General features: G+C 73.9%; 37 protein-coding genes and 2 pseudogenes. 22 read left to right on the top strand and 17 right to left on the bottom strand.

The window, feature by feature from the left end:
- The first annotated feature begins 8 nt into the window (after positions 1 to 8).
- The 3 genes from ACFT41_RS23065 to ACFT41_RS23055 all read left to right on the top strand — a co-directional run bounded on the left by ACFT41_RS23065 (position 9) and on the right by ACFT41_RS23055 (position 4,158).
- On the top strand, positions 9 to 929 hold the full coding sequence (locus ACFT41_RS23065; protein ID WP_377613974.1) for an ABC transporter permease: 921 nt from the start codon (positions 9 to 11) through the stop codon (positions 927 to 929).
- Positions 926 to 1,903 carry a carbohydrate ABC transporter permease gene (locus tag ACFT41_RS23060; protein WP_377589240.1) on the top strand — a complete coding sequence of 326 codons (978 nt, stop codon included), beginning with the start codon at positions 926 to 928 and terminating at the stop codon, positions 1,901 to 1,903. Before ACFT41_RS23065 ends, ACFT41_RS23060 begins: the two co-directional genes overlap by 4 nt.
- Positions 1,904 to 1,974: 71 nt before the next feature.
- The gene (locus ACFT41_RS23055; RefSeq protein ID WP_377589241.1) at positions 1,975 to 4,158 is read left to right on the top strand and encodes a beta-galactosidase; all 2,184 of its coding nucleotides are present in this window, start codon (positions 1,975 to 1,977) and stop codon (positions 4,156 to 4,158) included.
- On the opposite strand, the gene ACFT41_RS23050 is transcribed toward ACFT41_RS23055, so the two are convergent.
- Positions 4,067 to 5,452 (bottom strand): CoA transferase, encoded by a 1,386-nt coding sequence (locus tag ACFT41_RS23050; RefSeq protein WP_377589243.1) that lies wholly within the window; start codon positions 5,450 to 5,452, stop codon positions 4,067 to 4,069. The two genes, ACFT41_RS23055 and ACFT41_RS23050, sit on opposite strands and share 92 nt — an antisense overlap.
- A gap of 223 nt (positions 5,453 to 5,675) precedes the next feature.
- Here ACFT41_RS23050 and ACFT41_RS23045 point away from each other — a divergent pair, with 223 nt between their 5' ends.
- The 5 genes from ACFT41_RS23045 to ACFT41_RS23025 all read left to right on the top strand — a co-directional run bounded on the left by ACFT41_RS23045 (position 5,676) and on the right by ACFT41_RS23025 (position 12,245).
- Positions 5,676 to 7,124 carry a cellulose binding domain-containing protein gene (locus tag ACFT41_RS23045; RefSeq protein WP_377589244.1) on the top strand — a complete coding sequence of 483 codons (1,449 nt, stop codon included), beginning with the start codon at positions 5,676 to 5,678 and terminating at the stop codon, positions 7,122 to 7,124.
- Between the two features lie 114 nt (positions 7,125 to 7,238).
- Positions 7,239 to 7,991: a DUF2993 domain-containing protein gene (locus ACFT41_RS23040; protein ID WP_377589245.1), complete on the top strand. Its 753-nt coding sequence runs from the start codon at positions 7,239 to 7,241 to the stop codon at positions 7,989 to 7,991.
- Positions 7,991 to 10,171 (top strand): MMPL family transporter, encoded by a 2,181-nt coding sequence (locus ACFT41_RS23035; protein WP_377589246.1) that lies wholly within the window; start codon positions 7,991 to 7,993, stop codon positions 10,169 to 10,171. Before ACFT41_RS23040 ends, ACFT41_RS23035 begins: the two co-directional genes overlap by 1 nt.
- Positions 10,172 to 10,182: 11 nt before the next feature.
- Positions 10,183 to 10,878, top strand: a complete 696-nt coding sequence (locus ACFT41_RS23030) for a response regulator transcription factor (RefSeq protein ID WP_377589247.1) — start codon at positions 10,183 to 10,185, stop codon at positions 10,876 to 10,878.
- Positions 10,875 to 12,245 carry a sensor histidine kinase gene (locus ACFT41_RS23025; RefSeq protein WP_377589248.1) on the top strand — a complete coding sequence of 457 codons (1,371 nt, stop codon included), beginning with the start codon at positions 10,875 to 10,877 and terminating at the stop codon, positions 12,243 to 12,245. The genes ACFT41_RS23030 and ACFT41_RS23025 overlap by 4 nt, the downstream gene beginning before the upstream one ends.
- A gap of 42 nt (positions 12,246 to 12,287) precedes the next feature.
- Here ACFT41_RS23025 and ACFT41_RS23020 read toward each other — a convergent pair whose 3' ends face one another.
- The 7 genes from ACFT41_RS23020 to ACFT41_RS22990 are packed head-to-tail and all read right to left on the bottom strand — an operon-like array spanning position 12,288 to position 19,035.
- Positions 12,288 to 12,992 carry an SDR family NAD(P)-dependent oxidoreductase gene (locus tag ACFT41_RS23020; RefSeq protein ID WP_377589249.1) on the bottom strand — a complete coding sequence of 235 codons (705 nt, stop codon included), beginning with the start codon at positions 12,990 to 12,992 and terminating at the stop codon, positions 12,288 to 12,290.
- On the bottom strand, positions 12,989 to 13,921 hold the full coding sequence (locus ACFT41_RS23015) for an STM4011 family radical SAM protein (RefSeq protein ID WP_377589250.1): 933 nt from the start codon (positions 13,919 to 13,921) through the stop codon (positions 12,989 to 12,991). Before ACFT41_RS23015 ends, ACFT41_RS23020 begins: the two co-directional genes overlap by 4 nt.
- Positions 13,918 to 15,243: an STM4012 family radical SAM protein gene (locus ACFT41_RS23010; RefSeq protein ID WP_377589251.1), complete on the bottom strand. Its 1,326-nt coding sequence runs from the start codon at positions 15,241 to 15,243 to the stop codon at positions 13,918 to 13,920. The genes ACFT41_RS23015 and ACFT41_RS23010 overlap by 4 nt, the downstream gene beginning before the upstream one ends.
- The gene (locus ACFT41_RS23005; protein ID WP_377589252.1) at positions 15,240 to 16,043 is read right to left on the bottom strand and encodes an STM4013/SEN3800 family hydrolase; all 804 of its coding nucleotides are present in this window, start codon (positions 16,041 to 16,043) and stop codon (positions 15,240 to 15,242) included. The genes ACFT41_RS23010 and ACFT41_RS23005 overlap by 4 nt, the downstream gene beginning before the upstream one ends.
- On the bottom strand, positions 16,031 to 17,146 hold the full coding sequence (locus tag ACFT41_RS23000) for an STM4014 family protein (RefSeq protein WP_377613973.1): 1,116 nt from the start codon (positions 17,144 to 17,146) through the stop codon (positions 16,031 to 16,033). Before ACFT41_RS23000 ends, ACFT41_RS23005 begins: the two co-directional genes overlap by 13 nt.
- A 1-nt stretch (position 17,147) precedes the next feature.
- Complete coding sequence (locus ACFT41_RS22995) at positions 17,148 to 18,095, bottom strand: STM4015 family protein (RefSeq protein ID WP_377589885.1); 948 nt, start codon at positions 18,093 to 18,095, stop codon at positions 17,148 to 17,150.
- A 7-nt stretch (positions 18,096 to 18,102) separates the two neighbouring features.
- Positions 18,103 to 19,035, bottom strand: coding sequence for an STM4015 family protein (locus ACFT41_RS22990; RefSeq protein ID WP_377589884.1), 933 nt, complete (start codon positions 19,033 to 19,035; stop codon positions 18,103 to 18,105).
- Between the two features lie 182 nt (positions 19,036 to 19,217).
- On the opposite strand from ACFT41_RS22990, the gene ACFT41_RS22985 reads away from it, so the two are divergent.
- Entirely contained in the window at positions 19,218 to 19,721 is a 504-nt protein-coding gene (locus ACFT41_RS22985) for a hypothetical protein (protein WP_377589883.1), read from the top strand.
- Between the two features lie 94 nt (positions 19,722 to 19,815).
- On the opposite strand, the gene ACFT41_RS22980 is transcribed toward ACFT41_RS22985, so the two are convergent.
- Both ACFT41_RS22980 and ACFT41_RS22975 read right to left on the bottom strand, forming a co-directional pair.
- Positions 19,816 to 21,219 (bottom strand): hypothetical protein, encoded by a 1,404-nt coding sequence (locus ACFT41_RS22980; protein WP_377589882.1) that lies wholly within the window; start codon positions 21,217 to 21,219, stop codon positions 19,816 to 19,818.
- Positions 21,220 to 21,982: 763 nt separating this feature from the next.
- Positions 21,983 to 22,479: pseudogene (locus ACFT41_RS22975) on the bottom strand (DUF5753 domain-containing protein).
- Positions 22,480 to 22,912: 433 nt separating this feature from the next.
- On the opposite strand from ACFT41_RS22975, the gene ACFT41_RS22970 reads away from it, so the two are divergent.
- The 3 genes from ACFT41_RS22970 to ACFT41_RS22960 all read left to right on the top strand — a co-directional run bounded on the left by ACFT41_RS22970 (position 22,913) and on the right by ACFT41_RS22960 (position 25,601).
- Positions 22,913 to 23,887 (top strand): sodium:calcium antiporter, encoded by a 975-nt coding sequence (locus ACFT41_RS22970; protein WP_377589881.1) that lies wholly within the window; start codon positions 22,913 to 22,915, stop codon positions 23,885 to 23,887.
- 83 nt (positions 23,888 to 23,970) lie between these two features.
- On the top strand, positions 23,971 to 24,771 hold the full coding sequence (locus tag ACFT41_RS22965; protein ID WP_377589880.1) for a phytanoyl-CoA dioxygenase family protein: 801 nt from the start codon (positions 23,971 to 23,973) through the stop codon (positions 24,769 to 24,771).
- On the top strand, positions 24,768 to 25,601 hold the full coding sequence (locus ACFT41_RS22960) for a TrmH family RNA methyltransferase (RefSeq protein WP_377589879.1): 834 nt from the start codon (positions 24,768 to 24,770) through the stop codon (positions 25,599 to 25,601). The genes ACFT41_RS22965 and ACFT41_RS22960 overlap by 4 nt, the downstream gene beginning before the upstream one ends.
- Before the next feature lie 13 nt (positions 25,602 to 25,614).
- Here ACFT41_RS22960 and ACFT41_RS22955 read toward each other — a convergent pair whose 3' ends face one another.
- Entirely contained in the window at positions 25,615 to 26,013 is a 399-nt protein-coding gene (locus ACFT41_RS22955) for a YkvA family protein (RefSeq protein WP_377589886.1), read from the bottom strand.
- A 348-nt stretch (positions 26,014 to 26,361) separates the two neighbouring features.
- Here ACFT41_RS22955 and ACFT41_RS22950 point away from each other — a divergent pair, with 348 nt between their 5' ends.
- Complete coding sequence (locus ACFT41_RS22950; protein ID WP_377613972.1) at positions 26,362 to 27,204, top strand: hypothetical protein; 843 nt, start codon at positions 26,362 to 26,364, stop codon at positions 27,202 to 27,204.
- Complete coding sequence (locus ACFT41_RS22945) at positions 27,201 to 31,001, top strand: hypothetical protein (protein WP_377589050.1); 3,801 nt, start codon at positions 27,201 to 27,203, stop codon at positions 30,999 to 31,001. Before ACFT41_RS22950 ends, ACFT41_RS22945 begins: the two co-directional genes overlap by 4 nt.
- Before the next feature lie 6 nt (positions 31,002 to 31,007).
- Here the strand turns inward: ACFT41_RS22945 and ACFT41_RS22940 are convergent, their stop codons facing one another.
- Together ACFT41_RS22940 and ACFT41_RS22935 are read right to left on the bottom strand one after the other, a co-directional pair.
- Positions 31,008 to 31,847 carry a hypothetical protein gene (locus tag ACFT41_RS22940; RefSeq protein ID WP_377589052.1) on the bottom strand — a complete coding sequence of 280 codons (840 nt, stop codon included), beginning with the start codon at positions 31,845 to 31,847 and terminating at the stop codon, positions 31,008 to 31,010.
- The gene (locus ACFT41_RS22935; RefSeq protein WP_377589053.1) at positions 31,844 to 33,154 is read right to left on the bottom strand and encodes a DivIVA domain-containing protein; all 1,311 of its coding nucleotides are present in this window, start codon (positions 33,152 to 33,154) and stop codon (positions 31,844 to 31,846) included. The genes ACFT41_RS22940 and ACFT41_RS22935 overlap by 4 nt, the downstream gene beginning before the upstream one ends.
- 324 nt (positions 33,155 to 33,478) lie before the next feature.
- Between ACFT41_RS22935 and ACFT41_RS22930 the strand changes: the two genes are divergently transcribed.
- The 3 genes and pseudogenes from ACFT41_RS22930 to ACFT41_RS22920 all read left to right on the top strand — a co-directional run bounded on the left by ACFT41_RS22930 (position 33,479) and on the right by ACFT41_RS22920 (position 35,422).
- Positions 33,479 to 34,384, top strand: a complete 906-nt coding sequence (locus tag ACFT41_RS22930) for a bile acid:sodium symporter family protein (RefSeq protein WP_377589054.1) — start codon at positions 33,479 to 33,481, stop codon at positions 34,382 to 34,384.
- A gap of 238 nt (positions 34,385 to 34,622) precedes the next feature.
- A pseudogene (locus ACFT41_RS22925) lies at positions 34,623 to 34,817 on the top strand (cellulose binding domain-containing protein); the annotation flags it as partial.
- 5 nt (positions 34,818 to 34,822) lie between these two features.
- A complete protein-coding gene (locus tag ACFT41_RS22920) occupies positions 34,823 to 35,422 on the top strand; it encodes a hypothetical protein (RefSeq protein ID WP_377589055.1) in 600 nt (199 codons plus the stop codon).
- 44 nt (positions 35,423 to 35,466) lie between these two features.
- On the opposite strand, the gene ACFT41_RS22915 is transcribed toward ACFT41_RS22920, so the two are convergent.
- A complete protein-coding gene (locus ACFT41_RS22915) occupies positions 35,467 to 37,182 on the bottom strand; it encodes an aminotransferase class V-fold PLP-dependent enzyme (protein WP_377589056.1) in 1,716 nt (571 codons plus the stop codon).
- A gap of 191 nt (positions 37,183 to 37,373) precedes the next feature.
- Here ACFT41_RS22915 and ACFT41_RS22910 point away from each other — a divergent pair, with 191 nt between their 5' ends.
- Positions 37,374 to 38,156: an inositol monophosphatase family protein gene (locus ACFT41_RS22910; protein WP_377589058.1), complete on the top strand. Its 783-nt coding sequence runs from the start codon at positions 37,374 to 37,376 to the stop codon at positions 38,154 to 38,156.
- A 141-nt stretch (positions 38,157 to 38,297) separates the two neighbouring features.
- Here ACFT41_RS22910 and ACFT41_RS22905 read toward each other — a convergent pair whose 3' ends face one another.
- Entirely contained in the window at positions 38,298 to 39,482 is a 1,185-nt protein-coding gene (locus ACFT41_RS22905; protein ID WP_377589059.1) for an acyl-CoA dehydrogenase family protein, read from the bottom strand.
- Positions 39,483 to 39,757: 275 nt separating this feature from the next.
- Between ACFT41_RS22905 and ACFT41_RS22900 the strand changes: the two genes are divergently transcribed.
- Positions 39,758 to 40,507, top strand: coding sequence for a DUF899 domain-containing protein (locus ACFT41_RS22900; RefSeq protein ID WP_377589060.1), 750 nt, complete (start codon positions 39,758 to 39,760; stop codon positions 40,505 to 40,507).
- 159 nt (positions 40,508 to 40,666) lie between these two features.
- On the opposite strand, the gene ACFT41_RS22895 is transcribed toward ACFT41_RS22900, so the two are convergent.
- Positions 40,667 to 41,536: a helix-turn-helix transcriptional regulator gene (locus ACFT41_RS22895; RefSeq protein WP_377589062.1), complete on the bottom strand. Its 870-nt coding sequence runs from the start codon at positions 41,534 to 41,536 to the stop codon at positions 40,667 to 40,669.
- Between the two features lie 129 nt (positions 41,537 to 41,665).
- On the bottom strand, positions 41,666 to 42,550 hold the full coding sequence (locus ACFT41_RS22890; RefSeq protein WP_377589064.1) for an alpha/beta fold hydrolase: 885 nt from the start codon (positions 42,548 to 42,550) through the stop codon (positions 41,666 to 41,668).
- Between the two features lie 108 nt (positions 42,551 to 42,658).
- On the opposite strand from ACFT41_RS22890, the gene ACFT41_RS22885 reads away from it, so the two are divergent.
- From ACFT41_RS22885 to ACFT41_RS22875, 3 genes are all read left to right on the top strand, one after another.
- Positions 42,659 to 42,997 carry a YciI family protein gene (locus ACFT41_RS22885; protein WP_377589065.1) on the top strand — a complete coding sequence of 113 codons (339 nt, stop codon included), beginning with the start codon at positions 42,659 to 42,661 and terminating at the stop codon, positions 42,995 to 42,997.
- Complete coding sequence (locus tag ACFT41_RS22880; RefSeq protein ID WP_377589066.1) at positions 42,994 to 44,253, top strand: RNA polymerase sigma factor; 1,260 nt, start codon at positions 42,994 to 42,996, stop codon at positions 44,251 to 44,253. Before ACFT41_RS22885 ends, ACFT41_RS22880 begins: the two co-directional genes overlap by 4 nt.
- A 95-nt stretch (positions 44,254 to 44,348) precedes the next feature.
- A complete protein-coding gene (locus tag ACFT41_RS22875; protein WP_377589068.1) occupies positions 44,349 to 45,149 on the top strand; it encodes an SDR family NAD(P)-dependent oxidoreductase in 801 nt (266 codons plus the stop codon).
- Positions 45,150 to 45,189: the final 40 nt, after the last annotated feature.

Raw genomic sequence — 45,189 nt, 5'->3', positions numbered from 1 at the left:
AGGCGAGCCTGCGGGCCCGGCTGCGCCGGGACTGGCCGCTGCTGGCGATGACCGCGCCGGCCGCCGCGCTGCTGCTGGTCTTCCACTACCTGCCGACCCTCGGCAACGTCATCGCCTTCCAGGACTACAACCCCTTCGTCGGCGACGACCCGGTGGAGGCGTTCCTCTACAGCGAGTGGATCGGCTTCGGCAACTTCGAGGCGCTCTTCGCCGACCCGCTGTTCTGGGACGCGGTGCGCAACACCCTCACCATCACCGCGTTCCAGCTGGTGTTCTTCTTCCCCCTGCCGATCCTGCTGGCGGTCCTGCTCAACAGCCTGATCTCCGGGCGGGTGCGCGGCTTCGTGCAGAGCGTCGTCTACCTGCCGCACTTCTTCAGCTGGGTGCTGGTGGTCACGTTCTTCGTGCAGATGCTCGGCGGGGCCGGGCTGCTCGCCCAGGAGATGCGCGAGGCCGGCCTGCAACCGTGGAACATCATGACCAACCCGGACACGTTCATCGTGCTGGTCACCGCCGAGGCGGTGTGGAAGGACATCGGCTGGGGCGCGATCGTCTTCCTGGCCGCGCTCGCCGCGATCGACCCCAACCTGTACGAGGCGGCGGCGGCCGACGGCGCCGGGCGGTGGCGGCGACTGTGGCACATCACGCTGCCCGGGCTGCGGCCGGTGATCGTGCTGCTGCTCATCATGCGGCTGGGCGACGCGCTGTCGGTCGGGTTCGAGCAGTTCATCCTGCAACGGGAGGCGGTCGGCCGGGACGCCGCAGAGGTGCTCGACACCTTCGTCTACTACCAGGCGATCGCCACCCAGCAGTGGGGCCTGGGCGCCGCGGCCGGGTTGTTCAAGGCGGTGGTGGGCCTGATCCTCATCCTCGCGGCCAACAAGCTCGCGCACCGGCTCGGCGAGCAGGGGGTGTACTCCAAGTCATGACCGCACAGCGCAGTGGCATCGGACCGGCGGCGGCCGCACCCGCGACGGGCGGCAAGCCGCCCCGGCGGCGGCGCGGCAGCCCACGGCCACCGTGGGAGGAGCCGCCCTCGCCGGTCGGCCTGTTCGGCAAGGGCGTCGTGCTCGTCCTGCTCGTGGCGGCGGTGCTCGTGCCCCTGTGGGCGGTGCTGGTGACCAGCCTCGCCTCCCGGGAGACGATCGACGCGGCCGGCGGCATGGTGATGGTGCCCCGGGAACTCGACCCGTCGGCGTACATCACGATCTTCAACGGCGGCCAGATCACCCGGGCCGTCTGGATCAGCACCCTGGTCACCGTCCTCGGCACGACGGTGAGCCTGGTGCTCACCGTGCTGGCCGCGTACGGGTTGTCCCGGCCCGGTTCGGTGGGGCACCGGGGCCTGCTGTTCTTCTTCCTGCTGACCTTCCTGATCTTCCCCGGCCTGGTGCCCAGCTACCTCGTGGTGACCGGGCTGGGGCTCAAGGACAGCATCTGGTCGCTGATCCTGCCCAGCGCGATCAGCGTGTTCAACCTCGTGGTCATCCGGGCGTTCTTCATGGGCGTCCCCGGGGAACTGCTCGACAGCGCCCGCATCGACGGGGCGGGCGAGTTCCGCATCCTCACCCGGATCATGCTGCCGCTGTCGAAGGCGGTGATCGCGGTGGTCGGCCTGTTCTACGCCGTCGGCTACTGGAACGCCTACTTCAACTCGGTGCTCTACATCGACGACAACGACAAGTTCCCCATCCAGCGGGTGCTGCAGAGCTACATCCTGGCCGGTCAGTCGCCGAACGTCTCCGGCGCCGCGGTGAGCCTGCCCGGGATCACCGCGTACCCGCCGACGCTGGCGGTGAAGATGGCGGTCGTCGTGGTGACCGTCGTCCCGGCGATCATCGTCTACCCGTTCGTGCAGCGGCACTTCACCAAGGGCGTCATCACCGGTGCCGTGAAGGGCTGAGCCCCCGGCGCCCCGTGCGGAGCGGACTCCGCGTGGGGCGCCGGCCGGCGTACCCGGACACCACCACCTCAGTGAACGGACGGTGCGGCATGTGGGACGAGGCCCGGCTCCGCTTCGGCGGCGACTGGAACCCCGAGCAGTGGCCCGAGCGGGTCTGGGCCGAGGACGTCGTCCTGATGCGCCGGGCGCGCGTCAACCTCGTCACCGTCGGCGTTTTCGCCTGGTCCCGCCTCGAACCCGCGCCCGGCCGCTACGACTTCGGCTGGCTCGACCGGGTGCTGGACCTGCTCGCCGACAACGGCATCGGCGCGGCGCTGGCCACCCCGACCGCGTCGCCGCCGCCCTGGTTCTCCCTGGCCCACCCGGGCGCGCTGCCGGTGACCGCCGACGGGGTACGGCTGCACCACGGCAGCCGGGACACCTACTGCGCCGCCGCACCGGCGTACCGGGCCGCCGCCCGGCGGATCGCCGACGTCCTCGCCGACCGCTACGCCCACCACCCGGCGCTGGCCCTGTGGCACGTGCACAACGAGTACGGCACCGTCTGCCACTGCGAGCACGCCGCGACGGCGTTCCGGGCGTGGCTGGCCGCCCGGCACGGCTGCCTGGACGCCCTCAACGAGGCCTGGACCACCAGCTTCTGGAGCCAGCACTACTCCGACTGGGCGCAGATCAGCACCCCCCGGGCGACGCAGTACCTGGCCAACCCCGGCCAACTGCTCGACTTCCGCCGGTTCTGGTCGGACACCCTGCTCGCCGCGTACGCCGAGCAGCGGGACCTGCTGCGGGCGGCGAACCCGGCGGTGCCCGTGACCACCAACTACGTCCTCGGCGACTGGGTGCCGGTCGACCACGCCGGCTGGGCCGCCGAGGTCGACCTGGTGGCCATCGACCACTACCCGTCGGCGGTCGACGGTGGGGCCGAGGAGCAGACGGCCCTCGCTGCGGACCTGGCCCGGGGCTGGGCCCGCCACGGCGCCCGCGCCCGGGCCGCCGCCGACCCGACTTCGACCGCCCGCGACCACCGCGCCCGCGCCGACGGCGACGGGCGGCGGCGCGGCGCGGTGCCCGGCGACGCCGCCGACGGCAGCGCCTGGCTGCTCATGGAGAGCGCCCCGAACCTGATCTACACGGCCGGGCGGATGCACCCCAAGGAGCCCGGCCGGATGGCCCGGCACAGCCTCGCCCACGTCGCCCGGGGTTCGCGCGGCGCGATGTACTTCCAGTGGCGTGCACCCGTCGGCGGGGCGGAACGCTTCCACTCGGCGCTCGTGCCGCACGCCGGCCCGGACAGCCGGATCTTCCGCGAGACGGTCGAGCTGGGCGCGATCCTCGACCGGATCGCCGAGACCGACGGCGCGACGGTCGAGGCGTCCGTGGCGATCGGCTGGGACGCCGCCAGCGGGTGGGCCCTGCGACACCCCGGCCTGCCGTCGCAGCGGCTGCACCACCACGAGGAGGTCGCGGCGGCGCACCGCGCGCTGTGGCGGGCCGGCTTCGGCTGCGACGTGGTGCTGCCCGGCGACCCCCTCGACGGGTACGCGCTGCTGGTGCTCCCGGCCCTCTACCTCGCCTCCGACGCCGCAGCGGCGTGGGCCCGCAGCTACGTCGAGGGCGGCGGCCACCTCGTGGTGACCTGGCTCAGCGGCGTCGCCGACGAGCACGCCCGGGTCCGCACCGGCGGCTACCCGGGCGCGTTCCGCGACGTGCTCGGCGTGCGCGTGGAGGAGTTCCACCCGCTCGCCGACGGCGAACAGGTCCCCCTCGCCGGGGGCGGCACCGGGCTGATCTGGGCCGAGGCCGTCGGGCTCGCCGGGGCCGAGACCGTCCGCGCGTACGCCGGTGGGGCGCTCGCCGGGCAGCCGGCGGTGACCCGCCACCGCCACGGCGCGGGCACCGCCTGGTACGTGTCCACCCGACCCGACGACGAGACGTACCGGCGGCTGCTGACGGACGCGGCCCTCGCGGCCGGCGCGGTACCGACCTGCCCCGCCGCGCCGGCCGGGGTGGAGGCGGTGCGCCGCTCCGGCGCGGCGGCGAGCTGGCTGTTCCTGCTCAACCACACCGACCGGGCGCACCGGGTGCCGGCCACCGGCGTGGAACTGCTCACCGGCGCGCGGGTCGACACGGCCGTGGAGGTGCCCGCCGGGGGCGTAGCCGTGGTCAGAGAGGCCAGACGGGAGCCGACCGACCGTACGCGGGCGGCAGGTGCGGCCAGTGCAGCGGGTGACCGTCGAGGCGACCCGGCGGGGTGACCCCGCGCCACCCGTCGCCGAGGTTGCCCCGGTACGCCTCGTCCCCGGACGGACCAGTCGGATCGGGTGGATCGGGCTCGCCAGCGCGGGCCGGCCGGGGCCCCTGGTCCAGCAGCCACCGCGCCGTGCGGGCCAGGGAGATGCTCACCTGGCACGCCTCACCCGCGCGTTCCCGCCGGGCCAGGGCGGCAAGGACTCCGGCGGCGAGCAGGTAGCCGGTCGCGTGGTCGAGCAGTTGGCATGGCAGCGCGCCGGGGCGGCCGTCGTCCCCGCGTACCGTCCAGGCGATGCCCGTGGCGACCTGTACCAGGCTGTCGAAGCCGCGGCGGGCACCCCAGGCGCCGTCGGTGCCCCACGCCGTCAGGCAGGCGACGATCGTGCCGGGATGCCGGTCGGCGACCTGGTCCGGGGCCAGGCCGAGCCGGCGCAGCGCGCCCGGGCGGTACCCGGTCACCACGACGTCCGCCCCGGCGACGAGGCGGTGTAGCGCGTCCCGGCCGGCGTCTGTGCCGGCGTCGAGCAGGCAGCTCGCCTTGCCGATCACCCCATCGACGGCGTGCAGCGGCAGCTCCGGCCGGCGCGGGTCGTCGACTCGCAGCACGTCAGCGCCGAGCGCCGCCAGCATCCGGGTGGCCACCGGACCGGCGATCACCCTGGTCAGGTCCAGCACCCGCAGCCCCGACGCCGGCAGCGGCCCGGGGCCGGGTAGCGCCGGCGCGTCGCCGAGCCGCGCGGCGGCCACCAGCGGGGAGCCACTTGCAGTCTGTGGCGGCGCGCCCGGCCACCACTGCTGCGGGGTGCGGGCCGCGACGGCCAGGCCGCCAGCGGCGTACGTGAGGGTCTCCACCTCGCCCGCCGGGCGGGCGGCCACGGCGTCGGCCAGTTGCCGGCTGACCTCGGCGTCGGGCCCGTCGGCGACGCCGAGCGCGGTCAGCAGCGCGGCCCGGTGCCAGGGGTAGTTGGCATGGGTGCGTACCCACCCGTCGGCGGCCCGCCACAGCCGCGACAGCGGGGCGAAGCCGTCGATCCCGCGTCCGGCGGCGTCGCGCAGCAACGCCTCGCCGCGCACCGCCGCCACGACGTGGCCGGTGTCCAGGGTGACCTCGGGGCGCCGGCCGGCGCGGGCATGGCTCAGCTCGGCGGCGGCGGCCAGGCAGGCGGCCACGGAGGCGACCGCGCACTCGGCGACCGCCAGCGGTGCCGACAGGGTCGCCGGGCACGGCTCGCCGGTCACCCGGGGCGCGGCGTCGGCCGAAAGCCTCAGCTCCGTCAGGACGTTGTCGCGCACGCTCACCCGGCCATCATCGCGCGCCGGTCCCCGGCCGGCCCGCCGTGGGGTCGCTCCCCGGCCGGTACGGGTCGGCAGGCCGATCCGCCAGGGCAGCAGCGCGGCCGAGGGAAACTGCGATGCCTGTCGATGCGTCTGCCCTTGCGGGTGCTCCCGGCCGACGGCTAGTTTGTTGGCAATCCAGACTAACCTTCGACTCCAGCGCCGCCGACACCACTGAGGGGAACGCGTGGGAACCAGGGGAGCGACCGCGGTGCTGACCGCGTTGATGCTCGGCGTCACCGCCACCGCCACCGCCACCGCAGCCGTGCCCGCGCAGGCCGCCTCGGCCGGCTGTGCGGTGACGTACCGCGTCGGCGGGCAGTGGCCCGGCGGCTTCACCGCCGACGTCACCGTCACCAACCTGGGCGCCCCGGTCACCGCCTGGACGCTGACCTGGTCCTACCCGTCGGGCCAGCGGGTGACGCAGGCGTGGAACGCCACCGTCACCCAGGCCGGCGCGCAGGTGACCGCCCGCAACGCTACCTGGAACGGCGGCCTGGCCACCGGCGGCAGCACCAGCTTCGGCCTGATGGGCTCGTTCGGCGCCGCCAACCCCGCCCCGACGGGCTTCGCCCTCAACGGGACCAGCTGCGGCGGCGACGCCCCGGGTGACCCCGGCGACCCGGGTGGGCCGTCCGGCGTGTTGGCGCAGACCCACACCGCCGGGCGGGTCGTGACCGTCGGGCAGACCGTGCAGTACAGCTGGCCCGGCATCTACTTCGAGGGCCGGTTCCGGGGCACCGGCGTCGGGCTCGTCCTCGACGACGCCGTCAACGACTACGACGTCGCCGTCGACGGCACGGTCGTCGACACCCTGGTCAAGCCCGGCGCGACCACCCACTGGGTCGACGGGCTCGCCGCCGGCGAGCACAGCGTCCGGCTCGTCAAGCGCACCGAGAGCCCGTGGAGCGCCAGCGCGTTCGGCGGCCTCGCCGCGGCCCCCGGCGGGGCGATCCTCGACCGGCCCGCCGCCCGCAGCCGGCAGGTCGAGTTCATCGGCGACTCGCTGACCGTCGGCTACGGCAACATGTCGACCACCCGGGACTGCACCGGCGACGAGGTCACCCGCACCACCAACACCGACCTCAGCTTCGGCGCGCTCACCGCCCGCGCGCTCATCGCCGACTACCAGGTCAACGCCTACTCCGGCATCGGCATGGTGCGCAACTACAACGGCGGTTCGCCCGGCGTCACCTACGGCACCTACTACGACCGGGCGCTGCTGCACGTCGACGGCGACGTCTGGGACCGGCCCGCCACCTGGCGCCCGCAGCTCGTCGTGGTCGACCTCGGCACCAACGACTTCTCCACCCCGATCAACAGCGGCGAGGCGTGGACGGAGGCGACCCTGGCCGCCGCCTACCGCGCCACGTACGTGTCGTTCCTGGAGAAGCTGCGGACCCGCTACGGCGCGGGCACGACCATCGTCGTCGTGGGCACCAGCCTCTTCGGGGACAAGGCCCAGCAGGTCGTACGCGACCGTAACGCCGCCGGCGACGCCAAGGTCCGCTACTGGTACCTCGACGACGCCGGACTGGACCTCCTCGGCTGCCACTGGCACTATTCCGCCGCCGACGACCGGCTCATCGCCGACCGGCTCGGCGACTACGTCGCCACCCTCGGGCTGGACTGGTAGCGGAGCGGGAGGCCCGCCGGTCGGGAGCCCACAGGCCGACCACCACCACCGACTCCCACGTACCTCTCATCGTTCTCGGGTGGTGGGCCCAGGCCCGCCTGGTCTGCTCTACCGGTGCGACTACGTGACATCCGGCGGCGCAGAGCCGCCCTGCTGGCAGCCGGCTGCGCGGCGGTCCTGCTGACGGTCGCCGTGGTGGCCGACCGGTGGGTCGCCCGGACGGCGGCGCAGCGGCTGTCCGACCGGCTGGCCTGCGCCGCCGGCCTCGACCGGCCGCCTCGCATCGAGCTCGGCGGGTTCCCGGTGCTGCTCGGCGTGCTCACCGGGGAGGTGAGCCGGGTGACCGTGGGGGCCACCGACGTCCGGCGCGGTGACCTGCGGGCCGCCGAGGTGGACGCCGAGCTGTCGCGGGTGCGGCTGCCGGGGGAGCAGCCGGCCCGCATCGGCGCGCTGGACCTGCGGATAAAGGTCGGCTTCGACGCCCTGCCCGGCACGGTCGGCGACCGCCCGGTGAGCTTCCGGGGCGTCGGCGGGCTGCTCGCCGTCGAGACCACCGTCCCGCTGGCCGGGCAACAGCTCCCGGTCACCGTGTTCGCCCGGCCCGCGATCGACGCCGGCCGGCTGACCATCACCCCCACCGAGATCGAGGTGCTGGGCATGCGCCGCTCCGCCGGGGCCGGTCTGGTGGACCGGCTCACCGGGGGCCGCGACCTGTCCCGGCCGCTGCCCACGCTGCCCGCCGGCCTGAGCTGGCAGGGCGTCGACGTCGCCGACGACGGCCTGCGGCTGAGCCTGACCGGCCATGACCTGACCCTGCCCGGAGGCGGTGGCGACGGCCGCCGCGCCGGCACCTGCGGAGGAGACTGATGCACGCCCGGACCGACGGTTGGACCCACCGGACGCTGGAGCGGCTGGGCGGCTGGTGCGCGCGCCGGCCCTGGCGGGTCCTCGGTGCCTGGCTGCTGCTCGCGGCCGCCCTGATCGGCTGCGTCGCCGCCTTCGGCCGGCCGGTCGACAACGACATCGCCCTGCCCGCCAGCGACGCCCAGGTCGCCCGCGACCTGAGCGAACGCGGCGGCGGCGGATCCAACAGCTCCGGGCAGGTCGTGGTGCACGTCGACGCCGGCCGCCTCGACGAGCCGGCCCGCCGGGCGGCGCTGGAGCGCACCGCCGCCGCGCTCGCCGGGGTGGAGCACGTGACCCAGGTCGACGGCGTCGACGCCCGCGCCGGCACCCTCAGCCCCGACGGCCGCACCGGCTACCTCACGGTCCGCCTCGACGTGGGCGTGCGCGACGTGGACAAGGCCCTGAGCCAGGCGGTGGTGGACGCGGCGCAGCCGGCCCGCGACGCGGGCGTCGAGACGGTGCCCGGCGGGGTGCTCGCCACGGCGGCCGAGCGGGGCGGCTCGCACACCTCCGAGGCCGTCGGGCTGCTCGTGGCCGCCGTGGTGCTGCTGTTCGCCTTCGGCGGTCTGGTCGCGGCGGCGGTCCCGCTGGTGACCGCCCTTTTCACCCTGGGGTGCGCGCTCGCCACGGTCGGGCTCGCCGGTCACCTGGTGGCCGTGCCGTCGGCGGCCGGGAACCTGGCCACGATGATCGGGCTGGGCGTCGGCATCGACTACGCCCTGTTCCTGATCACCCGCTACCGGGCGCTGCGGGCCGTCGGCACGCCGGGTGACGAGGCGCTGGTCGCCGCCATGGGCACCGCCGGGGCGGCGGTCGTGTTCGCCGGCGGCACGGTGGTCATCGCCCTCGGCGGGCTCGCCGTGGCCGGGGTGCCCATCCTCGGCACGCTGGGCTGGACCGCCGGCCTGGTGGTCGTGGTGGCCGTGCTCGGTGCGGTGACCCTCCTGCCGGCCCTGCTGGCCGTGCTCGGCCCCCGCATCGACGCGCTGCCGCTGCGCCGCCGTCGCCGCGGCGACGGCGGTACCGGCTGGGCCCGGCAGGCCGAACGGGTGACCCGCCGTCCCTGGCGGTGGGCCCTGCTCGCCGCCGCGCTGCTCGCCGTGCTCGCCGCCCCCGCCGCCACGCTCAGCGTCGGCCAGCTCGACGCCGGAGACAACCCGCCCGGTAGCGCCACCCGTACCAGCTTCGACCTGCTCGCCGAGGGCTTCGGTCCCGGCATCAACGGCCCGCTCAACGTGGTCGCCGCCGTCGAACCCCCGGCGGCCGGGACCGCCGACCCCCGGCTCGCCGAGCTGACCCGCGAGCTGGCCGCCACGCCCGGCGTCGCGTCCGTCGCCCCGGTCCGCCTCGCCGACGGCGGTCGGGTCGCCACGGCCGTCGTGCGGCCGGACACCAGCCCCAGCGACCCCGCCACCGCGGCCCTGGTCACCGACCTGCGCGGCGTGCGGGTCGACGGCGTGCAGGTGCACGTCGGCGGGGCCACCGCCACCCGCGCGGACCTGGCCGAACGCGTCCGGGAACGGATGCCGTGGGTGATCGCCGTGGTCGTCGGGCTGTCCTCCGTGCTGCTGTACGTGGCGTTCCGCGCCCCCGTCCTGGCGGCCAAGGCCGCCGTGATGAACCTGGTCTCGATCGGCGCCGCGTACGGGGTGCTGACCGCCGTGTTCTCCTGGGGCTGGGGGGTGGGGCTGACCGGCCTGTCCGGGCCGGTGCCCATCGAGAGCTACGTGCCGATGATGCTGTTCGCCCTGCTGTTCGGCCTTTCCATGGACTACGAGGTGTTCCTGCTCAGCGCCGTGCAGGAGGCGTGGCGGGCGACCGGGGACAACCGGGTCGCCGTCCGCGACGGGCTCGCCGGCACCGGCCGGGTCATCACCTCGGCCGCCCTGATCATGGTGACCGTCTTCGCCGGCTTCGTCCTGCACACCGACCCCGTGATCAAGATGTTCGGCCTGGGCATGGCGGTGGCCGTGGCGGTGGACGCCACCGTGGTACGGGGCCTGCTGGTCCCGGCCACGATGGCGCTGCTCGGCCGGGCCAACTGGTGGCACCCCGGCCGCCGGGGTGCGCCCGCTCCCGCGCCCGAGAGGGCGGAGGCTCTCGTCGGATTCTCATCGAATTCCCAGCCGCCCGTGGTCTGATCCTGGTCGAGATGAACGCCGCTGCCGTCCGGGTCCTGGTCGTCGACGACCAGCCCAACATCGTCGACATGCTCGCCACCGTGTTGCGGTTCCACGGCTTCGACGTGGTGACCGCGACCACGGCGGCCGAGGCGCTGCGCCGCGCCGGGGAGAGCCGCCCCCGGCTCGTCGTGCTCGACGTGCTGCTGCCCGACGGCGACGGGTTCGAGGTGTGCCGGGCGCTGCGGGCCGCCGGCCACGAGATCGGCATCGTGTTCCTCACCGCCCGCGACGCCCCGCGCGACCGGATCGCCGGCCTCACCTACGGCGGCGACGACTACGTCACCAAGCCGTTCTCGGTGGAGGAGCTGGTCGCGCGGGTGCGGGCGGTGCTGCGCCGCATCGGCTCCGCCCCCGTGCCCGCCCCCGGCGTGCTCCGCTACGCCGACCTCGAACTCGACGAGGAGACCTGCGAGGTCCGCCGGGGCGGCCGGCTGCTGTCGCTGTCGCCGACGGAGTTCAAGCTGCTGCGCCACCTCATGCTCAACCCCGGCCGGGTGCTCTCCCGGGCGCAGATCCTCGACGCCGTGTGGCGCTACGACTTCGACGGCGCGTCCAACGTGGTCGACACCTACATCGGCTACCTGCGGCGCAAGCTGGACCCGCTCGGTCCGCCCCTGATCGAGACCCGGCGCGGCTTCGGCTACGCCCTGCGCGTGCCCGGGTGAACCGGCTGCCGCTGCGCCGCAGCCTGCTGCTCGGCCTGGTCGGGCTCACCGCGACGGCGCTGGTGTCGGCCGGGCTGGTCAGCGCGCTGGCGCTGCGCGCGTACCTGATGCAGCGCACCGACGACCAGCTGCGCTCCGCCGCCGCCGTGGTCGCCACCCGGGTGGAGCAGCTCGCCGGGCAGCCCTCCGGCACGGTCCGGGCCGCCGTCGCGCCGTCGGACTACCTGGTGGAGATCCGCCACCGCGGCACGCTCACCCGGTTCTCGGCGGCCACCCCGCCGGCCACCCCGCTGCTCGACCGGTTGCCCGCGCCGCCCGCCGAGGGCCCGTCGGCGCCGGCCACCATGTCGGGCGGGTGGCGGGTGGTCACCGTACGCGCCGGCGATGCCGTCGTGCTCATCGCGCTGCCGCTGGCCCCGGTGGCGCAGACCGTACGCCGGCTGGTGCTGGTGGAACTGGCCGGCGGCGCGGCGGTGCTGCTCCTGCTGGCCGGCTCCGCCCGGCTGCTGCTGGTGCGGGGGCTGCGCCCGCTGGACCGGATCACCGCCACCGCGACCGCCATCGCCGACGGCGACCTCGACCGCCGGGTGCCCCTGCACGGCGTGCGGGTCGACGACCCGCGCAGCGAGGTGGACCGGCTCACCCTCGCGGTCAACGGCATGCTCACCCGCCTCCAGGCGGCGATCGCCGCCCGCACCCGCTCGGAGCAGCGGCTGCGGGACTTCGCCGCCGACGCCTCCCACGAGCTGCGCACCCCGCTGACCTCGATCCGCGGCTACCTGCAGATCCTGCGGCACGACATGGTCGAGCCCGGCCGCCGGGCGGAGGTGCTGGCCCGCAGCGAGGACGAGGCCGTCCGGATGGGCCGCATCCTCGACGACCTGTTCTACCTGGCCCGCCTCGACGCCGAGCCGCAGCTGCGCCGCGACCGGGTGGACCTGGCGGTGCTGGCCCGCGACTCCGTCGCGGACCTGCTCGCCGCCCAGCCCGGCCGGCCGGCCCGGCTGCTGGCGCCCACGCCCGCGCCGGTCACCGGCGACGAGCACGCCCTGCGGCAGGTGCTGGCCAACCTGCTGGCCAACGTGCGCGCCCACACCCCCGCCGACACCCCCGTCACCGTCGCCGTCGAACCCGGCGGCGACGTCGTCACGGTCCGGGTCACCGACGGCGGGCCGGGTGTCGACGCCGCGCTCGCCGAGCGGGCGTTCGACCGGTTCACCCAGGCGGAGCCGGGGCGCGGCGGCGGCAGCGGGCTGGGCCTGGCGATCGTCGCCGGTATCGTCGCCGCCCACGACGGCCGGGTCGGCCTTCAGTCCCCGCCGGCCGGCGGGACCACCGTCTGGTTCGCCCTGCCCCGCGTCGGCTGACCGCGCCGCCCGTCGGGCTCAGGTGCCATCGGTGATGCGGCTCTATCGCCGCGCCCGACTGTTCAGGACTGCCCCGGCCGTACGCGCCAGCATCGCCATGCGTCGGGGTCGTGAGACGACCGCAGCGCGGGTGCGCAGACAGTCCAGCACCACGTCGGCGGCTTGGTCGACCGAGAGCATCATCGGCTTGACCTGCGCCTTGGCCATCTTGGTGTCGACGAACCCGAACCGGACAACGCTGACCTGCACCCCGTGCGCGCGCAAGGCCCCACGCAGCCCCAGCAGGTACGCCGAAAGCCCGGCTTTACCCGCGGCGTAGCCGGGCGCCTCGGGCGAGGCGGCCACATCGGCAAGGCTCGACAGGCCCACCACGTGTCCCGCCCGGGCGCGCACCATGGACGGGACCACCACCTCTGTGGTGCGCGCGGCGCCGATCAGGTTGACTTCCAACGCCCTGGTCTGCGCGGCCAGGTCTTCCACTGCGAAGAAGTCGCCGATACCAGCGGCGTAGATACACACCTCGACACCGCCGAGGGTGTCCAGCGCCTCGGCGAGCACCTCGCGGTAGCCGACATCGGTGACATCGGCGCGGTGGTGGCAGTAGCCGGCGCAGGTCAACCGGCTATTGCTGCGCGACAGGCCCGCTACCGTCCAGCCGTCGTCCAACAGCCGACGGGTGACCGCCAATCCGATGCCGTCGCTGTTGCCGACCACGATGGCCCGTCGTTTTCCCACGGCAGCTGTCATGCCAGCACGCTAGCCGAATCTGGTGGCGACGCTCCGCCCGGCCAGCCGTCGGGGATGCGTTCCAGCAGCCCACCGGCGAACACGTCGCGCAGCCCGAGCGGCTTGAGGTGGACGTACCCGATGTGGCAGTCGCAGGCCCCGTTCACGCACGTGCGGGGGCGCAGCGCGGCCCGCCACGAGCCGTCGTACAGGTTGCCGATGGGTTCGTCGACGAAGTGGCAGCGGCGCACCGTCCCGTCGCCGCGCACCGAGATCGCCGTCTCCCCGGCGTGGCAGGGCCGGCCCAGCGACAGGTGCGGGCGCACGCTGTAGCCGAACAGCGGGTCCAGCGCCGTCCAGGTCGCCTCCTGCGCGGCGTCGTAGCGGTGGCCCTCGGCGGCGTTCACCCACAGATACACGTGCGGCGGGAGCGCCGCGCGCAGCGCCCGCGCCTCGTCGAGGTGCTCCGGCAGCCCCACCACCCCGACGGAGAACCGCACCCCCAGCTCGGCCAGGCGGGCGCAGCGGGCCAGGAACCGCTCCCGGGTGACCTGCCCCGGGTGGTACGTCGTCCACAGCGCCGCCCGGGTCGCGTCGGCGTCGGCCAGCCAGTCCACCCGCGCGGCCAGGTTGGTCTGGATGACCACCCGGTCGACGTGCGGCAGGTGCGACAGCGCCACGATCGCCTCCCGGTACCAGCGGCGGGTCAGCCCCTCGCCCCACGGGGTGAACAGCACCGACAGCCGCACGTCGGCGGTCGCGGCCACCCAGCCGGTGAACCGTTCCAGGGCCGACCGGTCGGCGGCGAGCACGTCGCGCGGGTCGCGCCGCTTCGCGAACGGGCAGTATGGGCAGTCGTAGTTGCAGCTGGCCAGGGGACCCCGGTAGAGGATCGCCAGGCCGTCGCCGCTGCCGCCCCCGCCGTTGCCGAACCGGTCGGCCGTGCTCACCGGGGCACGTACCCGGTCATCGCGCGGCGCACCCGCGCGGAGGTCAGCCACGGGCCGACCGCGTCGGAGCGGGCCAGCCCGGCCGGGGTGAGCCGCAGCCCGCCGTCGGTGGCCCAGCCCCGCTCGACCAGCCGCCCCAGCTCGGGGAAGTCCTCGCCCGGCGTGGTGCCGAACCGGGCCGTGTACGCGGTCGCGTCGACGCCCTCGGCGCGCAGCAGCGACTTGAGCAGCCACCGGCGGCGCTGCTCCGTGCCGTCGAGGGCGAAGCCGAACTCGGCGTGCGCGAAGTCGTCGGCCGGGCGGGCCAGGTAGTCGTCCAGCACCGCCCGCACCTGGGTCACGCCCACCGCGTAGTCGAACGAGTAGTGCAGGCCCGTCGTGTACGACCGCGCGCCGCAGCCCAGCCCCACCATCGGATCGTCCTGGCAGCAGTAGTCCGGCCCGTCCGGCGCGGGCACGTCGGCGCGGCGGAACTGCCGCATCGACTCCTGCCGGTAGCCGGCCGCGCCGAGCACCTCCACCGCCTGCGCGTACAGGGCGAGGCGCTGGGCGTCCCAGTCGGCGCGGGCGTGCGCCCGACGGCCCAGCCCCGTCAGCGGGCGCACGTACAGCGGGTAGAGGTAGAGCTCCTCCGGCCGCCACGCCAGCGCCGCGTCGAGGCTGCGCCGCCACGTGTCGGCGGTCTGCCCGTCGATGCCGTAGATCAGGTCGACGTTGAGCAGCGGGATCGCCGCGTCGCGGATCGCGCCGAGCGCCGCCTCCACCTCCGCGCGCCGCTGCGGCCGGCCGGCGGCGCGGGCCTCGACGTCGAGGAAGCTCTGCACCCCGATGCTCACCCGCGTCGTGCCATGCGCGGCGAGCACCGCGAGCCGGTCCGGCGTCGCGGTGGCCGGCGACGTCTCCACCGACAGCGGTACGCCGGGCAGCCGCGCGCCCAGCGTCGACGTGGCGATGTCGAACAGCTCGGTCAGCTCGTCGGCGCTCAGGTATGTCGGCGTGCCGCCGCCGAACGCCACCCGGGCGTGCCCGGCGTCGCCGCCGAGGGCGTCGGCGACCCGTTCGGCCTGCCGGCGCAGCTGCCGCAGGTACGCGGTGACCTGCTCGGCGGGCGCGCCGGTGCGGGTGAACAGGTTGCAGAACCCGCAGCGCATCTCGCAGAACGGCACGTGCGCGTAGAGGAACAGCGCGTCGCGGGGCTCGGCCCGCCACACGTCGGCGAGCAGCGGCCGGGGCCGCAGCGCCCGGTACGACGTCTTGTGCGGGTACGCGTAGAGGTACTGCTGGTACGGCGAGCCGTCGAGGCCCGCGAGGGTGCTGGTCACCATTCTCCCGGTCGCAGGGTGAAGTGGGCGTACGGGACGGTCCACACCACGTCGTGGCCGATGCGGTGGCCGGTGTGGCCGTCCTCCCCGTACGCGGTGCCGTGGTCGGAGCAGACGATCGTGAACACCGGCCGACCCCGCCCGGTGAGCAGGGCGAACAGCCGGCCGACGCGGCTGTCGACGTATTCCAGGGCGGCGGCGTGGCTGGCCAGGTCGTCGGCGTCGGCACCGGGCAGGTAGTGCCGGTTGGGCTGGTGCAGCGCCGCGACGTTGAGGAACGTGAACGTCGGCCGCCCCGCCGGGACCAGGGGCAGCGCCTCGGCGAGCCGGTCGAGTTGCGCGTCCAGGCAGCCGGGGGAGGTGACGCCGAACTCCGGCTCCCAGTGCGCCTCGGCGAACAGCCCCGGCAGCACCGACCCGAGCGCGCCGCGCCGGTTGAAGAACCCGACCCCGCCCAGGCAGAGCGTGTGGTAACCCTCCCCGGCGAGGGCGGTCGGCAGGTCCGCCGCGTCGAACACCCACGTGTGCGCGCCGGAGGTCTCGCTGCCGGGGAACGCCGCCGCGTACAGCCGATCGTGCCGGCCCGGGGCGGCCGGGGTGGGCAGGAAGCCGGCGAAGAACGCGTGGTGCGCGGCGTAGGTGAAGCTGGCGGGGGAGTGCCGCCGCTCCCACCGGCCGCCAGGCAGCACCCGGGCGAGGGTGGGGGTGCGCCCGGCGGCGGCCAGGTCGTCGGCCACGTCGAAGCGCAGCGTGTCCAGGGTGACCAGGCAGACGTCGTGGCTTCCGATCAGCTGCCGCACGCGACCGCCTCCGCCACTTCCGTGCCGGCCCCCGTGACCGCCGCTGCCGCCCGCCACCGTTCCCACCGGCCACTGGTCAGCGCGTGCACCTGCTCGGCGTAGGTGTCCCGGCCGTCGGCCAGCACCCCGGGCAGCAGGTCACCGAACGCGTTGACCTCCGCCACCGCGTGCCGCCGCCAGCCGAGCTGGAACATCAGGTCCACCCCGACGTGCAGGCTGCGCGGGAAGCACGCGGCGGCCCGTACGCAGGTCTGCATCGCCGCCGCCCACGCCGCCGGACCGGCGGCGGCCCGCAGCTCGGCCAGGTCGCCGCGCGCGTTGCCCAGGTGCAGGTTCGTCAGCGGCCCGGTGGCGGCCCGCACCACCGCGTGGGTGGGACGGCCGGCGACCACCACCACCCGCAGGTCGACGACCCGGTCGCGGAGCCCCGCCTTGGGCAGCCACCGCTCCACGTGCAGCCCCTCGGGGGCGAGCCGGTCGACGAGCGCGGCGACGGTCGCCTCGTCGTCGTAGGTGCGCACCCGCAGCGAGTTGAACAGCCCGTCGGGGGCCACCTCGATCGGGGTGACCGCCCGCACGCCGCGCGGGCCGACGGCGAAGGCCAGCACCCCGGCCGCCGACGAGCCGTGTGTGGGCTTGACGAACACCCGCGCCCACCCGGCGGCGGCCATCGCGGTGCGCAGCTCGTCGTACCCGCCGATCGGGGGCAGCGCCGCCGGGACCGGGACCCCGGCGGCGGACAGCCGCGCGTGGCAGCGGCGCTTGTCGCACAGCGCCGCCACGTCGCCGGGGTCGTTGAGCAGCTCCGCGCCGCCGGCCGCGACCCGGGTCAGGCCGTCGACCAGCCCGGCGTACGCGTCGGCGAGGCCGACCAGCTCGCCGTGCCGCGCCGGGACGGCCGCCCGCCGCAGCAGCCGGTCCACCTGCGGGTCCTCGCCGGGGGAGTCGACGCGCACCAGCGCGCCGGCCGGCGGCGGGGCCGCCCCGGTGAGCACGTCGGCCCAGGGCAGCACCGCCGGCCGGGGCAGCCCGGCGGCGAGCGTGGCGGCGGTGAACAGGCCGACGCGGCGGTTGTCGGGGTTGCCGACGACGGTCAGCCGCATGTCACTCCGACACCAGCGTGTACCGGTACACCTCGTCGCCCTCGATGTAGGGCGTCTGCGGGTCGGACAGGTCCACCGCCACGCCGGCCAGGGTGGCCTGGACCGTCGCGACGACCTCGTCGGTGACGTAGTGGTGACTCAGGTCCAGCATCGTGAGGTGGGTCAGCGGCTGCCCGCCGGCCAGGGCGAGCGCGCCCCGGTCGGTCAGGGCGCCCAGCGACAGGTCCAGCAGCTCCAGCCGCCGCACCACCGGCGCGGCGGCGAGGGCCTCGGCGATGTCGTCGGCGTGCTCGGCGTTGCGCAGCCCGAGCCGGCGCAGCGCGGGGAATCGCTGCCCGGCCAGCAGCGGGGCCAGGTCGTCGATGCCTGTGTCGCCGCCGTAGTATTCGACGCCGAGCCACAGCTCCAGGTCGGTCAGCGCGGGCAGTTCGGAGTCGAGCACCGCGCGGACGAAGTCGCCGCTCAGGCCGCCGCTCTCCACCTCGAGGCGGCGCAGCCGTTCGTGGCGCACCGGCGAGAACCGGAAGTCCTCGCCGCCGCGCACCCCCAGCACCTCCAACTTGGGGTACGCGGTCAGCAGCCGGCTGACGTCGCCGACCCGCATCCAGGAGATCTCGCATTCCTCGCTGACGATGTCGCCGAGGAACAGCGCCGTCAGGTTCGGCAGGAGCGGCGCGGCGGCGCAGAGCTGGTCGAGCGGGGCGGGGTTGACCGCCGCATACCCCCAGGCGCCGACGACGAGGGCCTGCACCGACTCGCCGGTGGCGTCGACGAACCGGTCGAACGCGTCCCGGAAGCGGGGGCAGGGCACGTGTTTGCTGCTGTCACCCCAGTCGGGCTGGTCGATGCGCCAGGCGACGGGCCCGTCGACGGCGGGCAGCGGGCCGTCGGCGGGGACCTGGACGACCCGGCGGCCGGCGAAGGACTCGGCGTGCGACAGGACGGTCATGGCAGGCTCACTCCCCGACCGCGGTGAAGCGGTATTCGCGGCCGTTGTAGACGTCGGCCTTCTGCTGTTCGGACAGGTCGACCTCGACGCCGGGCAGGGCGGCGACGACCCGCTCGGCGGCGGCCTCGGACAGGAAGTGGTGGTGCAGGTCGAGGCGGCGCAGGTGGGTCAGCGGCCGGCCGGCCAGCAGCGCGTCGGCCCCGGCGTCGGTGAGCACCCCCTTGGACAGGTCGAGCACCTCCAGCCGGTCGACCACCGGCGCGGCGGCGACCGCAGCGGCGACCAGGTCGGCGTCCTCGGCGTTGCAGACCGCGAGGTGGCGCAGCGCCGGCAGCCGGGTGCCGGCGAGCACCTCGGCGAGGTCGTCGGTGGTCGTGTCGCCGCCGTAGTCGGACCGGCCGAGCCACAGCTCCAGGCGCTCCAGCGCGGGCAGGTCGCAGCCGCCGACCGCGCGGACCACCGCACCGGGCAGCCCGCCGGTCTGGAAGACCAGCTCCCGCAGCCCCGTGTGACGCACCGGGTCCAGGTGCAGCTCGTTGGCCCCGCGCACCCACAGCACCTCCAGCGACGGGTACGCCGCCAGCAGCCCCGTGATGTCACCGTGAGTGAGCCAGGAGATCTCGCACTGCTCGCTGACCAGGTCGGCGAGGAAGACCGCCCGCAGCGACGTCCATTGCTGCGCCGCCTCGACCAGCAGCTCCACCGGCAGCGCCCGCTCGTACGCCGAACCCCACTCGCCGATCACCAGCGCCCGGACCGCGGCGGTGGGCACCTCGTCGCGCAGGGCCGTGACCAGGGCGGCGAACTCCTCGGGGTCGGCCTCGAAGTCCTCCACCTCCAGCCGCCACGCGACGGCCGACGGATCGTCGGGGAGGGCCATCCCCGGGGTGAAGGGCAGCACGGGCAGCCCGGCGAACGACGACAAGTGGGAGCGGATCACGCCAACCTCCGGCTCGACTGGTGCAGCGGCGGCGCGACCGTAACAGGCCGTACCGACAACGTGATCACCAACTGCGTCGCCGATCCGCATGTCTAGTCACGAACGTCGATGTCTGGTAGAAATTTTGCAAGGCCGGCCCCCTGAATCGCAAGAATCCAACCCCACGGCGATACGGGAGAACCATGTCCACGACCCGCCCCACGCCGCGCCGACGAGCGGTCACCCTGCTCGTCGCCGTGCTCGCGGCCCTCGGCGTCACGCTCGGCGTCGCCAGCCCCGCCCTGGCGATCACCCACTCCAGCGCCGCGTCCCAGCTGTCGGCCGCCGGCATCTCCTGGACCTCCAGCGGCAACTGCAGCGACCGCTACATCGCCACCTGCACCTCGTTCGACGGCATCCGGCAGGCCACCGTCGACGGGATCATCACGTTCAAGCGGGTCAGCGGTTGCGCGATCACCATCACCGCCGGCACCGAGGTCGGCCACGCCGACGGCCCCTACAGCCACTGGACCGGCTACAAGGTCGACATCGGCCTGACCACCTGCGTGCAGAACTACATCTCGGCGCACTTCGCCTACGTCGGCTACATCGCCGGCTTCGGCTACCAGTACCGCTCCGCCTCCGGAAACCTGTACACCAAGGAAGGCAGCCACTGGGACGTCCTGTACTACACCTGCGGCTGCTGACCCCGCACGCAGACAGCCGCCGCCCGGCACGACGTCCACCCGTCGGGCGGCGGCGGTCCGGCTACGTCGCCTGTGCCTCCGGGCCCGGGGCACCTCACCTGACGGCCGTCTCCGGGGCCGCCGCCGCGACCTCTTCGGCGGGCTGCTCGGTGGCCTCGCGGTCCCTGCTGGCCTCGCCGGCCTCGCCGAACTCGGCCGCGAGCCGGTCCGCGCCACCCTGCCGCTGCTTCACCGTCGGATACTCGGCGGTCTCCCCGCCACCCGCAGCGGCGGCCATCACCGCGGCGGCGGCCAGGTCGGCCACCCGCTTCGCCTCCCGCTGCACCCGGGCCCGCACGTCCTTGGCATGCCGCTCGGCCGAGTCGGAGGCGGTGCGCGCCTCCTCCAGCCGGTTCGCCTCCGCCGTGAGCTCCTGACGAACCTCGGCCAGGCGGTGCTGCAACTGGTTCACCTCGTGCTCCAGCGCGCCACCCTCCCGGCGGATCTGGGCGAGCTGCTGCTGGGCGGTGTCCAGCTCCGCGTGCAGCTGCGTCAACGCCTGCCGCTGGCTGCCGACCTCCTGCTGCACGGCGGTCAACTGCTCCTGGTGCACGGTCGCCTGCTCGTCGGCGCGCTTGCGCACCTCCGTCGAGTACTGCTGCGCCTCGGCGATCAGCGTGGCGATCTTCTCCTCGGCGGCGGTGAGCTGCCCGGCCACGTCCCGCTCGGCCGCCGCCCGGTGCTCGGCCAGCTCCTGCTCGGCCGCCGCCCGCCGCTCGTTGATCTCCCGCTCCACGTTGACCCGCCACTGGGCCAGCTCCTGCTGGCTCTGCGCGCGCGCCGCCTGCACCTCCTGCTGGATCTGCGTGCGGGCCGCCTTGGTCAGCGCCTCGGCCGCCGCCCGCGCCTGCTCCACCTGCTGCGCGGTCAGCTCGTTGATCCGCTTCGCCTCCTGCTGGGCCTGCTCGTGCGCGGCCTCGCCGTCGGTGCGCAGCTGCTCCACCAGCTCCTGGACGTCCGCGAGCTGCGCCTCCGCCGCCGAGCGCCGCTCCTCGTACGCCTTCTCCTGCTCGGCGCGCCGCGCCGACAGCTCCGCCTCCAGGTCGTGCAGCGCCTGGGCGGCGTGCTCCCGCGACTCCACCAGGATCCGTTCCGCCTCGGTCTGCAGCTCGCCGGCTCGCTGCGCGGCGGTCTCCGTGATGGCCCCGGCCTGTTTCTCGGCCAGGGCGAGGATCTGGTCGACCATCGGCCCCAGGTCCCGGAACGACGCCCGGTCCACCTGCGCCGGCCGCTGCCGCAGCTCGGAGACCTCCGTCTGGAGCGCCTGGAACTGGAGGGTCAGGTTGCGCAGCTGGTGCTGCGCCCGGTCCCGCTCGGCGGTCAGCGCCGAGGCGGTGGCGTCGACCTGCTCGACGTACCGGTCGACCTGCCGCTTGTCGTAGCCGCGCAGCGTCTGCTCGAAGCTCGGCCGCCCGTTCGGCTCGCTGCGTACCGCGAAGGTTTCCCCGCCGTGGGACATCCGGCATCCTCCGTAGAGTCGGACCTATCCGAGAGCCGGCGGTGCGGCCGCCGGGCGTGATGGGGCGCAACGTTACCGGCGTCGCCGTCCGCCGCACACCCCACCCCGCCCAGGCCCGGTGCCACCGGGCGCGCCGCGCCGGCCCTGGCCGGGACCCGACTGCCCCCGCCGGGTCCACCGCCGGTCCGGGGCCGCCACGCCCCCGCGCGTGAACCCGCCCGTTGTACGTGACACAGCGCGACCGCCCGGCCCGGCAGCACCACACCGCGACCCGTCCCCTTTGCTCTGCACCCACGGACGCAACGCTCCACGCAGCGCGACGGTCCGACGCGGTCCCCGACCGCCCCCGATCTCGCGTTCAAGCAGGTCGACGGCGGTGTTGCGGGTATGGGTGCAGAGCAAAGGAGAATTGGGATGTCCTGCGGTGTCGACGGAGCATGACGCAGAGTCACGCCGACCGGCACGGGGCGGCGCCGCCGCAGCCAGTCACGGAACGTCATCGGCTGCTGGCGTCACCCGTTCGCGGGGCGAAGCGAGGCGGGTACTCAGGTCATCCCACCGGCGACGCTGGAGCCGGGTCCGATGTCACACCGCAGGCGATGGGGTCGGTGGACGGTCGAGCCCCGGCAAGGACATGGTGGGGTCGAGTCGGCGAGCGTTCATCAGACTTGCTCCTTCGATATCCGAGGGGTTGTGGAGGGGCCACATCAGGTGGTGGGGATGTCCACGACCTCGACGTCGACGCCCTCGTTGCGCAGCGACCTCATGGCCCGGTAGAGCGCCACCATCGCCAAGACCGGTCCAAATAGAGCGCGCCGGTCCACGACTCGCAGTAGCTCACGGGCGGCTCCGGCGTGCTCCGATTGCCGATCGGGAAGTCGAGGATGACGAAGGTGCCTGCTTCGGCACCCCGATGCACTCTCGTGGTCAGCGGGAGTATTCGGACTGAGACGTTGGGCAACTCGTCGGCGGCCAGCAGATGGCGAAGCTGTTCGGCCATCGTCGAGGCATCGCCGACGGTGCGGAGCAGGGCCGCTTCGGTAATGATGACCTCGAACTTGGGAGCCCGGGGCAGCCGGCGTTCCAGGATGGTCTGCCGTTGCAGACGCACCTCGACCAAGCGGTCGCGCTCCTCGTCTGTACCTCGGCTCGGTGCTGGTATACGGCCAGCGCATAGTCGCGGGTCTGCAACAGACCTGGGATCAGGGTGCTTTCGTACTCGCGAAGCTGATGGGCGGCGGCCTCCAGCCCCACGTACATCTCGAACCAGTCGGGGACGGCGAGGCCGTACGAGTGCCACCAGCCCTTGGCCCTGGTCTCGGCCGCCAGGGCGGTCAGTGCCTTGGTCAGCTCGCGCGTCGCCCCGTACAGCTGGCACGTGCCCTGGACGTCGATGGGGCGGACGGACCGAGGCCGCTCTGAAACATCGGAATGGTGCCCTGGGAGTGATTCGGGAGGTGGGCGACCATTCGATCGGTCTGCGCTTCCGTCCCTACAAGACGCCTACGGCGAGAGCCATCACCGTGCAATTCCCACGCGGTGTCCGGCGGGGACGGTCCAGGCGGGATCTTGCCCCTGGCCTGCGCGGCATCGATGTGCAACGATAGCGCCTCGAAGCGACGAATTGCTGTTGTCGGCCGGCGGGCGCAATGCGCCGATCCGGTCGTTCATCGTGGGAAGGGGCGCCCGGCTCTTGTCGTCGATACTTCTTTTCATCGTCGGTGCCGCGCTGCTGATCTACAGCGCGGAAAAGCTGATCTCCTATCTCGTCGGTGCCGCGTCGGGCCTGCGCGTCTCCGTCTTTCTGCTCGCGATCGTCTTCACCGGAATAGAGTTCGACGACGTCGCCTTCGGGGTGGCGCTCAACGTCGAGGACCTCAGCGGCGTCGCGCTCGGCACCGTCTTCGGCACGGCGATCTCGATGATCGGGGTGGTGCTCGCCCTCGCCGCGATCATCTCGCCCACCCGGATAGCCGTCCCGGGTCCCTACCTCGCCCTGTTCGCCGCCGCGCCGCTGGTGATGATCCCCTTCCTCGTCTTCGGGCCCCTCACCCCGCTCTACGGCGGGCTGCTCCTGCTGCTGTTCGCGCTTTTCCTCGGCTACGTGGCCACCCGGGAGCTGCGGGAAGGCAGGCCGGCCACGAGCCGGGCACCTTTCGTCGTGACGATGCCGTTCGACAGGGCCCGCCCGCTTCCCGGCTGGGCCGCGATCGGGCTGGCCGTCGTCGCGCTGGTCGGCCTCGTCGCCGGCGCGGCCATGACCAGCATCGGCACGGAGGGCCTGCTGGAGGAGTTCCAGATCCCGGGGGCCCTGTTCGGTGCCACCATCGCCACCCTCGTCCTCACCCTCGAAGACGTGCTCCTGACCGTCGAGCCCACCCGCAGGGGTGCCGCCGACATCGGCATCGCGAACGTCATCGGCAGCGTCGTCTTCGGCGTGACCGGAAAGCTCGGCATCATCCTGCTCGCCGGCGGCAGCATCGTCGTCGACGACGAGGTGCTCTCCTGGCACCTCCCGGTGCTCGTCGGCATGACCGCCCTCGCTGCCTACTTCCTCCACACCCGCCGGCTGCGGCGCTGGCACGGATACGTGCTGCTCACCGCCTACGTCGTCTACTGGGTCGTCAGCTTCGCCGTCTTCGGCGAAGCGCCGGTCGAGGCCGACTGACCGGCGCTGTCGCGCCCACACCCGACAGAAGCGGCGCGGTAAATGTCGGGTGGTCGGGATTGGTGCCGCCGCACGATGGGGGCATGGACGACGCGACCCTGGTATCCCGGTTCCTTCGCGACGGCTTCGTGAAGCTGGCGGGCGCCGTCGCGCCGCACGTGGCCGCGGACTGCGCACGGCTGCTGTGGCGGGAGACGGGCTGCGACCCGGACGACCCCGCCACGTGGACGAAGCCCGTGCACTGGGTGCCCGGCATGGCGCAGGGGCCGTTCGCCGCCGCACCCAACTCCCCGTTCCTCCACCACGCGTACGACCTGCTCGTCGGCGCGGGACGCTGGGAGCCGCGCTACTCGCTGGGCACGTTTCCGTTGCGCTTCCCGCACCGGGAGGAGCCGAACGACGCGGGCTGGCACATCGAGGGCAGCTACCTGCCGGAGGGCGCGAACTGGTACTTCACGAATCTGCGCTCCCGGGGTCGGGCGCTGCTGATGCTGTTCCTGTTCAGCGAGGTCGGCGAGGAGGACGCCCCGACCCGGATCCGCGTTGGCTCACACCTCGACGTGCCGAAGGTGCTGGAGCCGCACGGAGAGGACGGGGCGAGCGGGCTGGACCTCGCGCCCGACCTGGTGGCGGCGTCCGACCACCGGCCACTCGCCCTGGCCACCGGGTCCCCGGGCGACGTGTTCCTGTGCCACCCGTTCCTGGTGCACGCGGCGCAACCCCACCATGGTACGCGGCCGCGCTTCATGGCCCAGCCGCCGCTGATGCCGGCCGAGCCGTACGAGTTGGAGCGGGCAGACGGGGCATACTCTCCTGTGGAGATCGCGATCCGCCGGGGCCTCGGGCAGGACACCCCCGGCCCTGACGTGCGAGGGAGCCGATGACGACGGTGTGGGCGCGGGTGAGTGGCCGCAATGCGCGATTCCAGCAGTGGGAGGCTCTGCTGCGCAATCGGACCAAGCGGCAGCGTCGCGGCGAGTTCCTCGTGCAGGGCGTGCGCCCGATCGCCATGGCCATCGAACACGGCTGGCAGATTCGGGAGCTGCTCTACGACACCGACGTTCCGCTGTCCGGCTGGGCCCGCGAGACCCTGGACACGGTCCGGGCCGAGAAGTTCGCCGTCTCCCGTGACCTGATGCACGAGTTGGGAGGCAAGGCGGACACGGTTCCGGAGTTGCTGGCCGTGGTCGCGCTGCCGGAGGACGACCTGTGCCGCATCCCGGCCTCGCCGACCATGCTCACCGTCGTGTTCGACCGGCCCACCAGCCCCGGCAACATCGGGACCCTCATCCGCTCCGCGGACGCCTTCGGCGCGTCCGGCGTCATCGTCACCGGCCACGCCGCCGACGTGTACGACCCGAAGGCGGTGCGGGCGAGCACCGGCTCGCTGTTCGCTCTACCCGTGGTCCGAGTGCCCGCACCCCAGGCCGTGCTGTCCTGGGGCGCCGACCTTCGCGCCAACGGCATCGGCATCGGCGTCGTGGGCGCCGACGAGCACGGCGCACTGGACGCCGCCGAGTACGACTTCACACAGCCCACGCTGCTCCTGATCGGCAACGAGACCGCCGGTCTCAGCGTCGGCTGGCGGGAGTCCTGCGACCAGCTCGTCCGGATCCCGATGTCCGGGGCCGCCAGCTCCCTGAACGCGGCGGCCGCCGCGACCGTCGTGCTCTACGAATCGGCACGCCAGCGGAGGGTTGTCGCCCGGCGGTAGCGCAGACGTCGCGCTACACGGCCGACGGCGCGCCGAGGAGCCGCTCGATGAGGCGGGTCTCGCCCGGCCAGGCGGCCAGCAGGACGTCCCGGGGCACCTGCCGGCCGGCGTAGCGCAGGGCGAGCGCCACCACGACGATGTCGTCGAGGGGGCCGATGACGGGCAGGAACTCGGGGATCAGGTCGACGGGGCTGGCCACCCAGAGCCCGGCGATCAGGACGGCGACCTTTGCCCGGCGGGGCACCCGGGGGTCGCGGCGCAGCCGCCGGACCATGGTGACGCAGTCCGGGACGAAGGCGGCAAGGTCGCGCAGCAGGCCGGGCGGGAGCCGGCGGGCCAGCAGGATCAGCAGCGCCCAGGAGGCGACCAGCAGCGCGACCGCGCCGGCCAGGGCAACGGCCCAGTCGCGCAGGGCCAGGTCGTGATCGAGTACGAGGTGCACGACTGGCTAACGTAGCCGTAGCCCTCGGGGACTCGGGGACTCGGGGACTCGGGGACTCGGGGACTCGGGGACTCGGGGACGTGGCCTATCGACGGCGGCTCTCCTGCGACCCCGGCCTTCGGCGGAAGACACCGGATGCCGGGCCGACCGATCTGCCGCCGGTCGGTCAGCCGTCGGGACCGATCGGCCGTGAGGGCCGCCCCGGTGCCGGGTTCGCACGACCCGACCGTCCACATCGGCCCGACTGACGGGTGCGAGCCGGACGTACCCCGGCGTGGGGGCCGCCCGGTGTCGGGCTGCCGCCTATGCTCGGGCCCGATGGATGGCAGTCAGGCGGATCCGGGGCGTGCTCGGGCCCTTCCACCGGCCGACCCGACGGGTGAGCCGGCCGCGGACCGCAGCCGCCGCGAACGGGCCCTCGCCCGGCGCGTCGGGCGGCTGCGAGACCACCATGCACGCGTCGAACAGGACCTGGTCGACCTGCGGCACGCCATGGACGCGCAGGCGGCGGAAGCCGAACGGCTGCGCCACGGCCTCGGGGTCGCACTGGACCGGGCCGCGGCCCTCGCAGCCCGCCTGCGGGAGTTCGGGGACGTCACGCCCGAGGAGTTCGCCGCCCGGGCCCGTCGACAGGAGCAGGGCCTGACGGCGCGCGAGGAGGAGATCAGCCGCCGGGCCGAGGAGGCCGAGCGGCTGGTGGCGGAGGCCCGGCGACAGGCGGCGGAGCTGCTGGCGAAGGCGAGAACGGACGCCGAGGCGCGCATCGAGCGTGACCGCCGCGACGCCCACCGGCACGTCGAGGCCGCCGCTGAGAAAATCGTCGCCCGAGCCGAGAACCGGGCCGAGGCCCTCCTCGCCGAGGCCGAGCTTCAGGTCCGCCGGCTGCGCGGCGAATCCCGTGTGACCATCGCCCTGCCCGAACGGCCGGCCTTCCGCAGTGTCCGGAACGGGTACGTCAAGGGGCAGGTCAACAACTTCATCGGCTGGGCGAAGAAGGCGGCGGCTGATCCGTTGTCCGCGCCCGCGCCGCCGAGTACGAGTTTCCGCAGCGGCGAGTCCGGCTACGAGCCCGCCAGCGTGGACGCCTACGTCCGTACCGTCCTCGGTCTGATCCGGCAGGATCCGCGCGAGGGGCGTCAAGCCGCTGGCGGGGCGCGGTGACGGGCGGATCGGCGGGCCGGCGTCGGGCGATCAGCATCGGGGTGCCGACCTTCGGTGCCGCGACCGGTGCGGATTCCCTCGCCCGCGCGCCGCTGCCCTTCGTCCGCGAACGGGTGCCCGCCGTCTCCGCCGCGCTACGGCGGTTCGGCTACACGGTCACCGAGTGTCTCGACGAGCCCCAGCTGTCCGGAGCCGGCCTGCCCGAACTGATCTGGCGGGAGGCCCGGGAGTGCGGACCGGACGGCCTGCTCGTCGTCCACCTCATCAGCCACGGGCTGCTCACCGACGACGGCGCGCTCTACGTCGTCGGCGCCGATGGCCGCCACCACCCCGAGGGCCAGGTGACCGAGTGGGTACGCCGCATCGGTCACTTCCCGGAGCTCCCGGCTGCCCTGTTCCTGCTCGACCTCTGCCATGCCGGTGCCGCAGCCCGCCAGCCCTGGCACCTGTCCACCACCGACGGGGCCGGGCGGGCCTGGGTCATCGCCGCGTCCGCCCCCCACCAGCAGGCGTTCCGGGGCCGCTACTCGGCAGCGGTGGCCAACGTGCTGAACATGCTCGCCGGTGCCGACGCGCACACCGACGCCGAGCAGCGGCACCTGCCGCTGGAACGAGTGGCCGCGGCGCTGCGCCGCGAGGTCCGGCGGCTGGTGGACCAGGACGGGGCGCTGCCGCAGGAGGTGACGGGCAGCCTGTGGGACATCGCGGCCGGCTCGCCCGATGTGCCGTTCTTCCCGAACCCCGGGTTTCTCGGCGGAGGACGCCGGGCGGTGCGAGCCCGCGTCGACGTCGCCGTGGCCCCATTCCTCGACGATGTCGACGAAGCCCTCGACCCGGTGCACTTCATGGAGGTCGCCAGCGGCATGAAGGGCCACCGCGGGCCGGGCTGCTTCAGCGGTCGCAGCCGGGAGCTGCGGGCACTCACCGCCTGGTGCGACGGCCACGGCGAACCGTGGCTGCGGGTCGTCACCGGCGGGCCGGGCGCCGGCAAGTCGGCCGTCATCGGGGTGATCGTGTGCGCCGCCCACCACGTGCTGAACGAGCCGACCCGGCGGATCTGGGACACCGCCGACTGGGCCCCGAGGGTGAACCACCACCTGGCGGCCGTGCACGCCCGTCAGCGGGGCGTCGCCGAGATCGTCGCCTCCCTGGCCGGCCAGTTGGCGTTGCCGCCGCTGGACGGACGGTCCTGGAGCGTGCCGGAGCTCGTCGCCAGGATCGGTGAACTCGCCATCCCGCCGGTGATCGTGCTCGACGCCCTCGACGAGGCTGAGCAGCACCGGCAGGTGATGTCGAGGCTACTGCTGCCCTTGGCCGACGCGCGGCGGCCGGACGGGAGACCCGTGTGCCGGCTGCTCGTCGGAATGCGTCCCTGGCCGGAGTTCGCACCGCTGCGCGAACTGGCCGAGGGCGCGGGAGGCCTGATCGACCTCGACGCCGCCGACCGGTGGCAGTTGGAGCGCGACATCGAAAGGTACGTCGACACGCTGTTGCGCTACCACCCGCCCTACGACCGGGTGGAATACGCGGGGGCGCGGGCCAGCTTCGCCCACGCGCTCGCCGCCAACCTGGTCCACGACCGGCCCGACGACGACGAGCACCGGTGGGGCGAGTTCCTGGTGGCCGGCCTCTACACTTACCACTTCGTCGCAGCGTACGAGCCCGTCGTCGACAACGCCCGGGCCCGCGAGCTGGCCGCCGCCGTGCCCCGGACGCTGCCTGGCCTGCTGGAGCTGGACCTGTCGACTCGGACCCAGGCGTGGCTGCGACCGGTGCTGACGGTGCTCGCCCACGCCCGCGGTGACGGCATGCCCGCCGCGGTCATCGGCGACGCCGCAGCGGCGTTCGCCGCCGAAGCGGACCCCGCGGCTGACGCTTCGTCCCCGCTGTCGCATCGCCAGCGGATCACCGGAGCCCTCGATGCCGGCCGCTTCTACCTGCGGGTGAGCGCCGACGTCGACGGCACGACTCTCTACCGCCTCTTCCACCAGGGGCTGTCCGACCATCTCCGCCGCGGCGACGGCACCCCACAGGCAGTCGGTCTGGCCGAGGCCATGCTGGCACCCCTGGCCAGTATGGAGGGCACCGGCCGGCGCTGGGATCTCGCGGAGCCGTACCTGCGTCGACACGCCGTCACCCACTGCGCCGAGAGCGGCCGGCTGGACCTGCTGGCCGACGACGCGGAGTTCCTGGTGCACGGCGAGCCGCACGCGGTGGCCGAGCTGCTCGCCGCGCGGCAGGTCTCGTGGCTGACCCCGGACGACATCGCCCGGCTCCGGCGCCCGACCCGGTCGCGCCGGTACGCCCTCGCGGTCGCGGCGCTGCTCGGCGGCGCGCCCGATGCCGCCAGCGCTCTCTGCCGGCCACCCGGCCAGCCTCCGCTGGACTGGGTCCCCGCCTGGGCCGCCCCCACCAAGGGCGAGGAAACCGTGGGCCTGCCAGCGGCGGATGTCCTGGTCGACGCCCCGGCCGCGGCGACCGCCGTGGTCAGATGGCGCGGGCAACGGTACGTCTGCGTGGCGACGACGGACGAGGAACTGTCGGTGTGGGCAGCCCCCGACCTCACACCCCTCTGGTCCGCCCGGCTGGACGGCAGCCCCCGGTCCCTATACCACCAGGGGCGTCTGCTCATCGTCGAGGACGACTCCGGACAGGCGTTCGGCTGGGAGATCGCGACCGGGCGGCCGGCGGTGGTCGACGGCCCTGCCGCCCCGTCACCGGCCGGTGACGGAAGTCGGGTGCCCCCGCCGGCCCTGCCCGACGGCGTGGGCCCGACCGCGCAGGTGGCCACCGAGTCGGGGCCGGTGCTGCTCGTCGCCGATCCCCGCGGCGGTGTCCGGCTGCTGCGGCACGACGGCGGGCAGTGGATCCCCGCCGGTTGGCAGCCGACGCGCCATCCGGTCACCGCCCTCGCCGGCGTCGCGGCCGGCCCCCGGCTGACCATCGCCCGGGTCGACGGTGGCGAGGTCGTGGTCACGTCGCGGAACCTGCGCAAGGAGCACCGGCGCGACGGCCCCGAGGAACTGCTCGGCCGGTTGCCCGGCGACCTCGGAGCGGCCAGCCACACGCGCCTGACCTGCGCGTTGGCCGGTCGTGACCTGTTCGTGCTGGCCGAGGGGGAGCGGGTGCGGGCATGGTGGCTGCGGCCCGACGGCCCCGCCACTGCACCGCTGGCGGCACCCGCCGCCGACGGTCACCTCGCCTCGTCCGTCGCCATCGCCGATCGCCTCGTGGCCACCGGAACCCTCGACGGTCGCGTGCTGGTGCGCGACGCCGCCACCGGCGCGCTGGTCGGTGCCTGCCGCCCGCACCGGCAGCCCGTCACCGCACTGACCTTCGCGCCGCAGGGCCTGCTCGTGTCGGCCTCGATGGCGGGGGACCTCGTCGTCACCGATCGGGCGACCGGTCGCCCGACGTACCGCGGCGCCACCGGGCACGACGGCCCGGTCGGCTCGGTGGCCCTCACCCGCCTCGGGGACCGCCCGATGGCGCTCACCGAGGCCGCCGACGGCACCCGGGTGACGGATCTGCGCAGCCGACACGTCTCGCCCCTGGCCACACCCGGGCCTCCGCACGTCGACGGCCTCGGGACGGCCGCGCGCCTCACGCTGCCCGACGGCGGGCGGGCCACCGTCGGCTGGCGGGACACCACGGTCTTCGTCTCCGATGCGCGATCCGAGCGGTTGCTCGCAGACATCGACGTGGGTTCGCCGGTCGACGAGGTGACCGTGGCCGGGCCGGATCTCTTCGTCCGCTGTACCGGGCGGGTCGTGTTGCTGGCGGCCACCCGCCGGTAGCACGACCTACGCGTATGGGGCTACCGCCGCCGCCACCAGTCCGCACGACAGGTACCCGCGCATGGTGTGGAAGTCCACCGCACCGATGTGGGCTTCTGCGTGCAGATCCACGTCGAACCGGCCGCCGAGCCGCGTCGGCGTCGCCACCAGATCGCCGGGGTCGGCGATGTTCACCCACCGGCCTACGCTCGGCGGCCGGTGTCCCCGCCCGTCGCGCGGCGGTGGGTCGATGGCCTCGAACACCGCGCCGGGCAGCCCGAGCGGCGATCCGAGCGTCACGAACAGATCCACCGTGGTATCGGTCGCCTCGTGCAACGCCTCGTACGCCACGACCGAGCCGAGTGAGTGCGCGACCAGCACCCTGGGCCGGTGCACCCGTACCGCCTCGATCACCGCCGCTCGGGCGCTGGCTCGTGCGGCGGGCCGGGTCAGGTAGGTGTAGACCTCCCGCAGGAACGCGGTCATGACCCGGGCCAACACCTGCTGCGGGCGTCCTTCGCGTCGCGCGAGCCAGCTCAGACCCTGCCGCAGCGGCACCGTGAGCACCCCCTGCCCGGCTTCCTGCGGCACGCCGAGCTCCCGCATCCACGCCCATGCCATGTCCTGCTCGTACGGGGTCAGCACGCTCAGGTCGTCGATGCCGCCCTGGGCGTCGTCGGCCAGGACGTGCGCGTAGTAGGTGCCGACCACGGCCGGTGCCGGATCGCCGAGCCCCGCGTCGCGGTAGCCGACGGCCAGCGCCGCCGTCCACTGTTCGCCGAGCCGGGCCGCCGCCTGCGCGGGCTGAAGCCCCGGCTGCGTGTTCCAGATGCCGTGCACGCCAAGAACCGGCTGGTCCGACGTCATCCCTCTCCACCCTTCCTCCGCCTGCTTTCGCGGCCCCGTAGCACGGCCTCGACTTGTCTGACGTATGTGTCCACCTGCGCCTGGTCGTAGCCGCGGACGGAGGTGCGGAACACTGCCGGTCGCCACGTCCTGGCACCCGAGGAACTCTGGTCGCAGCGCTTGGCCCACTGGACGTAGCCGTCGACTTCACTTCGGTCGTATCCCCTGAGGACGATGACGAAGTGGGGGACATCGGGCATGATCGGCCACCCGGCGGGATCCCGTCGCACCGGCACGTCCGGGTCGTCGGTGGCTGCGTCGCGCTTCCACGGTGCCGGGCGCAGCAGATCCAGGGCCCGCACGAAGACCGGTGGCTCCTGGTCGGTCGATCCGGTGGGGACCGGCAGCGGGGGACCGGCAGACGCGGGCGGCTGTGCGAGGCGCGGCTCTGGCCGGTCGGCGCTCCCCGGGTGCCCGTCGTCGCCGCCCTGGGTGGCCCTGTGCGCGGGGCCGGGGGCGATGCTGCCGCCCTGCCGGCGGGTGACGACGGGCCCCCGGTCCGCTTTCTCCCGCGCCTCGGCCAGGATTTCCTCGGCCTCCGTGGCTGCCTCGGCCAGGATCTCCCCGGCCTCCGTGGCCGCCTCGGCCAGGATCTTCTCGGCCTCACGCCGGGCGGTGCGCACCAGCTCCCAGGCCTGTTCGTGGGCCTCCGTCCGGGCCTGCTCGGGATCGGCGAGTTGGAGCAGTTCCCTGGCCAGGGTCGCCGCCTCGGCCAACATCCGGGAGCACTGTCGGTCGACCTGGTCAATCATCGACCGCCGGGTGGCCGCGTTCCTCTCGTCGGCTGCCGCCGCCTGCTCGGCCAGCTCCGCCCGCGTGGCGCGCCGCAACAGCTCGGCCTCCTCCTGGACCGCGCCGAGCAGCCGTACTCTGCGTTGGCGCGCCTGCTCTGTCTGCTGCTCGGCGTCGGCGATCAGCAGACGGGCCCGTTCGTCGGCGTCGGCGAGCCGGGCGGCGGCCTCCCGGTCGAGCTCGGCCGCCTGCTGTCGTAGCCGCTCGGGCGTCAGGTCGCCGAAAGCCGCCAGTCGGGCGCCGAGGAGTTCGACTGCCTCCGTCAGTCGATCCACCTCGGCGCGCAGCCGCCCGTTGTCGTCGGTGCGGTCGCGCAGCTCATGGTCGAGTTCGATGATCCGCTGCTCGGCCTGGCGGTAGCTCGCAGTGAGACGGTCCAGCCGGCGGGTGAGCGCCTGAACCCGGCGCCGGTTGGGCGGCGGGCCGGAATCGGCGGCTTCCTCTCCCGCCGGAGCGGGAGTCGATGCCCGGTCCACTTGAGCCTTCCGATCGGCGGTGCGCCGACGACCCGCCACCGGACGGGTGGCGGCGCGGCGGCCTCGACAGTAGACGCGATCAACGCGGCCGACCGTCGCCCCAGCTGTCCGATCGGCGACACCGACCCCGCGGGCCACCGCCGCCAGCGCCGTGTGCCGCCCTCCGCCTGATCCTTCGGCCGTACCACCTGCCGTTTTACCCGCTCATGGTCCACTGTGCACCTGACGCCGATAAGGGCTCCGCATAGGGCAAGATCCGAGAACCGGGGTGCTGGCCGACGGTGTGAGATTCATGGATCTCTCATACCGGAAGGCGGAGTCATCATGAGTAACGACACCGTGCTCATACTTTTCCCCATCGCCGTCGGCATCGTCATGCTCGGGCTCGGCCTCACGCTGACCCTCGACGACTTCCGCCGGGTGGTGCGATACCCCAAGGCGATGGTCGTCTGCCTGGTCTCCCAGATGCTGATCCTGCCGGCGATCTGCCTGGGCCTGGTCGTCGCGTTCGACCTGCGACCCGAGCTGGCGGTCGGCATGATGCTGCTCGCCGCCTCGCCGGGCGGCAGCACGGCCAGCCTCTACAGCCACCTGTTCAAGGGTGACCTGGCGCTCAACATCTCGCTGACCGCCGTCAACTCGGTGCTCGCGCTGTTCACCCTGCCGATCATCGTGAACCTGTCGGTGGCGGGCTTCCTCGGCTCGGACAGCTCGATCGGCCTCCAGTTCGACAAGGTGATCCAGGTGTTCGCCCTGGTGCTGATCCCGATCGCGATCGGCATGGCGATCCGCGCGAGGTTCACCAGCGCCGCCGCGCGTATGGAACGCGCCGTCAAGGTCCTGTCGGTGGTGGTGCTGATCCTGATGATCTCCAGCGTCATCGCCGGCCTCGGCGAGGAGGTGTTCGACATCCTCGGCGAGATCATCCTCGCGGTGGTGGCGTTCAACCTGATCAGCATGGCCCTCGGCTACTTCGGCCCCCGGCTGCTGCGCGTCGGCGAGCGGGAGTCGATCGCCTCGGCGTTCGAGATCGGCCTGCACAACGCCAGCCTGGCCATCACCATCGGGATGAGCCCGACGCTGCTCGACAACTCCACGATGGCGATGCCGTCGGTGACGTACGGCTTCGTCATGTTCTTCACCGCAGCCGTCTTCGGCGTCATCGTCTCCCGTCGCGTGCGCACGGGAACCGCCACCGGCGACTTCTCGGCGGCCCCGACCCGGGTGTGATCGCCGTGCCCGCGCCGGATCCGGTTCCCGGTCGGGTCCGGCGCGGCCACGGTCGCGCTCCTTGCCGTGGGCGGGGTGGTGGCGCGGGTCGGCTGCGTTGACGGGCGGCTGACGACTACCGTACCGTCGCAGTGACATCCCTCGATGGATTGCGGCCGATCTTGCACTTGCGGCCCCGGCAAATGGTGCCAACCACCCGTTCGGGGGGCCCAAACTGCAAGATCGGCGAGAGCGGTGGGTGGGTGCGTGGGTGGTCACCAACCTCGGCGACCCGTTGACGTCCTGGCGGCTCACCTGGACGTACGCCTCCGGCCAGCAGGTGACGCAGGCGTGGAACGCCACGGTGGCCCAGAGTGGCGCTCAGGTGACCGCGACGAACGTCGCGTACAACGGCGCGATCGGCACGGGTGGCACCGCCGGCTTCGGCTTCACCGGCTCGTGGAGCGGCGCGAACCCGGTGCCCACCAACTTCGCGGTCAACGGGGTGACCTGCAACGGCCCGACGCCCCCGACGACCACCACCCCGCCCCCGACCACCCCGCCGCGATCGACATCGGCAAGTACTGGATCCCCAACAACCAGTGGGGCGCCGGGACAGGCTCGGGTAGCCAGTGCATCTGGACCAGCTGGCAGTTCAGCGTCACGCAGAACGGCACCGTCAACCAGAACGTCGCCTACGACTGCTGGCTGCACCCGATGGCCAGCCCGGGCTCCGCCGACCAGCCCACCGACGAGCTGATGATCTGGCTGTACCGCTCCAACGCGTCCCCGGCGGGCAGCCGCCAGGGCACCGTCACCATCGGTGGCACCACCTGGGAGATCTGGCGCGGCTACGTCGGCACCTGGAACGTCTACTCGTACGTGCGGACCAGCAACACCACCAACGCGAACCTCAACATCCGCGACTTCACCAACGACCTGGTCGCCCGGGGCTGGATGAGCAGCTCGAAGTATCTGACCAGTGTCCAGGCGGGGCCGGAGATCTTCACCGGCAACGGTCAGGTCACCACCAGCTCCTACTCGGTCACCATCAACTGAGGCGTGCGGCCGATCGGGCGCGGCCGTCCGGTCGGCCGACCCGGTCAGTGCGGCGACGGCGCGTCCAGAGGCGCCGTGCAGGCCGGCGGGAGGTGGAACCAGCGCAGCGCCTCGACGCCGGGCGGCAGGCCGGTCGGGCCCTCGTCGAGGCGGTCGTCCCGGCCGGCGAGGATCCGGCGCGCTTCGTGCAGGTATCCGGCGAGGGCCTCCTCGCCGACCCGCTCCCGCCGGCCGGTGGGCAGCGCGTCGCCGACCAGCAGAGGGCCCAGGTCGGCCAGGCGCAGCGGCCGCCCCGGGCCGCGGTGGTGACGCCACAGGCCGCTGCGCGCGTCGAACCGGTAGTCGGCCAGCAGCCGGTGCCCGTGGCGGGCGATCAGGTCGACCGCGTCGACGAGGTAGTCGGCGACCACGTCGGAGACGAAGTAGTTGAAGGTGAGCCGTGCCCAGCCGGGCTTGATCCCCTCGCAGCCGAGGGCGATCTCCTCCCGGAACGCGCGGGAGCGCCCCTCGTCGATCGCCAGCAGGCGGTGCCCGTAGGGCCCCGCGCAGGAACATCCCCCGCGTGCCTGGATGCCGAACAGGTCGTTGAGCAGCGCGACGACGAAGTTGTGGTGCAGGTGGCGGTCGCCGTGGCGGATCTGCACAGACACGATGGGCAGCCGGTGGGCCCGGGTGCTCCCGAGGACCTCGATCCCCGGGTTCGCCGACCAGCGGCGCAGCGCCCGCGACCACAGCCGCTCCTCGTGGGCCCGGATGACGTCGGTGCCGACGGCCTGCTTGAGGGCGAACACCAGCCCCGCCCGGATCGACTCGACGATCGCCGGCGTGCCGCCCTCCTCCCGGGCGACGGGGTCGTCGAGGTAGCGGTGACCGACCGGGTCCACGAACGCCACCGTGCCGCCACCCGGGGTCGTCGGCACCCGGTTGCGGGCCAGGTCCCGGCGCACCACCAGGACACCGGGCGTCTGCGGGCCGCCGACGAACTTGTGCGGGGACAGGAAGACCGCGTCCTTGCCGTCGGCGGCCCCCGGCGTCGACTCGCCCATCCGGATCGGCACGTACGGGCCGGCGGCGGCGTAGTCCCAGCACGACAACGCGCCGTGGGCGTGCAGCAGGGCGGCGATCGCGTCGACGTCGGAGAGGATGCCCGTCACGTTGGAGGCCGCGGAGAAGCTGCCGACCCGCAGCGGCCGACCCGCGTGCCGGGCCAGCTGCGCGGCCAGCTCGGCCCGGTCGATGTGCCCGTCGGCGTCCGCGCCGATGACGACCACGTCGGCGTACGTCTCGCGCCACGGCAGCTCGTTGGAGTGGTGCTCGTAGGGGCCCACGAACACCACCGGCCGCTGCCCGGGCGGGATGCGGTCGAGCAGGCCGTGGCGGCGGGCCGGCCCGTCCGGCAGCCGCAGTTCGAGCATCCCGATCAGCTTGTCGACCGCCGCCGTGGCCCCCGAACCGCAGAAGACGACGATGTGGTCGTCGGTCCCGCCGACGGCGTCGTGGACGATCTGCCGGGCGTCCTCGCGCAGCCGCCCCGTCGCCAGGCCGGTGGCGGAACTCTCGGTGTGGGTGTTGGCGTAGCGGGGCAGCACCCAGTCCCGGACGGCGTCCTCGACGAAGTCCAGGGCCCGGCCCGAGGCGGTGTAGTCGGCGTAGGTGATCCGGCGCGGCCCGTAGGGGCCGTCCAGCACCTCACCCTCGCCGATGATCCCGTCCCGGATCCGGGCCAACAGCCGGTCTGCCGTGCCCGACGTGCCGCCCATGGCGCACCGCCTCCCCGTGGCGCGTCGGCGTCGGGGCAGGTCGGCGGGCGTCGATGTCCCGGGCGCCGACCCCCAGTGTGCCCGAACCGACCAAGGGGCGGTACGGCGGCCGGCCATCCGCGCGACTGGTGCCGGGCGAGTTCCGGTGCGACGATCTCGACCGTCCCTGCGGCCGACACGAGGAGAACGCGATGGTCAGCGGTGCCGAGCTGGACGACTGCCGGCGGGTCGCCGAGGAGGCGGCGCGGCTCGGCGGACGGGAGCTGCTGCGGCGCTTCGGCGACCACGGGCGGGTCGACCACAAGACGTCCGCCACCGACCTGGTGAGCGAGGCGGACCGGGCCAGCGAGGCGCGCATCGTGGAGTTGCTGCGCGCCCGCCGGCCCGCCGACGGCATCGTCGCCGAGGAGGGCAGCAGCCACGCCGGCCGCTCCGGGCTGCGCTGGGTGCTGGACCCCCTCGACGGCACGGTGAACTACGTCTCCGGGATGCCGTTCTGGTGCGTGAGCGTGGCCTGCGAGGAGGAGACGCCGGACGGCTGGCGGCCGGTGGTCGGGGTGGTTCTCGACCCGGTGCACGGCGAGCTGTTCCACGCCGTCCGGGGTCGGGGCGCGTTCCTCGGCGAAGCCCCGCTGGCCCGGCCCGCCGGCCCCGCTCTCGACGAGGTCGTCCTCGCCACCGGGTACGCGTACGACGTGGCCCACCGCAGGGTGCAGGCGGCCGTGGTCACCGACCTGGCCGGCGACGTGCGCGGGGTGCGGATGCTCGGCTCCACCGCGCTGGCCCTGGCCTGGATCGCGGCGGGCCGGTGCGACGCGTACGTCGAGGATCGCGCCTTCCGGTGGGACTGGGCGGCGGGTCTGGTGATCGCCGTCGAGGCCGGCGCGGCCGTCGAGGTGAGCGGCAGCCGGGTGCTCGCCGCCCCGCCGGAGCTGATCGACGGGTTGCGTCCCCGGGTCGCCGCGCTGGGCTGACGCCGCCGCCGCGGAGCCGGCCCCGGGGTGCCCGGGTGGTGCGACGGGCCGCCCGGCGAGGGGGTGCGCCGGGCGGCCCGCCACGTGCGGGAAAGCTCAGAGGATCCGCGCGGAAGGGCGGGAAGAACCGCGCGGGAGGGCTCAGACGAACAGGGTGTTCGGGCCCAGGCCGCAGACGACCCGCCCGTACAGCTCGGTGTTGGTGTCGGGGTTGATCAGCCCGTGCAGGCTCATCGCGTTGACGTCCCGGACGATCCGCTGGATCGGCACGTCGCGGTAGATGGAGGTGCCGCCGCTGGCGGAGGCGAAGATGTCCACCGCCTCCTTGGCCAGCCGGGTCGCCCAGCCGTGGTCGGCGCGCACCCGGGCCCGCTCTTCGAGGGTCCACTCGGCGCCGGTGGCCGCCTTGCTGTCGACCAGGTCGGCGGCGTGGTACGCGTGGAACTCGGCCTGCTCGATCTTCATGAGCGCGGTGCCGACCTTCAGGTGGGTGACCGGGGCCTCGCTCTGGTTCTCGTACTCCGTGTAGGTGATCTTCCGGCCGGGCAGCCGGTCGAAGAACTCGTCGCGGGCGGACTTGGCCACGCCGACGGCCACGCCCACGCCGGACGCCGCCGCGTTCAGCGCGGCCGGGGTGCGCCAGATGGGGGAGTCGGCGTTGCCCTGCGACAGGCCCTGCGGAATCATCGCCGCGCTCATCGGGATGATGTGGCTGCTCGGGACGAACAGGTCCCGGACCACGGTGGTGACGCTGCCGGTGGCGGTCAGGCCGGTGGTGTACCAGTCGTCGACGATCTCCAGGCTGCCGATCGGCACCAGCGCCATGATCGGCTCCGGCTCGGCGTCCGGGCGCACCACGACCACCGCGATCTCCTGCCACTGCGCGTGGTGGGCCCCGCTGATGAAGTGCCAGCTGCCGTTGACGACGACGCCCCCGTCGGTGGGCACGGCCGTGCCGCCGACGCTGTTGGTGCCGCACACCCGGGCGTTGGGGACGGCGAACACCTCGTTCTGGGCCTCGTCGGGGAACAGCCCGGCGAGCCAGGTGGGGATCCACAGCACCGAGGTGACCCAGGCGGTGCTGGCGTCGCCCCGCCCCAGCTCGGTGGCGACCGCCACGAGCGTGCGGGTGTCCACCTCGTACCCGCCGTAGCGGCGGGGCGTGCGGAGCTTGAACAGCCCCGCCTCCTCGATCGCGGCTACCGTCTCGTCGTGGAGCCGGCGATTCTCCTCCTGCCACGCCGCGTGCTTGCGGATCAGCGGGACGAGACCCGCCGCCCGCTGGACCAGCTCCTCGCGGGTGGGTGCTTCGGTGGTCGTGGGCACGTGTCCTCCTCAACGGGGCGACCGGATCGGCCGGGGTCGTGTCGGTCAGGCGCTCTCGACGCTGTCACACTCCGCGTGCCGTAACCTCTTCCGGATTGCCCGCCGTCCCTTCCGGACTGTCACCAGGTGTCCTATTCGGACGGTAGTCCGGCCCCGTTGCAGGAAGGCCGGCGGGAAGGGCAAGAGCAGAGAAGTCGGTGGATCGGGCCCATGCCAGGCTCGCAGGTGTCGCCCGGCCTCCCCCCGGCCCGGCGGCGACAGCTGAGGGAGGAACGATGAGTTTTCCGCAGATCGTCTCGCGTGAGGAATGGACCACGGCCAGGGAGAAGCTCCTGGAGGAGGAGAAGGCCCTGACCCGCGCCCGCGACCAGCTCAGCGCCGCCCGCCGGGCCATGCCCGTGGTGCCGGTGGAGAAGGAGTACGTGTTCGACTCGCCTGCCGGCCGGGTGACGCTGCTCGACCTGTTCCAGGGCCGCCGCCAGCTCATCGTGCGGCACTTCATGTTCGCCCCCGAGGCGAAGGAGGGCTGCGTCGGCTGCTCGATGCAGGCCGACAACGTCGGGAACCTGTCGCACATGCACGCGCGGGACACCTCGTTCGTGATGATCGCCCGCGCCCCGATCGAGAAGATCGAGCAGTTCAAGGCCCGGATGGGCTGGAGCCACATCCCGTGGGTCTCGTCGTTCGGCAGCGACTTCAACTACGACTTCAACGTCTCGATGGAGAAGGGTGAGCTGCCGGCGGTCAGCTCGTTCATCCGCGAAGGCGAGAGGATCTTCCACGCCAGCTCGGTGTTCGACCGGGGCGGCGAGGTGTTCATCAACACCTACAACTACCTCGACGTCACCCCGCTGGGCCGGCAGGAGGAGGGGCTGGCGCACCCGTGGGACTGGTGGCGGCACCACGACCGCTACGACTCCGACGAGGCCGCCGACCCGGGCGAGAACTGGTGGACCGGGGTCAACAAGTTCCGGGTGCGCCACGAGGGCGCGGCCGCGCAGCCGGTGGAGGCCGGGACGCAGTGACGTCGGCGCGGTGGGGCGCGGTCGCGCCCCACCCGTCGGGGCGGCCGGTTCCCGGCCGGGCGGCGCAGGCCGTCCCCAGGGAGCCGGCCGCCGCCGTGTGTGTGGGCGGCTGGGTGCGGGGTTCTGGGCGGGCGGGTTCCGTGCGCTGAGGCGGGTGGCTCAGGGGACGGTGACGCTGTGCCGGGGGGTGGGCACGGCAACCGGGGCCGGGGCGCGGCGGGGGATGCCGCCGAGCATCCGCAGCGCCGCGGCCGACGGCGAGCCGGCCTCGACGGTGAACGTCACCAGCATCAGCTCGGGGGTCTCCTCCAGCCGCAGCGTGTGCTGGTTGACCGTCAGCGCCCCCACCACCGGGTGGGCCATGTCGTAGGTCATCGTCTCGCAGGTGCTGACGGGGTGCTCGGCCCACATCCCGGCGAACTCCGGGCTGCGCGACAGCAGCTCCTCGACCAGCCCGACGACCCGGCGGTCGCCCCGGTAGCGACCCACGGCCATCCGCAGGTAGGCCACCACCGAGCGGGCCTTGCCCGGCCAGTCGGCATACAGCTCGCGCATCCGGGGGTCGAGGAAGACCGAGCTGCCCATGTTGGGCGCCTCGTCGAGGTGCCAGGCGAGCAGCGCGTGGCCCAGCGGGTTCCAGGCGTGCACGTCGGTCGCGACGCCGAGCACCATCGCCGGCACGTCGGGCATCATCGCGAGCATCTGGTGCAGGGCCGGCGGCGTGATGTCGCCCCGGGCGGCCCGGTCGGTCGCCGCCCGGCCGGGGCGGGCCAGCACGAACAGGTGGGCCCGCTCGTCGCCGTCGAGCTGCAACGCCCGGGCGACCGCGTCGAGCACCTCGTCGGACACATTGTGCGCCTGGCCCTGCTCCAGCCGGGTGTAGTAGGAGACGCTGACCCCGGCGAGCTGGGCCAGCTCCTCGCGGCGCAGCCCGGAGACCCGCCGGCGCTCGCCGTAGCGGGTCAGGCCGGCGTCCTGCGGGCGGATGACGCCGCGTCGCGATCGGAGGAACTCGCCCAGCGGATTCATGCGACTCAGTATGACCGACGAGGATGACACTGTCAGTGGTACCCACCGTAGGAGTACCAACGGTTTCCGGCCGGGCGGGCGGATTCCGCCGGACCCGGCCGGAGCCGGACGAGTGTCCTGATCGGACGGTCAGGCCGTCTCGGTCAGGAAGCGCAGGATGTGGGCGTTGGTGATCTCCGGCTGCTCGGTGAGCGGGACGTGCCGCGAGTCGGGGACCAGGGCGCCGGCCGACCCCTTCGGCAGGGCCTCGACGATCCGGGCGAGCTTCTCCTCGTCCATCGCGAAGGCGACGTCCTGCACGCCGAAGATGTTCAGCGTCGGCTGGGTCGGCAGGGCACCCCACAGCGCCCCCTGCTCGGCCGCCCACTCCGGGGTGCCGAACGTCGCCGGCGGGAAGTTGGTCCGGTACATGCCCAGGGCGGCGTGCAGGTTCTCCGGCTTGCCGAGGGCGGCCCGGATAGCGGCCAGGTCCTGCGTGACGTCGTAGCCGTCGCGCGAGTACTTGTGCAGCATGAACTCGAGGAAGGCCAGGTCGTTGGCGGCGACCAGCTCGTCGGCGGCGGCCATCTGGAAGAACCAGAAGTGGGCCTGCACGTTGATGCCCCGGGGGTCGAGGAGATACTCGCCGAAGAACTGGAACGGCGGCACGTCGCAGGCGACCAGCCGTGACCACCGCTGCGGCTCCTGCGCCACGGCGGCCCACGCGACGGCGGCCCCGAAGTCGTGCCCGATCAGCACCGCCCGCTCGTCGCCGCCGAGCACCTCGTGCAGGGCGTTGACGTCGGCCACCATGTCGCGGATGTGCTCGCGGCCCGGCGGCGGGACGGAGCTGGGGGCGAAGCCGCGGGTCCACGGGGTCACGACCCGGTAGCCGGCGTCGACCAGCACCGGCACCAGGTGCCGGAACGAGTCGGGGGTGAACGGGAACCCGTGCACCAGCAGGGCCAGGGGGCCCTCGCCCAGTTCACGGTATGCGATGTCGACACCGTTGACGGTGACCTGTGATTGACGCATGGATGCCTCCTCGGCGGGCATGGATTGCACCAAGACTGGCCGAGCCGACCACCCCCCGCTTCTTCCTGCGTGCTGCCTCGTTGTAATGCGCGGACCTGGGAGGGGATGGTGGAGTATGCACTGGTCATCTATCACGACGAAGCCGGCGAGCTGAGCCCGGCGGAGATTGACGAGCACCCCCGGCACCGGGCCTGGCTCGACGAGGTGCGCCGCCGCGGGGCGTTCGCGGGCGGGCAGCGCCTGCGCCCCGGCCGCGCCGGCCGCACCGTGCGCTCCCGGGCCGGGGCCACCCTCGTCTCCGACGGGCCGTTCATCGAGGCCCGGGAGCAGGTGGGCGGGTTCGTCCTGCTGCGCTGCGCGGACCTCGACGAGGCGACGGAGCTCGCCGCCCTGCACCCGTTCGCCGCGCTGGGCGCCATCGAGGTGAGGCCGGTCTGGACCCGGTGACCTTCACGGTCGACGCCGCCGTGGCCGGGGCGTTCCGCCGGGAATACGCCCAGCTCGTCGGCGTCCTGGTCGCCCTCACCAGGGACCGTGCCCTGGCCGAGGACTGCGCGCAGGACGCGTTCGCCGCCGCGCTGGAGCGCTGGCGCGGCGAGGGCGTACCGCGCCGGCCCGGGGCCTGGCTGACGACCGTGGCGCGCAATCGGGCCGTCGACCGGCTGCGGCACGAAAGGATGGCCGCCGCCCGGCTGCGCGAGGCCGCGGCCATCCTTTCGGCGTACGACGACGCCCCGCCGGTGCCGCCGGTGATCCGTGACGCCCAGCTCCGGCTGATCTTCACCTGCTGCCATCCCGCGTTGTCGCTGACGTCGCAGGTCGCGCTGACCCTGCGTACCGTCGTGGGGCTCGGCCCGGCGGAGATCGCCCGCGCCCTGCTGGTCGCGCCGGGCACCCTCGCCCAGCGGCTGGTGCGAGCCCGGCGCGGCGTCCGCGAGGCCGGCCTGCGCGGCGAGCTGCCGCCGGCCGCCGAGCTGCCCGGCCGGGCCGTGGCGGTGCGCGCGGTGCTGTATGTGCTGTTCACCGAGGGGTACGCCGCGACGACCGGCGCGGACCTGCTGCGGCGCGGGCTGTGCGCGGAGGCCGTGCGGCTGGGCCACCTGCTGGCCCAGTTGCTGCCCGACGACCCGGAGACCCTCGGGCTGCTCGCGCTGTTGCTGCTGCACGACGCCCGGCGCGACGCCCGCACCGACGCCCACGGCGACCTGGTGCCGCTGGAGCGGCAGGACCGCCGGCGATGGGACCGGGGCCGGGCCGCCGAGGGGATGGCGCTGCTGGAGCGGGCGCTGCGCCACGGGCGGCCGGGCCCCTACCAGGTGCAGGCGGCGATCGCGGCCTGCCACGCGAGCGCCCCCGACGCCGCGCGCACCGACTGGGCCCAGATCGCCGGGCTCTACGCCGAGCTGGCCGAGCTGACGCCGTCGGCCGTGGTGCGGCTCAACCGGGCGGTGGCGGTCGGGATGGCGCACGGGCCGCAGCGGGGCCTGGAGCTGTTGGCGCAGGTGGAGCGCTCGGGCGAGCTGGCCGGCCATCACCTCGTCCCGGCCGTCCGCGCCGACCTGCTGCGCCGGCTGGACCGGCGCGCCGAGGCGGCCGGGGCGTACCGGCGGGCGCTGGAGCTCGTCGGCAACGACGTCGAGCGCCGGTACCTGCGGGACCGGCTGGCGGAGGTCACCGGCAGCTCTGCGGATCAAGCCCGATAAATCGGCGGTAAATGTATATTTCCCCGTGGGTCGCCCGTCGGTCTGACGAACCCGGTCCGGCGTCGCCGGACCCGCCCATGACGAGGGGATCAGACATGCTGCTGGAGAACAGGACGGCGATCGTCTACGGCGCCGCGGGCGCGCTGGGCAGCGCGGTGTCGCGCGCGTACGCCCGGGAGGGCGCCACGGTCTACCTGGCCGGCCACCACCTCGACCGGGTCGAGATGCTCGCCAAGGAGATCGCCGCCGACGGCGGCCGGGCGTACGCCCACCAGGTCGACGCGCTCGACCAGGAGTCGGTCGACGCCCACGCGGCGCTGGTCGCCGAGCGGGCCGGGAGCATCGACGTGTCGTTCAACGCCGTCGGCCTGGACCACGTGCAGGGCGTCCCGCTGCGCGAGCTGGGCCTGGACGACTTCCTGCTGCCGATGAACACCTTCGTGCGCACCCAGTTCCTCACCACGGCGGCGGCGGCGCGGCGGATGGTGGAGCAGCGCAGCGGGGTCGTCGTCGTGCTGTCGACGTCCGCCGCGCGGGCGCCCATGCCCTCGGGTGGCTTCGGCGTGGCCTGCGCCGGCATCGAGTCGCTCGCCCGGGAGTTGGCCGGCGAGGTGGGCCCGTTCGGGGTGCGGGTGGTCTGCCTGCGTCCCGACGCGATCCCGGAGAGCGTGCAGCACGGCTCGTACGTCCGCGAGACGTGGCGGCGTGCGGCCGAGGCGAACGGGGCGACGCTCGAGGACATGCTCGCCGCCAAGCCGGGCCTGCCGAACCCGCTGCTGGGCCGGGCGGTGACCCTGGCGGACGTGGCCGGCACCGCCGTGTACCTCGCCTCGGACCTGTCCAGCGGCCTCACCGGCTCGATCACCACCGTCGGGTGTGGAGTGCTCGTCGACTGATCGAGGGGCACCGGCCGCCCGGGGAACGCACCCGGGCGGG

Source organism: Micromonospora sp. NPDC057141 (genome assembly GCF_042670805.1).
In the GTDB taxonomy this organism is placed as follows: Bacteria; Actinomycetota; Actinomycetes; order Mycobacteriales; family Micromonosporaceae; genus Micromonospora.
Note: the sequence above shows the minus strand (reverse complement) of the source record. Positions and strands in the feature narration are given on the sequence as shown.

What these genes read in the sequence shown, in the direction of transcription:
- ACFT41_RS23060 (WP_377589240.1), top strand. Translation starts at nt 926, where the DNA reads ATGACCGCACAGCGCAGTGGCATCGGACCGGCGGCGGCCGCACCCGCG.
- ACFT41_RS23035 (WP_377589246.1), top strand. Translation starts at nt 7,991, where the DNA reads ATGCACGCCCGGACCGACGGTTGGACCCACCGGACGCTGGAGCGGCTG.
- ACFT41_RS23030 (WP_377589247.1), top strand. Translation starts at nt 10,183, where the DNA reads ATGAACGCCGCTGCCGTCCGGGTCCTGGTCGTCGACGACCAGCCCAAC.
- ACFT41_RS23020 (WP_377589249.1), bottom strand. Translation starts at nt 12,992, where the DNA reads ATGACAGCTGCCGTGGGAAAACGACGGGCCATCGTGGTCGGCAACAGC.
- ACFT41_RS23000 (WP_377613973.1), bottom strand. Translation starts at nt 17,146, where the DNA reads ATGCGGCTGACCGTCGTCGGCAACCCCGACAACCGCCGCGTCGGCCTG.
- ACFT41_RS22995 (WP_377589885.1), bottom strand. Translation starts at nt 18,095, where the DNA reads ATGACCGTCCTGTCGCACGCCGAGTCCTTCGCCGGCCGCCGGGTCGTC.
- ACFT41_RS22985 (WP_377589883.1), top strand. Translation starts at nt 19,218, where the DNA reads ATGTCCACGACCCGCCCCACGCCGCGCCGACGAGCGGTCACCCTGCTC.
- ACFT41_RS22980 (WP_377589882.1), bottom strand. Translation starts at nt 21,219, where the DNA reads ATGTCCCACGGCGGGGAAACCTTCGCGGTACGCAGCGAGCCGAACGGG.
- ACFT41_RS22965 (WP_377589880.1), top strand. Translation starts at nt 23,971, where the DNA reads ATGGACGACGCGACCCTGGTATCCCGGTTCCTTCGCGACGGCTTCGTG.
- ACFT41_RS22960 (WP_377589879.1), top strand. Translation starts at nt 24,768, where the DNA reads ATGACGACGGTGTGGGCGCGGGTGAGTGGCCGCAATGCGCGATTCCAG.
- ACFT41_RS22950 (WP_377613972.1), top strand. Translation starts at nt 26,362, where the DNA reads ATGGATGGCAGTCAGGCGGATCCGGGGCGTGCTCGGGCCCTTCCACCG.
- ACFT41_RS22940 (WP_377589052.1), bottom strand. Translation starts at nt 31,847, where the DNA reads ATGACGTCGGACCAGCCGGTTCTTGGCGTGCACGGCATCTGGAACACG.
- ACFT41_RS22930 (WP_377589054.1), top strand. Translation starts at nt 33,479, where the DNA reads ATGAGTAACGACACCGTGCTCATACTTTTCCCCATCGCCGTCGGCATC.
- ACFT41_RS22915 (WP_377589056.1), bottom strand. Translation starts at nt 37,182, where the DNA reads ATGGGCGGCACGTCGGGCACGGCAGACCGGCTGTTGGCCCGGATCCGG.
- ACFT41_RS22910 (WP_377589058.1), top strand. Translation starts at nt 37,374, where the DNA reads ATGGTCAGCGGTGCCGAGCTGGACGACTGCCGGCGGGTCGCCGAGGAG.
- ACFT41_RS22900 (WP_377589060.1), top strand. Translation starts at nt 39,758, where the DNA reads ATGAGTTTTCCGCAGATCGTCTCGCGTGAGGAATGGACCACGGCCAGG.
- ACFT41_RS22895 (WP_377589062.1), bottom strand. Translation starts at nt 41,536, where the DNA reads ATGAATCCGCTGGGCGAGTTCCTCCGATCGCGACGCGGCGTCATCCGC.
- ACFT41_RS22890 (WP_377589064.1), bottom strand. Translation starts at nt 42,550, where the DNA reads ATGCGTCAATCACAGGTCACCGTCAACGGTGTCGACATCGCATACCGT.
- ACFT41_RS22875 (WP_377589068.1), top strand. Translation starts at nt 44,349, where the DNA reads ATGCTGCTGGAGAACAGGACGGCGATCGTCTACGGCGCCGCGGGCGCG.